The following is a 55,670-nucleotide window of genomic DNA, read 5'->3' as shown; positions in this document are numbered from 1 at the left end:
GGTCTAAGCGCTTTTGAAGAGCCAATAATTGATCAAAAAACGTTTTATTAATAGACTTAATCTGCTCAGGTTGACTTGAATAAAAAAGAAACCGATCATTCACATTATTAGGAGCTGAGTACACTTTTGCCCCTGGCGTATTTTTTAGCAATTGGTCATGCCAATAACTTTTATCTGTCTGTGGTATCGCAAAAAGATCAAAAAGCTCCCAATCCTTCGATTTCGCCATAAATAAACTTCCATTAAAAATGGTGATATCTTTCTTTCCAAATTTGTTGTTCTTCTTTTTTCTCGCTTTCTTTTCTTCCTTAGTTTCGGGAGTAATATCATCATCATAATACCCCGGATTAAAAGAACTATCTAAGCCGTCTAGAACACCAGCTCCAATACCTTGCCCAATATCTGATAAAATGGCTCCTAATGAAGCTTTTTCTACCACAACTTTATTAACCAAAAATCCGCTGAAAGAAACAGAAGAAGAGTCCGATAAATGAAAATTAGACAAGCTTTGAACCCCTCTTAACTCCGGAAAGGGAAAAAGACCGGAAGCTTGTAGTACTTTTTCATCAAGATCTATCTGATCATTAAACTTTAATTTGGGGAAACTAGAATGATATTCACCCAATACAGCTGAAATGGATAACTTCGTAATTTTGGCCTTGACGTTCTCATAGAAATAATAAGAAATTAAAAAGACAACGGCAGCCCCTATCGCGGGTGGAATCAAAAATGGAAAAACTGAAAGGAGCACTAAACTAATGCATGAAATAATCATCGACAGTACATATACCGGTTTTAAAAGCAAGTTTGATAACCTTTGAAGTGCTTTTATTAGAAGAATCTTCTTGTTGATTTTGGAAGTATTCACAATTAAACTATTACTTATTAAATATTGAATCCCCTTTGAATGGGGGTTAAAAAACAATTAATGTACTACTGACCTTCGACTACCTCAAAACTCATTTTCCTGAAAATATTAGTAGCCAGAAACTGCCCAAAAGAGAAAAACGCCTCGTCCAGCTCTTTTAGATCAAAGTCGGCGTGTTCGAGATCGAGCGAACCAATAAATTCCAGATAGGTATTAAAATAAAAATCCTCCTTGTTCCTGTCACTCATGGTCGCTGCTGAAATGTTTCCATAAGGTAGCCCATGAATGAAATTATAGGCCCGGTTGATATGCTGATCGTAGATGGGGAATTTCTTCGGCTTGATGATATGCAAAAGAAAGATTTTCCAAACCGCAGACACATTTCCAAATTGCGATTGGAATTCGTCCAAATCAATGGAATCCTTTGACTTGAATTCATTGATCACCTCAAGCTGGGAAATGATTTTTTCTTGCAGGGACTTTAGTTTAAGACCACTCAATCTCATTCCATTCTTCCAAACATAGAGCTGGAGCAGATCATCAGCATCAAAAGAGCTCTTGTCTATCCGATCTTTATACAGCCTTTCGAGATCCGGCGGATAATTATAAAACTTGGACCAGAAATGAATAAATTCTTTCAGTTCTACTGACTCGGTGGTTAAGATGGGTAGATTCATCATACTAGCTTTACTCCTTTCCTAAATGCTCGATTTCGAAGGACCAGATATAACATCATGGCTAAGGCCGGAAATACAAACATGAAAATCATCCAAACATACTTTAAAGCAATCCGGCTTCTTACTATTTCGCTAAAAATGATTGTCCAGGCGGTGAACATAATTGCTATTCCTATGTACAAGGGAAATTTAGCAAATTCTAAATGTTCTATTTTCGCCAGGGCTCCGATTAAGGTAAGCAATACAGAGCCAAAAGTTAACCACCATACCGTTTTATCGGTTATTCGAAATTCAGATCGTTCCATTACTATTGCGGGGTTAAATCTATATATGGCCGCAAAGTGCTTAAAAATAATGAAAAATCACAATAAAATACGCATCACCCAATCTCATTCCCCTATAGCTCATTAATCATCTTCAGCAAATGTGCTTTCTGCCTGACGTTTAGCTTCTGGTCCTTCATTAAAGCATGGAGATATTTTACGACATGTTTAATTCGCTTATCAAATTCCGTTACAGGAGCTTTCTTTTCCCCGGGCTCGTCACCTTTAAATATTTCCTCTGCAGAAATTTTGTCGTCTGCCAGGTCGAGGATTTTCCTATCTGCTACCTTAATCCTTCCGGTTAATATCTTGAGTTTGGTGGCTTCTTCCAGCTTATCCAGGCCTTCCTGGTATTTGGCGTCACTCAAAATCGTTCTTCGGGAAACCCCGGTTGTTTTGGCGATTTCAGCCGCTGTATCGCGGTTTTCACCGAAGTGCAAATTTTGCACTTCGGTATACTGCTTCAGGTTCTCGTCTCTATTCCGCTTGCTTTTATTGAAGAGCATCCCGCGATAATACTTGCTCGCCTTCGGATTCAGGTTTCTTCTGGCCATCTGGTTTTGGATCATCCAGTGAGTTACCTCGCCCTCAGAAGCAAACGCTTTGGTGATATAAGGGAAATCCATTAATCCCAACTCCTGAATTACGGCAAATCGATTGTGTCCATCAATGAGCACGTATTCTCCGCCATTTTTCCAGAGCACCAGCGAATCCCGAACGCCTTCCTCCTGAATGGAAGCCCTGAGCTGTGCGCGTTCTTCCTCTGAAAGTGGGATAATAAATAACTTCAGCTGAGGCCTGATCACCAATTCTCTTTCCCCGATGATCCATCTGCCGGTCTGCCCGGGCGCTACTTCATCACCCTTGTGGAATGATGCGCTCAATTTTTTCCTTTTAGACATGCTCTTTCTGGTTCATGAATGAAATAACTATTGCCATTAGCCTGGCTATGATCAAGTGGTTATATTTTTTTATGCCCATGCTCAGACAATACATCAAATTGGGCTGCCAATACGCCAATCGTATAGGCCAATGCTCAGTCAATTCTCAGCCAAGGCTTCTCATAACATGGCTTATTATACTAATAATGAAGTTTTTATTGTTTTTATACTCTATTTTGAGAATTGGTATTGGACACCACCTCACGTATGGACTTTTTAGTTTTGTTCGAAACTTTTCCGGGCGACCACTTCTCCTAAAGCTTTAATCGGCGGGGACCTGTCGGGATCATAAAAGAAGATTCCAAAATGCTCCTCTATATAGTTCAATGAAAACACATAGCCGCTGGTACGAGAGGGGAGATAGGAGAAAGACAGGTTCTTTTGCTGCCCTAAAAAGCAAGGATGAGACTTAATCCTGGCCACAAGATCAGGAAAGGATAACGGACTGCCCCCGGCCTGCACATTTCCCCGTTTATAGGAGGCATGGCAATCCTTCACCCTAATTTTCAGCTTCCTGATTTCCCCATCATAGCTGAAATCATAATGCTTGCCAAATTCTATATCTCGACTTTGAGCGATCATTCTAAGGAAATCCTCTACCTTATCTACCTGCGTCTTTACATCCTTATTTGATTTTATTAACTGAATCATTTCCTCCAAAATATTTTCTTGAGAAAACTCCGTTTTGATTTCCTCAAATACATCCATCAAAATCATCAGAGGAGCGAGTAATTGAATAATCTGGAGTAGTTCCCGATCGGTAGCATTTTGTCCTTGTTCATGCAAAATCTTCAGCACCACTTTTCTCAACCGATCAGATTCACCGGCATAACGCCGCGCCATTTCCTTATAAGCAGAAGAGATCCGGGCGGTAATGCCGGTGAGGGTTTCAGAAGCTTCTGCCTCCAACAATTTTTGGAAAGATTCCCAGTCTGCGCTCTTATCGCTCTCCAGAACAGTTAAAATCAGGCAACGGCTAAATAAGGCTTCTGAGTTTACGGGAAGGTCATTTCCGGTAATCACCGATGCGCTTCGAATAGAATATTGGGTAGTCTGCCGGTCATTCGTTCCTTTACCCGCCAGGCGCCCCACTCCATCAGCTAGCCCCTTCAGGAACTCGACCATTTCTTTCGTTACCTCCGCGGTATATTCGGAAAGGTAAACCGGAATATTGCTGAGCCCGTCATACTCCCTGGACAAACCCACCGGGGTGCTCCCTCCTTTATTCAAATTGATCCCATCATTACGATGAATTTTCCCAAACATCGCCAGAATGGACCTTGCAGCGGTGGACTTTCCCGTTTCGGCCTTTCCAAAAAGAAAGAGATGAATAAAGAGCTTATCCTTCCGAAAAATAATATCATGAAATATGGAGGAGAAATAATACATGATCAGCACATTCGCATGCCTTCCGTATGCCTTTTTCATTAATACAATCCAGTCCTTCATGCTGAGGGCAGGCACCTGATGATAGCGGTGTCTTTTCGCATTGGTATAACCCACACTTTCCATTTCTGCCATCACCCGATCGGCCATATTTCGCCAAACCAAATGGAAAGAAGTGACCAAATACAACTTATTTTCCTGAATGAGCACCCGCACATGTTCTTCTCCTCCGGCATTTGCAATAAACCTTTCCATCGACCCACGGACTATAATTTTTCCATCTACCAGCATTTGGCTTTCTCCATTCAGCTTGCTTAAATGCGTCAGGCTTTTTACCCGTTCCGGTATGGAAACAATCCCCACCTCATCCACCGTATAAAAAGTCCCCTCCTTGAAAATACCATTTTCAAAAACCCAAAAACCATGAATGGAATTCCAGCCCACTATCGACAGCTGATAAGCATCCCGAACGCCGGAAAATTCCACGCGCATAATCCGCTGAAACATTTCCTCTGAGGATGCGCCTCCCATCCAAAATATATTCTTGAGATTCTTAATGTATTTTTTGAATGTGGCCACAGAGCTATTAAACTCACTATCAAACAGAACGCTCTGACTCGTCCCGTGATCATTCACAAACTTCACACAAACGAGATTCTTATTATCATCCTTTAAAATATAATACAAAGGCTGAATGATGAAATTGGACAGGAGGGCAGGCCCCTGGCGGGAAATGGTCCAATAGCACCCATTTTCAATATAGAATCCATCGTCCTGGAACTTCCGGATGGCCGACTTTTGTAAATTCTTAGTGGCTTCAATGGAAAGCAGTTCATCATTCCGGGTGAGTTTTACATTTTCTTTATAAGCAGGCCAGGCTTTGCAGATCGCCTTATAAAACAAATTGCGTTGTATCGCGTCGGGCAAATGGGCGATACAAGTTCGCATCTCTGTGATTTTTTGAGACACAAATACAGGGTCTTTCCCGTTTTCTTCCACCTCCTGCAATATCCTGTTCAGCAGATATTCATCAATATAGCGCTTGGCCTTTTGACTCCAGTTCATTACAAAGGCATGCGTTTTCCCTTTCAGAAAATCATCCGGATCCTGCCCTTCCTCATTGACTAAAATTCGAGGGATAATGCCCAACTTCAATAACAGATGAGCATTCGCATCAACAGCACTCAAACCTGCCGCATCGGCATCCGGTACAAAAACCACTTCTTTGTATACCCGGCTGATCAATCGGGCCTGGTATTCACTCAAATCCTTTCCCAGCATGGCCACCGTATTGAAAAATCCCAAACTCCAAAAACGAAGCACATCCGTAGGGCCTTCCACTAAAAAACAATAAGCAAATCGCTCCGACTTTCTCGCCTGAAGAATCTCCACCTTGCCTTTTCCGGCAGCCAGTCGGGCGATATTCAGCCCGTACAAAATCCTGGACTTCTCCAACACCTTTTCCGGAGAATTGAAATACTTAGGCGCCCTAGCTTGTTTTCCATAATAGCGACCCGTAAAGCCACGCAAAACCCCCAGGTGATCGAAAAGGGGAATCATCAGCCGATCCCGGAAAAGATCAAAAAAGGACTTATCCTTTCGCTTACTGACCAAACCTGCCATCTGCAAAGCTTCCATTTCGCCTTTTAACTGCGTGGCAAGCAGGTTATTTGCCGGAGCAAATGAAATTTCCGCCAGTGTAAGTACCTCTTGCTTATACCCACGTTCCAAAAAAGCTTTGGGAATAGCGTGGTGACTATAAAGTTCAATCGCCTTACGATTCATGGCATCAATTTGCTGGACTTTGTCCCGACGGGCTTTTTGTTGCAGGACCTGCTCATCCGTTAACTGTTCATACTCCGGCTCTATTCCTACCAATTGCCCCAGTTCCTTCATGGCCTCATAAAAAGAAAGTCGTTTGTAAACCATAAGAAAACCGATGGGATCAAGCGCACCCTGGCCACCAGTATCGCAGGCGAAACACTTAGCGATATTCTTTGAAGGGCTCACTGAAAAAGAAGGGTGCTTATCTTCATGAAAAGGACATTGCCCTAAATAATTATTCCCCTTCTTTTTTAAAGGCAGATATTGGGAAACTACATCATGAATATTAACAGCATCACGAATTTTATCAATACAAACTCGGGAAAGGGTTCGGTTAAGCATAGGAAGTGGGGGTATTCTTTGGGTAAAAAATCAATCAACGGCGGGCTGGAACTCAAAAATGACCTCCGGATGAACCTTCAGCCAGTCAGAAATCAACTTCACCTCAGAATAGGTGATGTCTACTGCCGTATTATTAATGATCCTGGTCCATCGGGTTTTGGTCATGCCCAATTGGCGCAACACCTGGTGAGTTGGTTTGGGCTCAAGTCCGAGTTCAGCCTGAATATATTCCGCTATCTTTACTCTCATAAGTTTTTGTTGAATAAGTATTTAACTAAACAATAACAAGTAAAAAAAGATTTAGAGTTTTTGAGGAAAAAGGCGGGGTTTTAGGCAAAAAACCCGATTTTTCTATCTTGAAAAAATTTAAAAAAGACAATTTTTAAATTTAAACCGGCCAGGCTAAAGGAGTATTAAAGAATAAGCCAATGCACTGTTCCTCAATACTCATTTTTTAAAAATTGTACTTTTAAACCTCCATTAAAAGCTCTATGAGCCACTATCCCTTCCAAAAGTCCAAAAAAAGTGAGCATGGGCTGAGTATTCATAAGAAAAATGATAATTACCGCAAAAATCCTATTCATATAAGTCAATTAGGGCGATTTATACCGTATACGCTGCAGTTCATGTAATAAAAAGATTAAATTTTATATTAATAAATTAATATTTTTCACAAAAAGTGATATCACTTTCCTTTTATACGAGCTGAATACGACTAGTAAAAAGGAGTAATAGGTGAGCATTGACGCGTTTTTATCCCCATTTCGGATGATATCGAATTTCAACTAACGACCCAAATACCCGAAATAAAGGGGAAACCAAACAATTTATGCAAAACCCGCTTTTGCCATCACGTCAATACGATATTAAAATAGGTCAATTTATGACTTAATGATCACTATTAATATACATCAGCTAAAAACGCAATTACTCCCTATAAATCAATGACCTTCGTGATTTTATGATATAAAAATAGTAATCATTAATATCGGAAAATCATTAACCACTGAAATCTGTATCTGCGCAGCCTTGGTTTCCTAGAAAAACAACCTTCAGAAGCAAAAAATTACATCATAAAATAATATAGATAATTATCACATATGAATTAATCATGATGACATAAAACCTCTAAAATCATTATTTAATGTGTTTTTAATCTAGATTTACATGATATCACTTTTAGCGAATTGTGTTATACATCATGCGGAAAACACTTCCTGTATCTCTGTCAGTTACAGGGCATAATCAAATTTTTTATTCTGTTACAGTTCCCTACATTGTTAGCTATCCGAATTTGAATGTATAACTTCCAAATATTGAGGTTAAGCCATGACTACAACTGAAAAAAAGCAGACCGCCATCCGACTAAGTGGCGACCTTATCTCACAAATAGACCAATTAGCATTTGAAAGAGGTCTGAGCCGAAATAAACTGATCGAAGAGATCATGACTTCGGAAGTGAATTATTCCAGAGAAAGCCTATTGCAAATCCTAAATGAAAGCCAGGAGCTATTACAAAAATTCATAAACGACCTCAATAAAGATGCGGATGATGGCGTTGAAATTCAGCAAAGCACAAAATTAAAGATGGCCGAATTCCGGCAGTTCGTAAAGTCTAATAAGTTAACCAATGGGACAGAGGCCCAGCTATATCAATTCATCATATTCCTACTGACCAACTCCCTTTAAAAATTCATTTTTAACCAAACCAGATAGAAAATGGCTAAGAATGTTAATTCCCTGCAGTTTCCCTTTATGCGGATTCTCCCCAAACAGAAAGATCTCTACCAGGTCAGAATTGAGTTACTGGCCCCTTATTTTCATCGGGTTGGTCTCTCACTCCGTGCCACACAACAATGTCTGCTGGGACAAAAGTCGCAATGGTTTGACCAAAAGCGCCATCTGGGCGACCTATTCTTCAGGGCTTATCAGCACAACCGCAGCCAGGTGCTTCTCATCATCTCCGAGCTCCGAAAGATTCAACAGCTGGCCGTCCGGGAAGAAGCTTATGAAGTCGCCCACAACATCCATGTTTTTATTCGGGATATTACCCAGTACATCTATATCTGTGAGTGCTATTTGCAGGATGGGGGGTTACTTTACTGATTTGCCACTCTTTCTAAACTCGCGCACTATCGCAAACTTTAGATCTTTATATCGAATTTTGGAAGTTTGCCTGTTCATAGATTTGAGGATGCAATACCGCGTGATGTTACTGATGATACCTCCGGTTACTTCATAACTTCGGGCAATATCCCATAAATCTATCTCATCATCATATTCATACCCTTTTGGAAAAGCTTTTTCCCACAGTTGATAACGCATTTCCTCATCAGGAGCAGGAAAGGTAATAGTAGCCTGGAACCTTCGATTAAAAGCCGCATCAATATTACTCTTGAGATTAGTGGCCAAAATAATCATACCTGGATAGTCTTCTATTCGCTGCAATAAATAGGCAACTTCCTGATTAGCATATTTATCATTAGAGCTATTGGTTTGGGTACGTTTACCAAAAATGGAATCCGCCTCATCAAAGAATAAAATCCAGTTTTTATTCTCTGCGATGTCAAATAAATTCTTGAGGTTTTTCTCTGTTTCACCAACCCATTTGGAGACCACCATACTCAGGTCCACTCGATACACAGGAATATTAAAATGCTTTCCTATCAGGGACGCCGTTAAGGTTTTACCTGTGCCAGAAGGGCCATAAAACAACACCCGATAACCGGGTTTAATTTTCCGGAAGATTTCCTGATCCTCTTCCAAAGCTTCGCGATGCTCCATCCAAAGTTTGAGCTCCTCCAGACCATCCAATGTCTCATAGGGTAGCACTAAGTCTTCCCAATTCAACTGGGTGGAAATAGGTGTGGCAGGAAAGTTAGAACTATAAGTCGGTTGATATGGCTCCCTTCTTAAAACGGACAATAATTCTTCCCCCGGATATAACTGTTGACTGCTATCCGATAGTTCCGGAAGATTCCCTGTTGTTCTTATCAAATTACTTTTTAAAAGTGGAGATCCTGGCCGAAGAACTTCCATGGCTTCAACCCGGCCAGCTATTCTTTTCCCATTAACTAAATAAAGTATTGTTTCAATCGTAGGATAATATACCTGTGTCTCTTGATGAACTTTTCCTCCTAATCCACCAAAATTATTGCTATCCGTATTCTTAAGGAATTTAAACCTGGAATAGGTTTCCTGATAGAGATGAGGGGCTGCTACAGCAATTAAAATCATCCATTCAATCGGCTTTAAATCAATAGATAATGATGACTTCAATTCTGAAGAATCCTGAATTTTTTCGATTTGCTCACTTGTCCATCCGGTAAACTTATGATAAGCCTGCAGGGAGTTTTCCTCACCAATAAAAATATTCTCTATAGCTTCAATTAGTACTAAAATATTCTTGCTTATCATTCCTATAATATCGTTTTTTATATTTAAATGCTAAAATATACCTTTAGGGTGTATTTTTTAACGTTTTTGAATTATAATTCCTATCCATATGTCACAAAATGCTACCCTAGACTACGCCCAGGCCGGATCAGCCTATGCTCCGCCAACACAAGAGCACCAAGCTCCTAAAGTGGAAGAATACTTGGCTCCTGATTTAGAGGTGATGGCTGAAAATACGCAAAGCAACTCATCTACAACCGAACAGGAATATTCGAGCGAAAATATCTCTGATTTAATAAATGATATTTCCTTTCGTCTAAATATGGCCCACTCCAATTTTGGTGATGCTTGCCAGAATGTTAAACATGCAGTCCATAAGGCTGCTGAAGCACAAAAAGAATTTACCTGTATGTTAATTGATATTGCATTGGGTTATTTAATTCCATCGGCAGGTAAAGCTTTCGCTAATTTAGCGAATAATATTCCGACAAACTCACCCATGTACGTTTACAGAGGCGCAATAAGTATGTTAGATGCTGATCGAAATATGCAAAACCTTACTTCAATTTCTAAAGTTGGTATCTCCGCATTTAAATCTAAATTTGAATCCTACCTGGTGGGCACAGAAACTGACACGTTTATTAATTCAGTCAAAATTGCTTCAGATATTGCATTTGACAATGTAAATCAAGGAATTAATCGGTCTACTCCTGTCGATAAACTATTAAGCTTCTACTACATGTTTGCTCCTGAATATACACATACACATATTTATGAGTCAATCATTTCTGATTTAGTCAGCAAATTTCAAAACGATGTTGAGTTGATTAATACTCAACCCCTTTATGCTGAAATTTCCTCCAGCCTTTCTTCGTTTTATAAGGTAGCATATATTGGAGAGGGTTCAGATAAAAAACTTGCTATCGTTGAAAAAACCACAAATTATAACTTAGCTCCTGTTGACAGAATATTCAATACATCTTATTCTCAAGGATATATCTTCCACCACTGGATCTCCCCTGAAATGGAAGAATTGGCAGTTCAAAAAGCCGGGGGATTCTCAAATATTATTTCTTTGGACTCCTCTGATATCTCCATCCCTTAAAAAACTACCAAATTGAAAAACATAGTAACCTTCCTGATATTCTTTATACTAATTGGCTGTAACCAAAGGCAAAATATATCTTGCGATGCTCATGAAGTGGTCATTAAATTTCATTCAGATTGGGGAAAATTCCTATCTGGAGTGATCGACAAAAATCAGGAGATCGATGCATTTCAAATTCGATCTGCCTATCTTCAAAAAACCATCCCCTCTATCGCCAGCTACCGACTAACATTATCTTTATCAAACCATCTACCAAAAGAAAAAAGAGAGATGCTTTTACAGGATTTAAGTGTGGCTTTTGATAAACGAGCCTATTGCGAAGGAATGATTTCTAGTGATTCAAGACTAACATTAGATAATATTCGACAGTGGAAAGATATTGAAAATGAGATTGTTTCCATCTATCGAAGATATGACCTTACTGTATCCAATGAGCCTCAGTAGACCATCGAACCTATTACTTTCCTATAATATTGAATACAGTTAAATTAATCTTCGGTCTCTTCCTATTTTTCTGTTTTGGGTGCGTAGAAAAAAAAACCAAACCGAACGTTTACCACATCGTATTTGAACATCAAAAACAATGGGTAAACCTTTTAGAAACAATTGCAGATAAGTCTGCAATTGTTACTCCGGAAAACTTAAGAGCATCTCGTAACTACCTATTAACATCCCCTCTCATCACTCAGGAGATGTATTTGGAACATTCCCCCATTAAGGAAAAACTAAAACAAACTGGGGGACTTAACGCGCTGTCCAAAGCTTTTTCAGAAAGGGAAAAAACTTATGACTTCATTTTCAGCCAATGTGAATTGGATGATGTTCCTCGGGAATCTCTTTCAAAACTACTTTCCCTGGAGAAAGAGATTCTACCCTATTATGAAGAATCCCTTAACTATAACAATACGAAAACCAATGCATTTCCAATCTATCAGTATGTTTATGATTTTCAATACAAATGGATAAATGAGCTGCAGCGCATGCTTCAATCAAATAGCCCCATCCAGCCCAAGGATATAATAACAGCAACTGATCTTTTTCAAAATTCCCCTTCATTCAGCCAGGAATTTTATCTGAATTTGGCTGATTCTATTTATGCGCAAGAACTGACCAGTCTTTTGGTAAAAAAAGATGCTTATTATTCAACCATTTACCAAAAATGCTCCGGAAATATCAATTCTGAAAATCAATTGGAAGAGCTCCTGGTCATTGAAACCGAAATTCTAAAATATTATGAGAGAAAGCTTGAGAATAATGACCTCTAAGTCGGGTCTATAGGAATATATTGAAAAATTGGGTGAATCTAGTATTTATGAGGATGGAGTTGACACTTAATGAAAGCTTCCTCCTTTCGATCACCCCGTCACCTGATGCCAAACTGAATCCACAAAGGCACTTACCTGCCCGGCATCATTCCGGTCCAAATCAATCTCATCCTCGGCCACCAGAATCAATTCAAAAAGTTTATTCTTCTGGCGGTTGGTCAGCTCCCCATTCATTCTACGATAAACATCTTCCTCGAACATCAGGCCGCCATGATCAAACACCTTTTTGTTCTCCGTAGGAAATTCCAGCTTCGCCTGTACCGGCTGCAGCTCTTCCGTGGAAACCTTTTCCCGGCTAATGCTCCATTTCAGGGATAACACCTTACGTCCTCTGCGAATCTCCTCATAAGCTACCCGGAGGTCCGTCTTCTCATTGATCTCCCGAACGGCAAGATCCAGCACCTTATCACGAAAAAGATTGTACTTGGCATACTGGTTCGGCTCCAGCCCTAAGAGCTCCTTAAAATCCGCTATGGGGATCTGTGGGTACTTCTTATACGCCTTCTGGAAGTTCACCAAGGAGGAAACATAGTCAAAAATCCTTTTAGTGTGCTTTCCTCGCAACAAAATTCCATGCCGAAGGTTCAGGCTCGTGAACTGGGTATAATTGTCCCAGAGGGGCTTTAAAACGTCATTTAGCTTAACTTCTATGGTTCCTTCTTCCTCCAGATAAGAAATTTCCTTAAACAAGGGAAAGGCGCTGATCTTCTTTCCGGGGATCTCCACATGAATCATCGGCGTGTGCTTGTCTTTCACTTTTCCTTGCATCTCCGCCGCTAACACCTTGAATTGGGAGTAGTTAAACTTCTTTCCCGTAAATTGAGAGAAGCTGTTCAGATTTATGAAGTAAGAAGCATTCACATCATTTTCCTGCTTATAGACCGATAGTACCATATAAAGCAGGTTTTTCGCCGCTTCCGAAATTTGGTACTTCGCATTCTGCGTAAAATTATTGTGAACCTTGACTAACTCTTTCTCCATAGGCTGAAATATAGAAAACAATATTGAGATATAAAACGTACCCATCAAAATATTTTCCGTACCTTCCTGCGTACAAGGTGTTCCTTTTGAGATATAAGACGTACCCTTGACGTATAAGACGTACCCATGGGATATAAGACGTACCCTTTCCACGTATAAGGCGTACCCATAAGGGATATAAGACGTACCCATCTGACGTATAAGACGTACCCTAACCGCGTATAAGACGTACCCATAAACGCTTATAAAGCCTTAAATCATAGGGTTTTATGAGAGGTAAAAGTTTAAAAGAATAAAAAGAATTAAAAATAAGAAAAGAGGAGGGGGGCTAATTTTTGATTTTATCACTTTTTAGTGATGTGAAAAATTGAAATATTTATATTTTTCCGTGAAATCAGGTCTTTTTAAAAGGTACGTCTTATACGTCAACGTGGGAATGGAGTGGATTTGGAAAGAGGTTATAGGTACGTCTTATACGTGAGGGTGGGAAAGGCATAAAGTGGATCAGCCAAATTGTTTTCATTAATTTAAGTGAAAATATGACGGATTCTATTTAACCTTCTTGAATCCGAAAACTATACAATTGAGATAGGAGTCTTCGAAGAATGAAATCCATAAAAACCAAAAGTCAAGCATATTTAAGGGATTTACTCAATATGGGTATTTATAATTGGTTGATACTGCTGGCATTTTGTGTCAGGAAATTTAGATTCATATAAGTGAAAACTTACATGATATGTTTGTTGTAAATGTGGTATATGCCAGATGTTTGCGTATTCGGGTTTAATTTTCAGAGAGGATAGTTTATATTCAAACTTTATCAAAATAAAACTTTAATGCATGGCATATAGTAAAGTACGATCAAAGCAGGGTATACGAATTTGTTAATGGAGGTGAGGTTTCTATCGAAACAAACAATGAATGAAAGCCTTTCAATTAAGCATGATGAGTATTAATTGTAAATCATACTGAAAAGGATATACTTAGAGGCCTTTAATTACCATCCAGTCTTTATAATAGGGTTGTATTGACCACTGCAACACACAGGAACCAGTATTTTCCTCAAACTTCAATTTGAATATTGATTATATATAATAGATAGAAATATTTTGATATCTAGTTTAACAGTATTTTTATAAAAATACTTATACATAATAAGCATTTAATTGGATATTTTAGGTAAAGTCCTTATTTGAATATTTTATCTCGTATCAACTTTATATAAAGGAGGATAAGTCCGATACTCTCCCTCCTACTAGTTGATTTCCGCAGTATCGTTAAAAAAATTATGATATTTTGAAAATAAAAGATATGAAAACGCCACAATGGATTTATAATCGCTGCTCGAAATACCTGGCACGCCATGTATTTAACGACGCTCATATTTATACTGATGGGCAAATTTCTTCTACAGCTACCAACATAACGGAGTCATGGAGATTCCCTATTGTTGAATGTATTTTTGACGATACAAAAGAAAACAAAGGATATGACATTAATGAGGTGACTTTCATCTGGTGTGATTACTCAAAAGCTTCTGATAATTTAATGGTCGAATTATTTGGGACATTTAATAAACTCTACGAACCAATACTATTGCAACGTGTAGAACAATCCATGTACTACGCGGCAACCATAGAAGTACCTAAAGGAGAGGTTCATTACTATAAATTTAGGGTAAATGGTCAAATTTTGTTAGATCCAATAAATCCACAAAGACATATTGATAGTGGGAATGAGGAATGGAGTAGATTTTTTACCGAAAATTGTAATATTCCAATTACCCTTGAAAAATGGGAGAGAGACCTACTTGATCGTATTTGTAATCATATTTTACCTTTTAGAACAGAGGATGGTCAACGTTTTATTAAAAACTATTATCAACTGTTAGATTCAGACGAAAGACGTGCAGTTGCGAAATTGGATGAATCTGTAGGTGCAGTAAATTACATTGATAAAGTTTTAGGCAGGGAAGAAAGTCATTTCTTAGGGAACTATAAAACTTGTCTGGCAATTATTGATCGCATTTTGCGTAATAGGAACTCTTTTGTTGAACCATCTGAACAAGAAGCAGAAGCATTCAAAACATTGTATGATCAAATGATGAACAACAATGTGTCAGATTGGGAATTTCAAAACTACGGAAACCCGCGCCATTTTATTGAACTCCTAAGAAGACACACTTTCACTGGAGCATTTTGTCATCCAAAATATGGCGGTAACATTGGTGCTGCTGGATGGGAATATTTAAGTGAACGATTTAAGGATGAAGAAGGAAACACATTATTCAATTGGAAAGCTGCAATAGAAAAACCGTTAGGAATCGAACAGGAATATCATGCATAATTACTCTTAAATATGGCAATCAAAACTTATGATGCAGTAATCATTGGTAGTGGAGCAGGAGGTGCACCTATCGCTAATGAATTGGTAAAAGCAGGTAAAACTGTTTTAGTTTTAGAAAAAGGACCATTATTTCAACCTCAATATCTTTCAGAATCAGGGGTAAGTGATTTTAGAAGAGACGAGCTTTACGCAACAGGACCTGAAAAAAGAATCACGTTGGATGTTGCTAATAAAGGAGAATCTTACTATTCGAGTCATGTAGAACCCGACTTAAATGATGAACCTCATATATACCGTCATGGTGAGGAAGGAGCTGAAATTGATAAAGCTACATTAGAAGGTTATACAGCCCAGGTAGTAGGTGGTGGGACGCAACTTTACGGGGCTGTTTCGTTACGGTTTTCCGAAGATGACTTTAAACTCAAATCGTATAACGAAAATAGAGGTTATAACTTAGTGGGAGACCCCAATGGGGACGTGGATCGAGAGGTACGAGACTGGCCAATATCTTATGCGGATATGGAACCGTATTATGCAAAGGCAGAAGATAAAATCGGGATTAATGGCACGCACGAAAACCAATCGAAACCATTTACTTCAGGGAGCAAATACCAAAAACCATTAGCACCTAATCCCATTAGTGAATATGCAAAGAAAGGGATGGAGGCCAAAGGTATGGAATGGTATCGCACGCCTTTGGCGGTAATTACAGAGGATCACGCACCGAGCAGTAGAAAAACTGGTAATGTCAAAACAAGTTATGTTAATCGTTACGGTGACCCAATGGGTTACAAATCCAATACGTGGGTATCGCTATTAGCACCGATTAAGGATGAAGATAACTTTGAGATTCGATGTAATTGCACGGTTGTACAATTAAAAAGTAGAAATACGAAAGTTGAAGAAATCGTCTATTTCGATGAAAGTGGTGATGTGAAAACGGTTAAAGGTAAAGTGGTAGTTGTAGCTTGTTCTGCGATTGAAAGTACACGTTTATTGATGCTTTCAGCAGATATGGATCAAAGTGGTTTCGGAAAACTGGTTACACAAAACGGCACGAATGATCTATTGGGAAAATACTTTTTAACACACTGCTTTGGAGGCGCTGAAGGTATTGTTCCTGGTCGATTTGATAAATCTATTTCATTAGATAGTGATTATGCGAGCGATTTTGCAGCTACTCGCGATTTTATGAAAAAGAATGGTTTATGGGCAGGTGCGGCAATTTATAATAACACCTCGGACCAGGCTTTACCTATTTCATTAGCAAGATCACATGCAAGTCAAGATATAGACACTATCTGGAAAGGTTTTGATAAAAACTGGCCTGAATCCAATATGAAACCAGGGGTTGGAGATCAGATGTCAAACTGGATTAACGGAAATTTTGGCAATCGACTGTCGGTGAGCTTTATGGCGAATCAAGTTCCTTTAACCCGAATTATTCATACCCTTTATATCTAAAGAGATTTTGGTAGTGTATTTCCTGATATCTTTAACAAATGGAGTGGCACTTAAAATGATGAGGTGTATTATTTATTTATTCGGCTTTCAATAGCGAGATTTTAAGGCCAAAATACCAATTTGATGCTTGAAATAGCAGATTAGAGTGATTTGGACGGACCTCTTCCATGAAATTGGATTGTTTTTGCGAATAAATCTATTGCAGTAGTTCTAAAAATAATTTTTGTTGTGGAAATGCCTTGGAGAAGCTATAATATACTCGTCTAACCGTCGATTTTATCGTCCCACCAATTTTTAATAGGCACAGGCGAATCGTATCCACTTGCCATTTTTTTGCCCATTCATGCTTTGTCTGACTTATTTCTTTTTTTATTAACCTAAAAATTTCATAAGCCATCGACGATAGAATTAATCTGAAAAAGTTCGGCCAAAAAAAATGATTGGACAACCTATCGGCGAAACACATATTTTTCACTTCTTTTATCCTGTTTTCGCTGCTTTCTCCCCGTTTAACATAGAAGCCAAAATATATATCTCGTACACTTGCCTCATCCATATTACTGATTACAAATCGAGTGTTAAGTCCCTTTCCGGTCCATTCGACTTTAGCTATGCAATTTTGTTCTTGTTCCCAGGTTTGAGCCTGATATTGGAAATTAAAAAAGTGCTGATGTTTTTCGGAGCCATCTTCAAAAATATGACGCACAGCGCTTTGTACCTTCTCTGCTTTAGCCTTTAATATTGAATTACTGGCAATACCAATAGTATACTTCAAATTACATTCATTGGCTAATTTATAAAATGGAGCACAGCTAAACCCAGCATCTGCGCGAATGACAATTTCTATCTCGGGATAATGTGATCGTATTTTTTTAACTAACCTTTTTAAGATCGCGACAAACCAACGATTTGAATGACTATTGCCTGGACGTAATACTGGTAGAACTATTTGTCCTGTTTCCCCATCATGGACAAATAATTGATGATACATATGGTGCCCGTAATAGCCATTGAATAAGGCTAATTGCTGGTGCCCATGTGTTTTATCGTCTGTTCCATCAAAATCTAAAATGATTTTTTTCCTCCCTCTGAGTGAGTTAATGTAATGACTGACAAAGCTTTCACATAGCGAATAGATAACTTTTCGATCAACGCTCATCTCAAATCGGGATAGTGTTGGCTGAGAGGCAAGAGAACCATTTAAAATACTGGAAATCACGGGATCATTTTTTAAATAATTCACATCATTACAGTCCTGATATCCTAAGACTAAGCCGAAAATCCTCTGTTTGAACAAATCAACGGCTTTATGATGAATCAAACTTTGATTTCGGCTATCAATGTAAGCCTTACTTATTTCATTTATATAACCGAATTTCTTTTCTATTTTCTCCAATAGAACAACTCCTCCATCAGAAGTCATTTCATCACCATGAAAATCAACGAAAACGGCTTTACTCTTTTGATAAAATACTGTATTTTGATTGCTCATATTTGGGCTATAAATCGATGCTATATTTTTGATTTAACTAATTGTAATATAGTGATTTATAGCTTCTTTTGTGTGTTTTGTATGAATAATTCGGGTTAAAAGAAAATCGTATTGAACTTCATCCTTCAGTGAAGGATAAGTGGGGGCTCCCGGTAGCTTACATCATTAAAAATTGGCATGAGCATGACGTATTTCTCATGGATACGGTATCAAACGTTTGTAAAGATGTGCTTATTCAGGGTGGTGCTATTGTTAATTCAATAGGATCTGGAGGTGTTTATAGTGGTGATACAGCAAGGGCGCGAATTGCAAACCACATTTTAGGAGGTGCTCGATTTGGAGATGACCATGCCGACTCGGTATTAAATCCAGAATGTAGATTGTGGAATGCTGATAATTTATTTGTTACAGATGGATCATTTATGCCGACATCTGGTGGGGCAAATCCCACCTTAACGATTCAAGCTAATTCATTCAGGATTGCAGATATATTACTTCAAAATTACTTATAAACTATGAATCCAATATTTGACGAAATATATACCTCCCCAGAAAATCAGGTTTTCCATACAGTTTTTTTTCCAGATAGAATTTATCATGCCCGCTACCTAAATGCTACAAGAAGCTCGCGTTACAGATACAATACTACAGAAGTTAGAGGTAAAGCCGATGCTATAATTATGAAAGGGCAAGTTTATCTGGACGGTAAATTCCTAAGCAACTTTATTCGTATCGAACATAAAGCTTCTCGCTTATTGGAATTAGTCCGGGAAAACAATCGTTTTTTAGGAGAATCAACCATTGCTTGGGTTAAGTTGCATGTAGAGGGATGGAATCATAATCCTGAAACAAGAGTTAAGCTTCACTATTGCGAGTGGATTAAGGGGTATCAAGTAGAAATCTGGGATACGCTGGAATCCCCTTTTGGTAGTTCCCACGACATCAAAGTCTTGGATTTAATTGGTAAAGACGGTGAGATCACACGTGTAAAAAAATTTACTAATGCGATTAAAGACTTATCGAAAATAAAACGTGCAGAAATTGCGTTTAGGGAAGCCTACACTCAACACCCTACTGGCTGGGGAATCTCAGAAGAAGATGCGGAATGGGATAATTATTTTGGGAATAACAATAAAGGTAGTGAAGGTAATATTCAAGTTCCTAATAACCCAAACCCCAATAGCCATGATGATAATACCATAAGAGTAGATAGTTACCTCTTGGACTTCCAAAGAGCCTTTGTTATGAATGCTAATGAAGTTGATCCAGTCCGTTACGAAAATGGAATGATGGATGATCATAATCCAGAATGCTTTGATGGAAATATTATTGAAATGAAATGGTTATTACAACGGGAATTAGGCGGAAACTTAGTCTTTTTCCATGAAGTAACGATACCTGCTAATGCCATTGAGGGGACTCACCGGCACATTGGTAGTGAGGAATTGTATTACATTACGGAAGGAGAAGGTGTAGCTTATGTAGGTGAAGGAGATGATCCTTCAGCAGATGTAAAATACCCAACAGTGAATACATCTATCTATGGTTTAGAAAAGAAAGATTGTAAAGAAGTACCAGTAAGTAAAGGGTCTGTTATCTACACAAAGAGTGGTGGTATACATGGGATTAGAAACCCCAAAAACAAACCTCTGAAGTTTGTAGCCTTTTTATACCATAGTGCATAAACGTTTTCATCACACAAATTCAAATTAAAATGAGTCATTTAGTTCAATCTGACAATATATATATCAATCCGAACGAAAGTCGAAATTATAATGTAAACAACCCGGTTTGGAAGATTTCTGAAATGGTTGAGAAAGTGACATTTGCTGCTGGTAGAGAGTTTTATCTAGTAGATAGTTTAGATTATCTATTCCCTTATAAACACTTAGAACTATATAATACGAATTATGGGGATGATAAAAATTTAATAGGTCCAATTATTCCATGGGAACAGCAAAATGATAAGAATGATTTCCATAAACAGAACATTCGAAGCATTGTTATGGAGCATTTTTATTTAGTGCGTGGATATATAAGCATTGGTGATGATGCTTTTCCATTTGTCAAGGTATCATACGATGCGGGAATGAAAACACCATTATCTCAAGCTACGAACCATAATATTGGAGGTAGTATACAAATGTGGTGTAAGATTAAAAACTCTGATAGTCAGGGGCTAATTAATTTACCTTATAATTCAGAAAACGATCGTTACGAAGTTGAACTTTGGGGATATGAAGGTAATGATCTTTTAAATTATTTAGAAGAAAAGGGAGCAAAAGCACTTCAGGACGGGACAATCCAAATTAGAACAGATCTAGTACACGGGAGTCCACTAGCTTTTTCTAGAGAGGCAATTTCATTAGAAGGAGAGCCAAGTGATCAAGATGGAAAAGTTTATAACATTAACCCAAATCATACGATGCACCCCATCTTTGCTTTACCAGTTGAGTTAGCTTTCACAAATCATAATGCTTCTGTTTGGGACTCTTTAAACGGGAGCAATTATCGTGTCGAGTTTAACATGCTTTTAAGAGGGTGGAAAAACTATATACAAGGAGGAGTCTCTGCAAACCCGCATGGAGGAGTTGGTTACTTAGAATTTAGAAACCTTTTCTCGAATTATTTTAATCATCAAAGTGTATTAGGAAATGAACTAAAAAGAGATTTAGAATCTTGGAACCTTGATGCTGATGGCACCCCTACAAATACTACTGGGGAAGAAAAGTTTATGGCTGTAGAGTATATGGATTTACATATCCTTAAGCCAAATTGTGTAATCGGTATTCATAGACATAAAGACAATCAAGAAATCTTTATGATGTTAAGAGGTTCTGGCTTAATGGTAACTGGAGATTGGGTTCAACAACCCACTTGGATGAGGGCTTTTGAGGTAAGAAATATGCGAGCAGGTGATTTGGTGTTATGTAAAAATGGAATGTTGCATAGTTTAATGAATTTAACAGACGAGGATATTGAGTTATTCATGTTTGGGGGATACGATTAACCAGAACGGAACTATCGCTCACCCATCATTTAATACAGGTTAATTATTTTAAAATATGATAGCTTCAACAAAACCAGGAATGGGTTCAATTCCGTTCACGGAAAATGGACAAACAGGTGTCACGTTCAGGGTTTGGGCACCATTCGCATCAAATGTGGAAGTGGTTGGTGATTTTACGAATTGGGGTCAAAACCCCATTGAATTAGTAAATGAAGGAGATGGAATTTGGTCCAAAGATATTTTCGAAGCAAAAGTAGGGAGTCAATATAAATACCTTATAACGAATCCGTCACTACCTGATAAAATATGGAAATCAGACCCAAGAGGAAAATTAATACATGACAACACAAATTGGAATACCGAAGTTGTAGAAGATGGTTTTGACTGGGGGAACGACAATTATATTACAGCCCCATGGAATGAATTAGTTGTCTATGAATTACATATAGCATCTTTTCATCGATCTGATAATCAGCCTGGTAATTTTGATTATTTTTTGCAAAAGCTCGATCATATTGTTGAAATGGGCTTTAACGCAATTTTATTACTTCCAATTTTCGGTTTTCCTGGTAAAAATTCCTGGGGCTATAATACAGCATTCCCCTTCGACATCGAAAGTGCTTATGGTGGCCCAAATTTGTTTAAAAATTTAGTTAAGGAGTCACATAAGCGCGGGATCGCTATAATATTAGATCTGGTTTTTAATCATTTTGGACCAGGTGAACTTGACAAAAGTATTCGTCGTTTTGATGGGTGGAAAATGCATGACAATCATGACGGAATTTATTTCTATCATGACTGGAAGAGCAATACGAAATTTGGCTCAAGACCTGATTATGGTAGAGGTCAGGTTCGATCATACATAAGAGACAATGTACTCATGTGGGCAGAGGAATACCGAATAGATGGATTTCGATTTGACTCAACGGTAAATATTAGAAATGCTGATGGAAATGAAGGAGAGTACGGATCAATTGGAGAAGGCTGGAGTTTGTTACAATGGCTGAATGACGAAATTAAAGCACACGCTTCGTGGAAGATCAGCATAGCAGAAGATCTTCAAAATAACGATTGGATAACAAAAACCACGGGAGAAGGTGGAGCAGGTTTTGATTGCCAATGGAACAGTTTCTTTTTTCATGCTATTGATAAAAATATTACTACAAGTAATGATGCCGATCGAAACATGCATGAAGTACGAAATGCACTTACCTACATGCATGGCGGAGACTTGACAAAAAACATGATTTATATAAATAACCATGATGAGTGTGGTGCCATGTTTAACCGAGTGAAGTACCGCTTACCAGAAAGGATTTGGTTTTCGAATGCTGACTCATGGTATGCTAGAAAAAGGAGCACATTAGCCGCGGGGGTCTTATTCACGGCGCCTGGTATCCCCATGGTATTTCAAGGAGACGAGTTCTATGAATGGGGTTCATGGAGAGATAATAAAGAAATTGATTGGAGTAAAAAGCAAACATTTAAAGGAATTGTCGATCTACATAAGGATCTGATAAAACTGAGAAGGAATTTGCATGGAGTTACCAAAGGACTCCAAGGCAATAACATCAATGTTTATCATTTGAACAATACCAACAAGGTAATTGCTTACCATCGTTGGTACAGGGGAGGTCTTGGTGACGATGTAGTAATCGTCGCAAATTTCGGTATAGAATCATACGAAAATTATACCATAGGATTTCCACAAGCCGGTTTATGGAAGGTAAGATTCAATAGTGACTGGAATGGATATAGTTCCGATTTTGGAAATCATTCGACTCATCACACAGAAGCAAATTTTGATGGAAGAGACAATATGCCGTTTAGTGGTAGAGTGGGTATTGGTCCATATTCGATAGTAGTTTTGTCGCAATAAAAAAGTGATTAGTTCAGTCAGCTAGGTAAATCCCCCCTCAGATCCCTCATAGAAAAGTACATGATCCTTTCATTTTATACAATGGATATTATAATGAATTTTACTTAAACGTTAGGAAAATTTTAAATTATGAGAGAACAAACGAATTGGGAGAAATATATACCATGGTTTTTAACTATTGCTAGCAGTTTAGTTTTAATAGCAATTGGTTTGTTTTTAATTATTAACATCAATTGGTTTAAAGATGGGGTATTCGAAAATGAAGCAGACCTGAACCTAGAATATAAAGTATATGCTTATCAAATGCATCTTAGCATGATAAAACGTTCAGTGGGGTTATTCTCAGGATTTGCTATAATGTTCTTAGGAACAGGAGTAGCATTTTATACTTTAAAGAAACAAAGCAGTCTGAACTTGGAAGGAATTGGTATCACTGCTAGAATTTTAACTGCATCTCCAGGTATTATAGCCATGGTCTTAGGTACTTTTCTAATCATAAGTACAATAAACAGTAAAGATGACTTTCCAAATTTTGAGGGTTCCCAAAAAGAAACCCAAAAAATAAAGGGGCCACAAAAAGGACCAGGACGGGTAAACTAATTTAATATGAAAAAATTCACTCTAATATTTATCCTTACAGTAGTAGGTATTTCTACTTCAATTGCTCAGACAATTAATCAGACTGATATTAATACCACATGTTTTGTTCTTTCGGAGTTAATGACAGAAGCAATAAGAAATGAAGATACCGAGTCTGTTTTAATTTACTCCAATACAATAGAAAAAATCAGAAAAAAGTATACTATAAATAAAAAATATGAGGCCTATTTTAATTCAATAAAAGTTCTAAATCCAAACATTAAAGGGATTTTGATTTCTTTAAATAATCCTCCAAAGTCACCTGGGTTTTCAAATAAAGAAATAGATGATTTCATTCTGTTACGAAAGAGTGGAATATCATTAATGGATTTTAATGAGTTTTTAACCCTTAAAAAATTGGGGCAAGGAACAATAAAAATTGAGAATATGCATGAACTAGAGCTAAAGAACATAGAGAAGTTTAAAAAGGAGGTGGAAGCAATAAAACTTAAAAATTAAGCTTTGCCTAATCGAGTACATGTTACTGCCATCTAAAAAGATAGCGGAGCACACTTTAAAAATTATTTTCGACGCCGAAACTCCAAAGGCCTTTCTTTTCACTCTTAGCCTGCTCATGAAGATCAGCAAGCAATTGGTCTTCTGGCGCGTATCGTTTATAATGCCAGGCTAACCCTTCACCCACTAGCCAGGCATTAACATAAACACTTTCTAAATGTACCTTTCCGATCAATCTTTCATATTTATCTTGCCCTACTACTATCACCATAACCTCCTTTCCTGCAATTAAATTAGACACGGCCTTTTTTGATTTTTGACCGAACGCTTGCGCCTTTTCCGGAGCATCAACACCGTAAAATCGAATTCTATGTTGCTTTTTATCCTTATCCAGGATGATTATAGTGTCTCCATCTAAAACCTTTACCACTTTTCCGGATATCTCAGGATCGAAAAAGGAAAAAGCCGAGACAAAATTAAGGATACACGACCAAATTGTAAGTAGGGTCTGCTGAAATAGTTCGAATTATCTAAAAACGACTGAAGATCAACTTATTAAATCACATTAAATCTCTTTTAGTGCAAGGGGAAATTTTGTAAATTGTCCTTTAAATAGCCCCAGGGCTCCTTTCCTACTTTTTTAGCTTGCACTATGATTAAGCATTCCCCTGATCAACTTGAGATTTCTGATTTTATGGACCCGTATTTGGGTGGCCTTAATCCCAATAATAGATGGATTATTATGGCCAAAGAAATTCCTTGGAGTCAATTAAAAAGGATCTATGAACGGAACATGTCCTTCGACAAAGGAGCTAGACCTAAACCAGCGCGTTTAGTGATTGGAGCCTTGATTATCAAACACAAATATAAGTTGTCTGATAGAGAAACAATTGAACAAATCAAAGAAAGTCCATATCTACAATACTTTGTTGGATTGCATAAATTTCAACATGATCAGGTATTCGATTCTTCATTATTTCCGACAATTAGAAAGCGTTTGACCATAAAAGACTTTAATGATTTAAGTCACTTACTCCAGAGTCATGACGTTAGTATTGATGAGCAAAGCGAACTTCGTGATGAAAAAAATGTAGAAAGTGATACAAAATATAAGAAGCCTGAAATTGAAAACTCGATTTCAGTTGATGCTACTGTAGCGGTGCAAGAAATTCCTTATCCGACCGACCTGGCTTTGATCAATAAGGCTCGCATTGAATCAGAAAAAATCATCGATATATTATGGGAATTTGTTAAAACAGATGCTAAGAAACCTAGAAGCTATCGACAAAAAGCCCAAAAAGAATTTCTAGCGTTGACAAGAAAAAAGAAGAAAGGCGCCGATTTTTGGAGGGCTGCAAATCGAAAACAACTACAGTATCTTCATCGAAATATAGGGCATATTCATCGTCTATTAGACCAAATTAAGGTAGGTATTCCTTTGAATAAGCGTTTTTTGAAGCTATTGTATGTTATTCAAGAAGTGTATCGCCAACAAATGGAAATGATTGAAGAGAAGAAAAATACGGTTGGTTTCCGTATTGTAAACTTATATCAACCACATATTCGCCCCATCATAAGAGGGAAGTCTGGAGCGAATGTTGAATTTGGAGCTAAAATATCAATATCTATTGACCAAGGCTATTCTTATATTGACCATCATGATTTTGAAGCATACTATGAAGGGGAAGAGGAGATTATCAAAAAGCATATTGAAGCACATAAACTACGGCACCCTCACACTAAGCTAAATGGAATTGTTGGAGACAAAATTTATGGAAATCGAAATGCTAGAGAAGTTTATGATCAAAATGATATAACTTTCGTCGGCTCACCTCTTGGAGCTCCTCCTAAAGATCCTGAAAAAATTAAAGAGCGGGAAGAGAATAAGGTTATCCATCAAAAATTGAGGAGTCATGTAGAAGGAAAATTTGGACAAACTAAAAGGGGGTATGGATTGAATAATATTAAGGCACGAAGATCAGACACCACAAATTCTTGGATTGGTGCCATCTTCTTTATTGCTAACCTTGAAAGATTCATGAAAGGAATCTTTTTTGACCTGTTTTTTAATATTTATAAATATGATTTATGGGCATTAGTTACATCAATCATCGAAGCTGGAATTGGTAAACCAAATTTCAAGAAAAATAAAGAGACCTTTTTAAGCAGACCCTAAGTAAACGAAGTTTAATAATTGAGTTGATTAATAGGGCTCATTTATTTGAAATTAAGATAAATAGTTATTGAAGGGGAGAGGAGCATCATGTACTATTTTGTAAAATCATAAAAAGTACCCCTAGCTCATACAACTAGACATTTATTGATTTGGGGCAAATTTTCCGATCATGGCTTAAGAAGTGAATCAGGATATACTCGCCCCAATTTTCTATTCTGTAATCAGCTTCTGCGATGCATTCGACTCCTTTTCGAAAAACGGAAATGGATCTGTACCTTTTACCATTGGCATAAGTTTTCAGACTAACACTTTTGTACTTTTTCAACCCATGAGCTATGGATACCGAATATGCAAAAACGACAATAGCCATCATTAACCGGCATCTATCTGCTCCCTGAACATTCATTTTTTCAAGGTCAAAACCATTGGTCTTCAAATGTCTGAAACATGTCTCAATTTGCCATCGCTTCCGATAGTCCTCAGCTACTTTATATGCGTTTTTAGATAGATTTGTCAGAAGGAAAATCACAGGTTCCTTTTCCGCATCTTCACTTTTCTTGATGACCATCCGGCAATTAAAGTTACCCCCAATAATCGGACAGCATATATCGCATAAATTGTAACTTGCAGAATATGAAAACACGAAGAAAATTTTCCGCCGATTTTAAAGCCAAAGTGGCAATTGATGCCATTAAAGAGATTCAAACTTTACCGGAGCTGAGCCAGAAATACGAAATCTCCGTTCAGCAAATTAAAAACTGGAAAAAGGAATTTCTTTCAGGGGCTTCTTCCGTTTTCGAAAAGGAAAGTAAGGCCTCAAAGTTGGAGGCATCCCATGAAAGTGAAAAGCAGCAGCTCTATTCCAAAATAGGACAACTTCAAGTTCAGGTCGATTTTTTAAAGGAAGCCTCATTGAAGTAAAGAACAGGAATCAAAGAAAAGTCCTGATCAATGAGGAGCATGTTTCCCTGAGCATTTCAGAACAGTGTGAATTATTAGACATCTCCCGATCAACTTATTATTACAAGCCTAAGGGTGAGACCTCATTGAATCTTGAACTCATGCGACAGATAGATGAAGAATACACCAGAAGGCCTTTCAAAGGAGTCCCTTCCATGACCTCCTATCTGATAAATGACCTTGGATATTCAGTAAATAAAAAGCGAATAGAACGATTATATAAAGTCATGGGCTTAAAGGCCGTGGCTCCCGGACCGCACACTTCAAAACCTAATAAAGAGCATTATATCTACCCCTATTTACTTAAGGGGATGAAAATTGAAGAAGTTAATCAGGTTTGGGAGACTGACATCACCTACATTCCCATGGCTAAGGGCTTTATGTATTTAATGGCAGTAATAGATGTTTATAGCAGATATGTTGTGGGCTGGTCGGTATCAAATACTATGGATGCGGACTGGTGCGTGGAAACCATCAAAGAGTGTATTAACACTCATGGAGTACCACAAATCGTAAATACTGACCAGGGGGCTCAGTTTACCAGTCATGAATTTACTGGGTATTTAAAATCAAAGGATATCAAAATAAGTATGGATGGAAAGGGACGGGCTTTGGATAATATTTTTGTAGAAAGGCTTTGGAGGACGGTAAAATATGAAGATATTTACCTCAATGCCTATGACACCGGCCTTGATCTTCATATTGGATTAATCGAATATTTTAATTATTACAATCAACGGAGAAGACATAGCTCTATCGGAGAGCTTCGTCCTGCAGACGTATATGAAAAGCAGCAATGCCCGACAACATCAGACGCAAAGGTAATTCCTTGTGCTGAGCAGTGTCAAGGGCAAGCAAGTGGGGCTGCCGCAGGCGCAACACAGCCCCACCCTTGACATTACTCATCAAAGGAATTGAAAGGGCCTCAGATGTTTCAGGCAAAAGAAATATTAATTTAAAACAGCGCGATCAGTTGTTCAGGATTCGGGGGGAGCTTTATTCCTTGTCGTTAAATGATCTGGAGGTAACTCAATTTATCTTGATATAATATTAGGGCGTAAAATTTCGATTATTATTTATAAAACACATTCACACTAAACATATAATCCCCTATATTTATAAATTATTGACAAATATTTAAATTTTACATTAACCTATACTCCATATGCGGAAGCCTTATTTTTTTGTGGCTATTTTTTTGTTCTTCAGCCAAATAGCCATGGCACAACCTCAAGCAGAAAAACCACCAAAGATCAATAATTATACCTATGAGGTCAGTAAATTATCACACCTCTTATGGATGGCTATTGGGAATGACTCAGAGGTAGAGGAAGATAGAAGATTAAACAATACCTATAAGTTTGTATCAGATATTGATGCTACTGAAACAAAAGATTGGTATGATGGTCAAGGTTTCCCAATGATTCAGGGCTTTAAAGGAAGTATTGAGGGGCAATTCTTCAAAGTTAAGAACCTATATATTAATCGACCTGAAGAGGATAGTGTTGGCTTTATCGCTCATGGATCGGCGAATATAAGTGAATTAGTATTCGAAGATGTTGAGGTTATTGGTAGGGATTATACGGGTGCATTGATAGGAGCCAATACCCGGAATGGTCCAGATTTCACTGACGTAGTGGTCACGGGCTCTGTAAAAGGGCGTAACCATGTAGGGGGACTTTTTGGGCGAGTAAAATCTTTGAGCTGGACAATAGAACTTAGCCGTTTATTTAATGTTGCAGAAGTGGAAGGGAATTCTCATGTAGGAGGAATTTCTGGGCAAGTTATTGGAGATAGAGCAGAGGTTGGATATTGCCAAAACTATGGGTTTATCTCGGCCAACGAGTTGGTTGGTGGATTATTTGGGAAATCTGAAGTTGATCAGTTGCTCGTATCAAGGAATATCAATATGGGTACTCTAATTGCGGATGAATCAATAGGAATGTTAGTAGGGCAAGGTGAACTATACCGTTCGTACGAAAACTATGCAAATTCGGAACAGGCAAATCAAAATATTAACGCTAATAATTGCACTTTATTAACTAAAACACAATTTGCCTCTACCGACAACTTTGGTGACAACTTTAATTCGTATCATCATTTTGTTGAATACCCGGATTTTATGTCAGATGGGGTAATTCCAATTCCTTCGGCGTTTTATAGGCCCTTTGAATTTTCCGTGTATCGTGGGTATCAATGGATGAAGATGTATTTGAAAAGTATGTGTTTGGCATCCGAAGGTTTCGATCAAAAGTATCGATATGGAGACACAGCCGTTGTGTCCCTTCAATTGGGGGCAGGCACTAAATTTTCACATATATCTGTAAATAATGTAGATTACTTCGAAAACCCGGCAAAGATTCCCATTACCCGAGGAATGAACTTGAGGGTGGATATTTGGCTTGAAGAAGACTATGGCTTCGAAGGTGGAGACGGTAGCTTGGAGCATCCTTTTCAGATCGCCTCCTTTGAACAGTTTGAACAAATTGCTTACAATATTAACTTGGCAAAAAATCACTATGAACTCATTAATGACATCGATGGAGCAGTAACAAAAACAAGACCTGATGGAGGGAAATTCAAACCGGTCTTTTTGAATTCAGATTCACGATTTAATGGAAACTATTTCAAAATAAAGAATGTAGATTTATCAGATGAATTTTCCTTATTTTCCGATAACAATGGGTCTATCAGTAATATAATATTTGACAATTTATCAGCTAAGGGAACGAGTAGTGGGTTATTTGTGAGAAGTAATGGAGGGGTGATTGAGAATTGCCATGTTTCGGGAAACATTTCCTTTAATGCAACGAATTCTAGCAACTATACTGGTATGCTAGTTGGCCAAAATTATGGACAAATTGTCCAGTCATCCGCTATTGGCACTTTGCAGTCGAATACTAATTTGGGTGGGCTTGTTGGTCAAAATAAAGGTAGTGGAACAATCACCAATTGTTTTTCTAAAGTAGATTTAATACTATCGAACAACGATAGACTTTATGGGGGGTTAGTGGCACATAATGAAGGGGCGGTAAGTTTATCCTATGCCATGGGCGGATGCACTTTTAGTAGTACATCTATATATAATAAATATGGCGGAGTAATAGGTAAAGATGATGCCCAAAATAACAATTCAGGGGTTGGGCTTCAATTTGACCTGGATGTTCTTGATCCTAATGCTTATGAGATTATCGACGCAGGTGAATATGGAATGTCTACAGAGGCCTTTGCTAATGAAAGTCGATTCCCTTATTTCGATTTTGACAATGTGTGGGAAATTCGACAGTTAGATGAAATTGATGAGCATCCAAGACCTTATTTGCATTCGTTGATTTATGATAAGTCAATCGATATACATTTTCTACCTACTGAAGCAGAAAAGTCCAAATCTGGTAATAAGGGATACAATATTGGCGATATTGCTGAACTAACCGTTGAAGGGCAAAAAGGTTATCGCTTTTCTCATTGGCAATCAGGGGAAGACACCCTTTCTACCGATCCGAACTACAGCTTTGAAGTAATTGACGAAACACCTATTCAGCTTTTTGCGCATTTTATTTTTGATGATGCAGAGTTTGATGTTAAAGGTAGCGGTAGTGGTATGGATCCTTACCAGATTACCAAACTTGAACATTTGGAAATTATGAGTTATGTGAGCATGCTACAAGATAAATCCTACGTTTTAATGAATGATATTGATGCCTCAGAGACGGCAAATTGGAATCAGGGTAAAGGGTTTAAGCCACTGAATTTTAGAGGACAATTCAATGGGCAGGGTCATCAGATTACCAATCTTTATATCAATAGACCTTTGGAAAATGATGTCGCTTTTTTTGGGGGGCTTATCGGAGACATCTACAATCTTCACCTGAGAAATGCAACAGTAGTGGGTTTGAATAATGTGGGTATATTGGCAGGTACGGCATACAATAAAAAAGCTATTGCCTGTTCGGTTACTGGGCGTGTGCACGGTAATTCAAAAGTCGGAGGACTAATGGGGCGCATTCAAGATTATGACATTCAATACAGTTATGCAAAAGCGGAAGTTTCAGGCGAAAAACGTGTAGGAGGCTTTTTGGGAGAGGGAATGAATTCTTCTAGATTGATTGGCAACTACTCTGCAAGTATGCATATAGGAGAAGGAGAATTTGATCCATTTGCTGCGAGTTCTCCTATTTTTACAATACCTGAACAGAATTATTTTGATCAAGACCTTGCCAATAGTGAAACGGCTAAAGGAGCAAGTGCATTATCTACAAAAGAATTCAAAGAAACAACCTCCTTTGAGGGAGATGCCTGGAATTTTGAAACGATCTGGCAGATTGAACAGGATGTGAACGATCCTTTTTATGGGCGCCCTGTGCATCAATGGGACAATCCGGTTGAAATTACTGCTGAATTAACCGAAGGAGTGACCTTGTCTCCTGTTGTGGGAAAGTACATTCGAGGTGTAAAATTAATGTATAGCGTAGGTACAATAGAGGGATATCAGATCGCGAGTTTAACCATTAGTGGTAAAAAAACAGAATCGAAGTGGGGCCCTTTAAGTATGACTGAAAACAGTCATTTCATTATTTCTGTTAACCGCGACCAGTATAATATAGAAATAGATATCGAAGGACATGGAGAGGTCAGCCCATTTATCAACAGTGCATATCATGGGGAAAGTCATGACCTGGCTTTTATTCCGATGGAAGGTGCGGAGTTATTGGAGGTATTTATCAATGAAGAATCCGTAGGCTATCCATCTATTTACACTTTAGAAAATATCACGGCTGATGTGAAGGTTAAGGCCGTTTTCTCAAGGGTGCTGGCAAATGAAATTTCAAGTGGTTTGAAAGTATATCCGGTTCCTGCTACAGAAAAATTATTCATAGAAGGTTTACATGAGGATAAGTTGCTTCATATTTTAAGCCTCGACGGACGAATTATTAAATCTGTTGAATTCCGAAAAGATCATGCTTGGTTAGATATTGGATCGTTAAGTTCAGGCATGTACTTAATAAAGACTTCATCAGGTACGATCCGATTTATAAAGCAATAATATTCCATTAGTCCAAATTATAGAACGGTGGTTGTGCATATTTAAACCATAGTTATGATGACCGCGATAGGGTGACCTGGATGGCTGAGGAGATTCCGGGGTTACCCCTGAAAGCTACTAGTTATACTTATGGAGGTAGGGATGAGATTGTTCAAATTGCTTACCAACACGATGGAGAGGATGCATTTTATCATTATTTCCAATATGATGCAGACTCTCGTTTGAAAAAGGTATTTGCTGGACCGGAAGAATTTTTAAATCAACGTACTAAAAAACCGTTGAATTCCATGCTGTTGCGGTTGCCACAATACCTGCAAGCAGAGTACAGTTATTATAAGCATGGACCATTAAAACAGTTGGCATTATCTCCTAGAAAGAATGACAGTGATTCGGTTATTGCACTTCAATATTTGGATTACATTTACACTATTGATGGTCGATTGAAAGCGATTAATGATCCACATCAATATGAAGACCGGAAAGAGTTTGCCTTGCAGCTTGATTATTATAGCCAGGACGGTAAGGGGACAGAGTTAATTTTCACTAAAAATATTGAACCTAAATATGACGGACAAATAGCTGCTGGACTTTGGAGAACAGGGCCTGCGCAGACCGATGGTTTTATTACGATGGCCTATGGATATGAATACGATGAGAGAGGGCAATTACATCGCGCCAAATACGGAACAGTTGAAAATAACGAATACATTCATGATCCAAATGACGCATTAGCGACAGAATATGTTTATGATGACAATGGCAATATTGAAATATTGGAACGAAAAGATGATGAAGGGAAAATATTACAAACTGAGAAGAAAGACGTGAACGGTAATACCGAGTATATTTATGATCATATTTTCGATTACAATTACCACGAGGGGACCAATAAACTTTGGCAGGTTTGGACAAATGAAATGCAATATGCGGAATATCGTTATAACAATATCGGGCAACTTGTTTGGGCGGATATTTTGGGAGAGGTGATGCAATTAGAGTATAATAATGAAGGGATGGTGTCGAAAATTTTAAATGAGGATGGTATGCTTCAGTGGAAATACGATTACAATGCAATTGGGCAAAGAAGCAAGAAAACATCATTTAATTTAGTTGGAGAGCCTTCAGAAGAGACTTACTATGTCAGAGATGCTTCAGGAAAGGTATTGGCAATCTATCATAGAAGCCTACTGCTTCAGGAGCAAGTGGTTTTTGAAGAAAAATCTCCTGAATTAGCAGAGATCCCTATTTATGGAGCAGCTAGGTTAGGCACTATATTTGTGGAAAAACAAATAGACGGTTATCCAGAAGATTTTATCCAGTACAATGAAAGTTATGAGCTAAAAGATCATTTGGGGAACGTAAGAACCATAATAAGGCGAGATGATGAACAACAAGCTTTGGCGATTGGGTATAGTGACTATTACCCTTTCGGTTTAAGGATGAATCGATATACCAATGCAAATTACCGTTACGGTTATCAGGGAGAATTTTCTGAAGATGAAACCCAAGAGATAGGTTATAATGTTTTTGAAGCACGACTTTATGATCCTGTCATAGGTAGGTGGATTTCCGTAGATTCTGAAAGACAGCATTCAAGTCCATTTATTTCTATGAGTAATATTCCCAATCTTTATATAGATCCAGATGGATTTAGGGATTGGGTGGCTTTTGGAGAGGGTGCTTTGGGGTTAATTGGTGCTGGTTTTGAAGTTGCGGCTGGTTTTAGCACTGCATCCGCTGGAGTGGGAGGTTTTTTAATTGTAGATGGAGGAGTAAGGGGTATGGCTGCAATGAGAAAAATGTACGTTGCTTATAATGAAACTTCTGACTATAGTTATGAGGCAAGGGATTTGCCCACTAATTCAGGTGGTTTAATTGGGAAAGCGATAGATAAAAGGTTAGGAGATGATAGAGGTATAGCTCAAAAAACATTAGGAATAACGAATGATGCAATAACATTGTTTGTTTCTATTACAGATCCTGGTTTTTCGGAGAGTGTAAAAAATACAGTTGCAGGGACGGCGAGTAGATTGGAAAAAGGGTCTTTATTTTTTCATTACGCGGGATTATATGAAGGAACGTTGTCAAACGCTGGTGCTATTGATAAATTTTTTCCACCACAAGGAGAAATAATAGTCGGTGAAATATTAATTGGTGATGATTTTGATAACTTTATTAATGGATTAGAAAGTTTAAAATGAAATGTTTATAAAAAATGAATTTTACGTATGGATAGAAAAGGATATGTCAACAAAAGTCACAGCCCTATTGGGAGGGCTTTATGTCATAGCATTTATTGCTGTATTAGCCACAATGTTTGGGGATGGACTGAGCTTTAATTTTAAGCTAATATTAAAATCAATACCTCTATTAATATTGTGTGTTGCTGTCTACAGTACTATTTTTGACCACTTAACAACAAATAAAGTTGTAGTTGAGGTAGTAGTTAATAGTAATTACCTAATTATGAGATCTTTTAAAGACTTTAAGTCAAAGAAAGATGGGTGTAAAATACTAATTAAACATGCTAACTATCAAATAATTAAATCTCCTAGAAAGTTATTTGGATTTAAAAAAGCAATTGAATTTGATGTTCCAAATAAAGGTAAGTATTTACTATATCCCGACATGTTTGAAGACCCCAAAGGATTAAACATTTTTAATTGGAAAGATTAAAGCTATACCCTACCCCTATCCAAAATCAGAATACCATAACTTGCTGGTATTCTGATTTTTTTTGATCTTTACCGAATATCACTACCCTACCCGTTCAAATTTTTTCAAAATGAAGGCAATTTACATCCGAGTATCTACCGAAGGTCAGAACATCGCCATCCAAAAAGGAGATGGCAAAGAATTCATCGATAAGTGCTCCGGCACCATCCCGTTTTTTGAACGGCCGGCCGTTAAGAAATTAATCCGGGCTATTGAAGCGGGTAAGATTTCGGAGTTGGAGGTTACTCGCCTGGATCGCTTCGGTCGAAAGGCAGAAGATGTGAAAAAGGCGATCAACTGGTTTGGTCGTAGGAAAGTGCAGGTGATTATTAAAAACCAAGGCTTGGTATGTTTCAATGATCGCTGGTCTTTAACACCTGCTACCCGTATGATCATCGGGGTGCTGGCTGAGTTTGCGGAATTTGAACGGGAGGTAATCAAAGAGAAGACCCTTGCGGGTATTGCCCTGGCCAAGGTGGAAGGGAAATTCAAAGGCAGGAAGCCTGGCTCGAAAAACATCCGGAAGCACCATCAGTACGACAGTGTGATGGCCCATTTGGAATCCGGTAAGTCAGTTACAGCAATCCATCGACTTACGGGTGTTAGCCGGGTGAGTATTGCGAAATGGAGGGATGAAAAAAAAGATCTGGCTTAAATCCAGGTCCGTTAATATATTTTCTTTTCATTAAGCAGGAAGGAGTCTTTCGGTTATAATTTGCGAGTTAGTTCCCCTTCAATAATTCTCCTACAGCCTCTCTCACCGCTTCATAATCCCCACCTTCTTCGAGCTTTCGTAGCATTGCAATTACCTTCTTTTTCTGTACTTCAAAATCCGTCAGCTCCTTAGTCGCTACCTTCTTTTCCAGCACGGTTGGCTCGGCCTTTCCCGCTCCAATCTTCTCCACTACGGCTTTCGAGGCCTTCTGCTCTCCTTTCAAAATCGCCTGCCGTTGTTCTTTCGGCAGCATCTCTAATCCTTTAGCGTAATTAGCATCTTTTTCCACGGTTCGGGCGGAAACCCCGTGTTTTTCGGCTATTACCTCGGAGGTTCGAGCGGCTTCATTTAATGCCGAAAAATTTTCGGCATTAATTTTTGCGGCATTCGCCGATCCTTCTGGCGCCCCTACCTTCTTTTTCATCCGCTCATAAAGCAGTCCACGCAGGTAGCTCGCTTGTTGTGGTGTCAGGTTTCGGCGGCCTAACTGGTGATTAATCATCCAGTCTTTTACCGCCTCGATGTCGGCATACTGTCGGGTCTCTTTAGGGTATTCCGTCAGTTGAAGGTCCTGTATAATGCTGTAACGGTTGTGACCATCAATTAACACCAGGTCTTCTCCCCTATCCCAAAACACTAAAGGGTCCTTCACGCCTTCTTCGGCAATATTTCTTTTCAGTTGCTGATATTCATCCTCCTTTAGTGGGGGGATAAATTCCTTCAGCTCCTCTATGATCGTAATCTTAGTTTTCTCTGTTTTAACCTCGGCCAAGACCTCAGTCATGGAAGTTCTTAAACCTTCCTCTTTCTGAATCGCGTTTCTACTTTTCTTAAGCTGTAACTTTGCCATGAATTTCCTTCGCTAAATTTTTGAAATCTTCGGTTACAGCAGCGGCTGGTGCAAAGTCGCGCAGTGTATTCAACATCATATAAGCTTGCTTCACCGTCGTTGTACTTCTGATTTTACTTTCCAGAACTTGTCCACTGTATTCTTCCTGAAGGTGCTCCAATCCCATTTGATGTGCCTTGGTGGTTTTGTCAAAATTGGAAACCATAATCCCTAGCACTTCCACGTGTTCACTATCTTCGTTGGCTTCTTCAATCATATTCAAAACCTGCCCAACCCCTTGAATACTCTGAACCTCTGCCTGAGAAGGAATCAACACATGAGTGGCAGCCATCACCGCATTAATCGTTGCCCACTCCAGGGAAGGAGCGCAGTCGATAATTACATAATCGTAATCATTCCCTTTTTTTAGCGCTTTTTTGAGTTTGGTGTATTGATTCACCTTCCCCACATACATAGAAGGGAGCGCTGCTAATCCGAGCTCTGCAGGACTTAGGAATAGATTATCGTTTATCGGATAAGCCGGAAGTGCCTGATCGTTTTTGATTGCCGAATAAACAGTCTCGTTTATCTCCACATCAAAATTCATGGTGGCGTTAGCCTGGGCGTCGAAATCCACCAGTAGGACCTTTTGGTTTAAGGCGGCTAGTTCGGCGGCTAAATTTACAGCGATGGTGGTTTTTCCTACCCCGCCTTTGTGGTTGATGATTGCTATGATATTCATTCGTCCAAAAATCTGATCTCTCAAATTTGCCAAATCATCGCTTATCTTCCTAGCTTAAGCATCTAAAAGTACAAGCCGATATTTCGACTTAAGCAGTACGGGTAATCAAGTGCTCGTCAAAAAATAGGGCAAGACTGCTGGTTTATATATAAAAAAAATGCCCCATCAATCAGTTGAAGGGGCTCCCGAAAATAGATTTTTAAATAGAATTTGGAGTGAAGATACTATAAATTTTTATAATTATTGAATTGTAAGTCGTTAAATTTAAGTGGGTTAAGTATTAAAATTTATCGAATCATTCATTTCCCTGATTGCAGCATCCTTTGCCGGAATACATCATAATCTAGGAGTCCTGGAGAAAAGCGATTTTTCTCAAATTTCGCGATTCCACCTTCATGGACGTGTACCACGACATCGCAGTCAAATTCTGGCATATTCCCTCCCCTTGTGGCCCTTCCGGTGGTTGATTGAAAGATGGCCAGGAAGACCGTATTCTGGTTTTTCTTGCGGGCATCGTTGAAATCGGTTTGTTTGAGGTTGGGAATTTTGTTCCAGGAGTCTACCGCAACTACATCGAAATGTTGGGCGGCCCGGTGAATCCCTTCCATTCCACCGACTTCGGAGGCTACCATGATTTCCGGTCGGTTGGCGCCCTGAATGTAATCGTTCATATAGTTTTTGATCACCGTATGATACTGGTCCATTTCCAGTGTGAAAAAGCAAACGGATTTCCCGGCATTGACAAAGGCATTCATCATTTGGAAAAGCAGTCGGGTTTTGCCGGCTCCCTTATCACCGCGGATTAATATTCCCGTTTCGAAATTGGAGATCGGACCGAGCCAGGGTCCCAGGTAGCCATCCAAATTTATGGTTTCCACTTTGATGGGTGCTTTGGCATTGATGGGCGCAAAACCACTCAGGGATTCAGATGATTTTTGGGAAGAGAATTTAAGCTCGATTTCTGCCTGCAGTATTTCTGCTTCGGTTTCGTCCCCTTTCTTCCGGGCTTTCTTCAATGCTTTCTGGTAGTCTTTTAAGGTCTTCATCTTATTTCTTTTTGGTTCCAAAGAGGCTGGCCTGTGCTGATCCGGATTTTCGGGCCTGCCCTTTTTTTGCACTATGATCTGCTAGTTTCGCTTTTAACCGGCCCACCGCATCCAGATAGGGCTTTATCATTTCATCCGCTTTTTCCCTGGTAATTCTTCCCTGATTCGCGGCGGCATAGAAAGCCGTAGATTTCTCCCTGTATACTTTTTCAGTCGACTTCAGTTCCTTCTCGATGTCTGCTTTTTGAGTCTCCCATTCCATTTCCGCTGGGTTTTTAGTCACCAATTTGCTCAGGTTGATCACCTCCGGAAAGCTTCCGAATTCATTAAAGCGGCTCAGGTATTCCAGGAATTTTGTTTTGGAAGAAAACTGCCCTTTCCGATTGCCATAACCTTTTTCCATCAGCCATTTTGCGATCTGATTTTCATTTTGTTGACTTAGGGCCGGGTACTTTCTTTTGGCTTCTCCGGTCCAGTTCGCAATGGTCATCAGATTATTTTGGGTGGCTGGGTCTTTTCCGGCAGTACTCGCAATGGCACCAATGATGAATCCCTTCGGGGCCAGATATGACAGGTTATGAATGGTATTGGCATTTTTTCCTTCTGCCTCCCTGATTTTTCGGGAAACTTCCGCAGGCGACTCCCCTTTCTTTCTCAAGGCGGCATAATACATGGCCCGCTCAATATCTGTTTCCTTGCTGGAAAGGGTGTTGGAATTGAGGGCTAATTCTATAGCGCTTTGCTCAGTCCCCTTAAATATCTTCGCGGGAATTTTTTCAAATTGTCGGTCGTACTGTCCTACTCTTTTGAAAAAGCCTAGTCGGGTATGTCCCGATAATACGAAGTATTGCTTTGCTTTGGGGTCCATCCAGATGATGATGGGATCAAATTTTGACCACTCGAAATCTCCTTTATTATAGGCTTTCATCAATCGTCGATGCGATTCGTTGGAGACGGCATCAAACCGATTCTGGAATCGTTTTTCATCCGTTTTAATTTTGAAAGTGGGGATACTTCTAACCTCATATCCTCCGGATTTTTTCCCGGTGGTTTTCCGATCTTTGGCACCCTTCTTCGGAGCGCTTGGCTTTCGTTTGGAAGTGCTTTTGGATTTTGCGGGTTCCGGCCTTTTCTTCATTAAACCCAACAAAACGGTAATCCCGGAATGATTCATCGGACCTTCGAAAATCTGTTTGCCTTGAAAGGCCGAAAACTTCCCGTTATCAATTTTTTCCAGGATTGCTTTTTCAGCTTTGCTGATGGTGTTAAAAGTAAGGTGATAAGTTTTTGACTTCGCCGAGAATCCCCTGGCCCGATGCACCCATCCTGCCTTTTTTTGGCGAAGCATTAAGGCTCGTAAGTCCTGCAGCATTTTCCCTAAGCCCTGGGGCGCTACTTTTGATCGCTCATTTTTGAATACCGGTCGTTTGGCTTTCACCTCTCGCTGTATAAATCGAATCGCTTCCAGGATGGCTTTTCGACCTTTATCCGTATTGAGATTCACATAAAAAGTACGTTCCTCTTGCTGAACTAAATTCAGCTGACGAGTCAATCTTTCTAAGGCTTTTGCATTGAGCTCGCTTCTGAACTGAAGGTATTGATCATCTCCTTTTCGATAAGTTTTAAAACCGAATTGCGCCAGGGTATTGGTGCTGCGCTCCAGCTCGGGCAGTTGTAGATCATACTCCTTGGCCTTCTTCCGAAGACTGCAAATATCCTCACCTCTGGAAACCTGAATACCGGCGGATTTCAATTTTTGAAGCAACGCTTTTCTTTCTTTAACCAAGGCCTTCGCTTCCTTTTCCTCTGCACCTGATTCCGATTTGTCTTGTTTGGTCACGGCTTTTCCGTCTCTGTTTACCGGATGGAAAGCTTGATAAGGTCCTTTTTTAAGAATAAAATCCACTGCCTTTTGCGCCTTGGCGGTGGTCGCCAGGATCCACTTATTATCCTCCTTCAGTTCTTTCAGAATCGCCTTCTTCCAATTCTGGATGTAAGCGGCGGTATTGTTTCGGGTAAACATCAATATGCCGGCCTCTCCGCACAAATAGGCCGCTCCCATTTCAGCAATCAATTCTTCTGCTGCATAATGTGGGTCGCCAAATCGCTTGCCGCCTCTTTTTTTATCGTCCAGCCGGTTTTGGTGCTTGGTAGAATGGACCAACTCATGGAAAAGCACCGAATAGTATTCCTGCTTTTGGGGAAATTGATCGAAGAAAGGCATGGTGACCGTATCTTGATCCGGTGAATAAAATGCCTGATCCAAACCCTTATGGAAAATCTCCGGACGCTTAGGCATGTAGGAGATGATCTTATTTGCGCTTTGAATGTCATCACCGACAAAGCTTTGCGTGGGAGCCGGCACCAGACCGTGATCAATGCCTTCTGTATCTTCCAGATTGAACACCCGATAATATTTCAGAAAGCGTATCTCCTCTGCCTCCGGATCCGCCTGATATTGGCGGCGGCTAAGGGTATTTCCATCCTTGTCTTTGTACATGGAGGAATAGTAAATCACCACTTCGCTTTTAGCGCCTTTTTTGAGATTTCCGCCCCGCTTTTCAATTTGCTTAAAGGTGAGATAGTAAGGAATTGCCCGGCGATTGAAAAAATACAGCATAAAGAAATTCATGCCTTTATAGGCTTGTTTGCTGTCAAAATTCATGGGTACCAGACTGACCGGTTTTCCTTCCGAAGTCAGGTAATGCGTCTTGATCGAGGTCCAGGCTTTTCTCCAGGGCAGCTCTTTCGTGCTTTCAATTTTTTCGATGATCATCTGCGTGATAATCTCCCGCACACTGGCGGTTTTTCCCAGGCCCATCAAGCCCGCCAGTCCTTCCAATGGTTCGCCGGCTTCTCCAAAAAGCTTTTTGGCTCGCTGATCAGATATTTTGGGAAGGCCTTCATAAATGTCAAAGTCGTCCTTATTATCGCTCATGGCCTGGAAGGTTTTTCCAATCGCATACAATCCTAATCCGGCAAGTCCTGTCAACATCTCGATTCTATTTTGAGTAATTCGATAAAATTATTTTAGCGGAGGCAAGGCCCGCCAGTTGTCCGGTGAGCAGGTAGGGGACCACTTCCTTATTTTGCTGTTTGGCATAATAATAGCCCAGCATCGCACCGGCGAAGGCGGCCGCGGAAACCATAATGTCTTTAGTGGTAGTTGTCATGCTATTTGTCCCGTTTATTGCCGTCCTCCAACCGATATAAAAATTTCGCGGTTCTCCGGTCCCCGAACCACCAGAGCACCAATGTAGTGGTGAGGTAAATGATAATATTTAATACCCTGAGAAAAACATCCTGCGCCATTTCCACCGGCATAATGGACTCCTTCAGGCTGATGATGCGTACCGCCTCATAAGTCAGCCAGGAAGTGAGCACGACGAAGTAGGTAGTTAGCAGTGGCCGAATAGCGGCCCGATAACTGTCTATCAATCCCTGAAGGAAGATCAAAAAACTTCCCAGCCAGGCTGTAAAGGGAGAATCAAATAATTTACTGATGGCCTTTGAGCTGATCAGCGTTTTGTTGCCAAACTTTTGAGACAAATTAAAGGCATGCGCTTCGGCCAATTCGATGGCTTTGGCCGTCCGGCTTTCTTCTATTCGCATTTGCAAATCAGCCTCGGCCTTTCGTTCGGCAATGTCGATTTTCCGCATTTCCAGCTCGTGCCGGTTTTTTAATTTTTGCATGCGGGCATTAAGAAAAGCGGTGGCCAGGTTCCCCAATAAACCGGTAACAGAGCCTAAAATGGTGGATGTTAGAATCATGATAAGGTACTTGTAATAGGTGAATGAATGCGAAGGATGAAGGTGTTTCGATCCAATAATTGCATGAAGTTGCGCATGGCTTTTTTGGAATTGAGCACTGCTAGCTGCCCCCAAAGTCTCCCTCGTTTTTCGCCAAATAATATGCAGCCTAAAGAGTGGCTTTTAAATCCCCGGTCTGTCGCACCGGCCACATTTCCGGAATGCGTTAAAATCCAGCTTCGCCCTTCTACATCGGTAAGGTGATAGCACCAGCCAAATCGTCGGGAATAGCGGATTTTGCATTGGTATTCTCCGGGCGGGATGCAGGAAATCTGCCTTTGATTTCCTCTCCATGGAGGCTCGATAGTGAAAAAGGTATATCCTCCAAAAGGGAGGACACAAAGACCAAGCGTGCCCTCCCAGGATGAAATAACCCGATACAAATCAACCACTATCATCATTTATTTCTATTTAGCAAGTAGTAAACAGCGAGCCCGACCCCTACTGCAGCCACTGCACTTATTCCATATTTTTCCTGCGGTGTAAAGACCTGTTCTGATAATAATTTCAAGCCCGATTGCACCATGGAAGCCGGAATATGGTACAGCTCATTGGCTAAATTTTCCTGCGCAATAATGGCGTTCACCAATTTGAAAATGGTGAAGGGATCCGGAAAAATGGTCTGATCCGGACTTACCCCTATTTTTGCAGCCACGACCCTGATATAAGTTTGGGTGTCATTCTCCGATGGAGGTGACAATCGGCTGATTAATTTTCGAACCGTATTATGTCCATTTTTAATGTTGTTGATGACATTTAGCGCTCCGGCCCGAATACCATATTCAATCGATACAAATTGCTCGAATTCTTTTCCGGGATCTGCATTATGTTCAACAGCAACCTTTCCTTTCCAGGCATTAGCTGATACCCGAAGATTCAGCGGATTATTATTCCGAATGCCCCTGGAGAGAATATTGGATTGTCGAAGATCAGCCATCAGGCAGTGATTTTTTGAAAGGTGGCGTAATCAATGCTTGCCGGAAATCCAGCAGCCCTCACCGCCTGACTTGTTCCCGTTCCCCAGATTCCATCGGCCCCACCGGTCCGACTTAAAATCGCAGCTGTCTGAGTGGGAAATTTGGACATCAAAGCGCTTTGCAGTAATCGCACATTTTCTCCCCTGCTTCCTTCCGAAATCGGAAAGCCAAAAGCAGTGGGGGTAATATTCGTCACCCCTACACTTTTATGGTGATGATAAAACAGCAATCCCAAGGCGGCTGCGGCCACTACCAAAATTCCATTTTTAATATGCTTTCGATCTTCCTGTCCCATGATTATAGATTATTCGTCCCTCTGAGGATGTTGAAAAACTTTAACTTTTCCCCATCATCCAACTCCGCATCAATCTCCTGTAAAAGCTCGTCCCCATATACATTTTTATACATATTGGCGACGGTCTGAAAGTCTACCCCATTTTTAAACATCTGCGTAGCGACCTCATACACCAGGTCTTCGTCAGTGCCATCAAACCAACCCCAGCCCAGATTATTAAAGGCCGCATTTAGCAAGGAGGCATATTCCACTGCCAGACCTTTTTTGCCATCGGTACCTACTGCCGCTACCGCATTATTGTATTTGGCTTTATCGACCGTACCTTTCACCAGCCGGTAGCCCATATAGGCGACTCCGCCAGCAGCAAGCAGTTTCCAGACTTCAGGCGGGATGGAATTCACCGCTCCAACCGCCCCTTTTCCTATTGCGCCCAATATTGCGGTATATGCCATTACAGTAAGTTTTGAAAGGTTTTGATGGTCTTGTTTATCCCGGCTTTGCGGGATTTTTCAGCCACTATCCGAAGACTTTCTTCTGATAGGTTTTTTCGAATTTCGGCCAAATACTGGTCGATTTTGGTATTGCTTGAAGTACTCATATGGCTTGTGTATTTTGGTTATGATTCAGAAAATTTAAGATCTGCTTGAGCTGATTTTGCACGCTCTCCAGTGTTGGATTGGTCATCACGATTTGATTACACATCGCATAAAAAATCTTGGCGGTCTCATCGTCCATCTGATTGACCCAGGCAGAAAGTTTATTGATTGCCACTTGCTGCGGACTATGTCCTTCAGTGCTTAGGTCCGAACTCACTTCCGGTTTTGGGGCCATCATCTCCTTGATCATACCCAATACCATTGGCAGGGATTCCGGAGATTTTGCAAAGGCATCTCCGATACCCGACAACGTGCCGGACACACTGTTTTTATGCTCCAGGTTCGTGGCCTCAATGGCCAACTCATGCATTTTATCTTTGGTTCGATTATCCAGCAGGGTAACATCGTACTTTTCTTTCAGGCTTTCATATTTGGTCTGGAGCTCTTTTTTCTCCGCCTTTAACAGCTGAATTTCCGCCGCCTGATTATTCATGATAAACTGAGTTGCGGCATCCGATGCCACCGGTTGAAAAGACACCGGAGCGGCAACAGCACCTGCCTTGGGTATGGGCTGGTGAATATCTGCCACTGGCTTATCAGCAGCATCACGCTCCTTTTCCCGATCCGCCATGGTCGCTTTTTCCTTTTCAATTTTAGCATGCGTCTTACAGGCCTCTCCGCAAAAATTGTCATATCGGGAAGAATCAGCCTCGAAGTTTATCCCGCATTCGTCGCAAGTTTTTAGAATACTCTGGTCCATCTTTTTGTACTTTTTGGGTTATTTCCGATCGAACACGCCGCTCCTCATCCGCCTGAATTTCCCGGACTTTGGATCGCTTTATTTTGTGATCGATAAACTCATTTCTGATCCTCAAAACCAACCAAATCAGCCCACAAATAGAATTGAATAGGACAAAAGTTTCACTTAAGTTTATATCCAATAACATCTGCAGCAGCTTGTTATATACCAATATCAAATAAGAAATCATCCCTCCCTTATCCAGCACCGTTCTCCACACTTCTGACATCATGAATTGATTAAAACTGTATATCCTTTGTTCTGTAGACTTTGAATATGAGGGTTATTACTGCCTCCCGCAGGCCTTTGATTTCCCAATAAATCAATCGTAGCCGATCCCTCCTGAAAAGCCGCGTCCATTTCCGTTAACAACTGATTCATTTGAGCAACAGACAGAGAAGCCGAATTAATCGTCAGCTGCTCCAGTTTTGGCCAATGATGAAAATTGATCGTTTCCAAACTCATTTCATCCTCACAGATCAAAAATTTCCGTAAAGCCGCTGCTTCCTGACTAACAATGCTTCTCAGATTAAAATTATCCAAAAGATTAAGCTCTTCCAGCAGCGCCCACTCCGCATTAAATTCAAAGGTTTTCAGATTATTTTCATCCAAATACAGTCGATTCAAAGCGGGGGTGTTTCCAATATTCACCTGCTCCAGCTTGGGCGAATTGTAGATGATTAAATCCTTCAATTGGGGCAAATCAGGAATTGTGATTTGTGAAGATGGCGTATTAAATGTGGCTCGCTCCATTTTGGTCGCCTTTAATGGAAAGGCTACTAAATTAGCGGTATCTAATTTGATATGGGCGAGCTCCGTTGCGCTCTCCAAGATGCTGGTGCTGGAAACCTGCACCCGGGCATCAGGCCTTAAAGCAACAGAGGTAAACGCTAATGGATCAAAGTAAATTTCTATGTCCAGCTCTTTCCCCACCGGAATCGGAATGTTGTCTACATTATTCCGGAATACCCGGGCCGCACCTCCATTGACCACGACATAAACTTCCTTTTGATCAATATTCGCCAATGACAGTTCAAAATTACCGGTGGAAGAGCTGACCCCCTCAAATTTCATTACCATTGGAACGGGTGGAAGTTGAGGTGCCTCATAAGTGGCAATGTTCGATTCCCCCACCTTATATCCGGTTCCCATCAGATCTTCTCTGGGGAAGGCGACTAATCGGAAATTCAAATCTTTTGCTGTTTCCAGTTGGGCCTGAAAGGTCCGCTTTTGCTTCAATACCTGATAACCGCCATCGAGCAATTGCATGGAAGTACCTGGCTTCACCCCGGATTGATCAGAAAAATACGCCTGGTAAAAACCCACCTTACTGTCATCTTCCAATTCAAAAGAGAAGGTAAATAAACCTCCCTCTACCGCATCAATCCGAAGATTTATCGGTGCAGGTAATTGCTTGTTTTGTAAGAATATTTGCACCAATATTTTATCAATGGCGGCATTGTAGGTCATTATCAAATAATGCTTTCCTCCCCACTCAGGCAAATCATAAGGAATGATAAAATCCTCAGAGAATTCATATGCCATATTCTCCGGATTGTCGAGGACCATCAGCGCTCTGGCATTATCCACCTGCTGGGCCTCCTCTTTTACCTTAAAGGATAAAGGAGCGGAAACCGCAAACTCCTTGAAGGAAATAAAAGCATTCAGCTCCAGCTCGGTCGTAAAATCCACATTCGTTTTCACCAGAGCGGTCACATATTTGGATTGAAAATCACTGTTTTCAACATTAGACAAATCCTGCTTTGCCCAAAGCTCTGTTGGTACTGAAGGCGCCGGCGGTAATGCCGGATAATTGATTGGATTTGTAAAGCCACTCATAGTAGGATCATTTTTTAACAATTGGATTTCACGCGAATCATCACGATGGTGATCTGCTTTTTTCCTGCCGCATCGCCGAGGAATTTCAGAGAACGTACTCCCTGAAAAGGAATAGAGGAAGAAGATTGAAATACCCGACCTGATTTCGGATAAACCGGAATAGACTCACTCCCTTTTTCTCCCCACATGGCGGTAACCTCCCCGGTGTTCTCAACGGTGAAGCTGATCACATTTTCCAGGGACACCTCCGTATCATAGGCCAGCTCATAGCCTTCTTCTCTTAAGAACAGCTCATTCATGTGCTTGTATTTTGCACCACAAATATCGCCTGCAGTCTTACTTCAGATTGCACCGGCGTTTCATTCGTGCTGACTTTGAGGTAATAATTTTGTCCCCGGTTAAGGTGGTCCAGCTTTAAATATTTTCCCGAATTATGAGGCTTGAAAAAGTCCTTGCTGACAAAATCAATAATGGTTTCATCCTCATCACTCAGGCTGATATTATAGTTTGGGATGTTACCGTCTCCAAATTCATAAATCACGATCCCCACCACCCGATCAAAGGACTGTGACAGGCGGAACATTTTGGTGGTGTTATTTCCCTGGTCAAAAACCACGTCTACCGCCTCATATTTAATATTCGATTTCCCCATAATTTTTAAAAAAGGGGAGGGGTTCCCTCCCCGTTCTACATCAGAAAAATACTACACAGCAACAGGTCCAGCCGACCTATTTTTTTCTTTGCGTCAACTTTCCGGCTACCAGAAAATTCACGTGGACGTGATCATCCTGCCCGCCCCTGATATGATATCCCCCGGGCGTAATGATCTTCACCACAATTTCCTCCTGCGCGGCCAACATCTGATAAACCGAGAGCTGAAAGCCCTGAGAAACGCCTCTTTTCTCCTGCTGCTGCATGATTTGGCCGATGGGCATTTCAAATTTCACCCCTGCATTTTTCTGCTCAATGCGTAAAACAGAATGCAACAGCTCAACCGGCGAATCTTGTAAAAGGGTAGAGTAACGCGCCTTGAACGGATCCGCTTCCGCGCCCACATACACCCCGAAATGGATGCTTTGCATGATGAAGTTTTGGTCCACCCCAAACTTTCCGCGATCGATGGAAATCAATCCTTCAGAAAATTGAATGTTGGCGTCAATGATTTGGTTGGAGCCCGACCAACCGGTAATTTCTTTTTTGGCGTAAAAACTACTTTCCAGCAGTCGGTATCCACCGGACTGGGCGATCTGGCGATCATTTTCAGAAAGTAGGGCAATGGTTTCCGGGCGCATCAAAAAAGCACTGGCCCCGGCATCAAAGAAGTTTTTATGTACAGTCATGTCTTTTAGACTTTAATTCTCAATCAGTTTTTTAAAATGAAAATCAGGAGCGCTTTCCGATTAGAGCGCTACATAATCCTGCTGCTCGGCATCATAAACTCCGAGTAGGGGATCAGCATATCCTTGCTTCGCGGCACCGCCTGAGAAAGCGTCCAATTCAGCCTGCGCCTCAGAGAGCATCATCATTTGTTGCTCGCTGTTGCTTAGATCCCCCAAAGCCGGAAGATATTTCGAAGCCTTGTCTTTCAGGCTCTGTGGCGCAAAGGTGTCAATGGCCTGGAAAGTTCCGGCCACCGCCATTCCGGTACCGATGGCTTTGAGCTCGGATTTTTTCGTCATCTGCGCCACCAAACCAGCAGCAGCCGTCACCGGTCCGGCGAATTTTGAAATCCGATCAGGTGCATTTTTAATCATGATATAGGCAGCCACACCACCCAATACCGCCAGCCCTGAATTCACTAAGTGATCGCCAACATTCTTCGTGTCAATCATTCTTTTACGATTTAGATTTAAGTAAAATGACCCCTCCAATCAAAGCAGCACCAATCAGGGCCATTTGGGTCATGTTGTTTTGTTCTTTCGTAGTATCAGTCTGGTGATTTGCTGTGGTATTGGTTCCTGTAGCTGATGGAAGGATTTGCTTTCGCATATCCTGAATTTTTTGCATCGTAGGCGAAAAACTAAATGGCCCGCGACTTCTGTTAAAAATACCGGGAAGATTACTGGATCCGGAAGAATAGGAGGGAAGCGTCCTGCTGTTGGATGGATTACTTGTCCCGCTATTCGGAAGCAGGGATTTCACGGTATTCGAGGCGCTGGTGAAAGGCTGAACGGTCGCCTTGGCATCTTTCACCAAATTACTCGCGGTAGTGGCCACGTTTTTGAACTTGAGGCCAATCCCCTTAAAGAAACCTAAAATCTTCGTGATCCAAGGGACGGTGGCCGCTCCAACTACTGCGGAGCTGACCACCTCTCCCAACCCCTCCAGGCCATTTACTCCCGACTGATAAGACAATGCATTACGCGCTTTCAGTCTTCGAATAGCCTCTTCTCTGCTTAGCTCTTTCGGAACAATAAAATCTTGATTATGCAGCCTGGCTAACTTTTTCTTTAGGCAGGAATGGTAATGCTTTTGCTGTTCTTTATGGCCCGGTATAGCATCTACCGGCATATATTTGGTCACCACATAAGTTTCCTTCCGCTGCATTTTGGCCATCTCATTCATCTGATCCAAATGCCCCAAGCCTGATAATGAATATCGGCGGGGATCGCGCCCCCGGAAGGAAGCCACATAAAGCTTGGTGGTACTTCCATATTTCATTTTATAACCTTTGGAAAGCGCATCGGTTAATTTATTAAGATCCCCTTCCAGAATCTTCACATACAAATCCACGGTGCGTTTCGCACTATTCACATGGGACTTATAGGAAGCAGCATCAAGTCCCGCTCTGGTGGCTTCTGCTGTGGATAAAAATCCAATCCCGACTTTCCCCGACAGGTTGAACAGATTTTTAGACAGCGCCAGGCGAATTCCCGCGCGAATCGTTACAAAAAGCGGATTGTACTTTTTAACCGCCTTTACCGCTGAACCAGCCGCCTGCTTCACCGCTCCGCCCACCTTTTTGGCGGTATTGGAAATGGCAGATCCTACTTTCTGTACCGACTTTTTGATATTATCCCAAAAGCCTCCCAAGCCGGAAAGCCCACTTTTAAACTCATTTTCTGCCAAATAATCCAGGGCCTGCGCCCGCTCTTTGGGGTCTTCCCATTTTGACAATAGGTAAGCGATGTCTGCCTGGTATTTGCGATCAAAACTGGTCAGCTCCTTACTGAAAGTATTGTAATAATTCAGCGTATTCTGAAGCTGCAATTTCCAGCGGTTCATAAAATCACTGAACAGTTCCGCGTCCGTCTGAGGAGCGTGTACCGATCCAAGCGCAATCCCGCCAAAACCATCAAACTCGCAGCCCAAATTCCCCAATTGGATATGGTCCATAAGACCAGCAAGGGGAGAGGTGGGCAAAGCATCTATTCCGTTTAAATACTGAATGGGCATTGGCATATCTTTGTCGTGTTTGGCGCTATAGGGGACCTCATAATCAAACTGATCCGTTACGCAGTCCATAATAATTTCCTTGCCCCGGTGCTGAATTACCACATAGACATGCTGGTAATAGTCACGACCATTGTATTTGGTCATGCGTAGCTTGTGGGGAATTTTCAGATTAGTGAGGATGGAACTGATGAAAATAGAATAGTCGTCACAGTCTACCCCCTGGCTTCTTTTCTCCCAAATTCTGAGTGGGGAATGCAATTGTTCCACCCCTTCCTTGTCCGGCGCATATTGAATGTGCTGATACACAAAATTCCATATGTTTTCCGCCGTCTGCCGGACCTGCTTTCCCTTCAGTTTTTGGGCAATGCTTTTGGTTTGAGAAAGCGTTTCATCGACAATTTTTTTGATATAAATCAGCGTGTCAAAGACATCTCCCTGCTGGTTAATAATCTTATCCTCCCGTTTCAGGGAAGAAAGGGCCGGAAAATACTGATCGTATTCCCTTCCGGATTTTAGCGTTCTTTTCTGCTCTGCTTTCATCTTGCGGGATCAAATTTTAAAGGGTAAAATCTTATCCAGCAAGCTGCTCAGACTCACGGTTTCTTCTATCGGAGGCAAATCCTTTCCCTGAATTCTTGGGATGATTTCATACACAATCTCTGCATTCCCTTTGAGAATATTGGTGAAATTGGCCAATAGCGAATTACCCGCGCTTGTCATCGGAATGAAAAACTCAATGGTTTTATAGGTGATCGTATTGGGTGAAATCTCTACCAATTGCGCTTGAGGATTCGTGGTTCCCAACAAAGCCCTATTGCCATCTGTCAGTAAATAGGCTGTCACCAGAATATTCTCCAGGTTCACGGCCAAACTGCTATTGTTCGCAAAGCCAATTTTGATTTTAGCAATCAAGCGTTCCTGCTCATAGCGGACATTGGATATATTCACAATCCAAACCCGCAGTTTACTCACAAATTGCTGCGTGCTATTTGCGAAGGAAACCATCGCCGGAATTCCTATCAATCCTGCCAACAAGAGAAATTTTTTCATGCCAAACGAGCTGTTTGACTATTTATACTGATTCGTTTCAGGATGTATTCATCGCTTGTGGGCTGAACAGTATTCTTGATGCTTAATCAGGCCCATTGGCCGTTTTTCACTCCTTTTCAGGGAATTATAGGGAAATGTCGCGCATGTCATTGCAAACCGATGCCAATATCAAAAAATGACGAAATACTGTAGATTTTCATCATTTAGAGCAACATCCTTTTCGGCAAGAAAGGGTGATATCGTTTATTAATGAGATTGTCCAGAAAGATTTGTGAAGTATGATTAGTTTATCGGAATTAGCCAATCGCTATAATGTGCATGTAAATACGCTGAAAAAATACCTGACCGCAGCCGGCATCAGACTGGAGCAAAAATTGATCACCCCTAAAAAGCTCCAGGAGATTTATGAAGCTTTGGGTAAGCCCGACTAGCGCGTATATAAAAACCTTCTTGTATTTCAATCCTCTTCTCCAAAGGTCCTGCATGTAAACATTTATTTACATTGGCTCGTAATTAAGTAAACGAATGTTTACATTTGGGGTATGAGAATTGAATGGACCCCAGAATTCGAAAAGTGGTTTCGGAAATTGAAAGACCAACAAGCCAAGAAGAAAATCATGGCCAGATTGATTCGCTTAGAGTATTCCGAAAATTGGGGTGATTTTAAAGTATTAAGCAGTGATATCCGTGAGCTGAGAGTGGACCATGGACCAGGATATCGGGTTTACCTCAGCAAGGAAATGGTGGACGGAGAAGAAAAGTGGGTGCTGGTGTTAAATGCCGGAACCAAGTCCGGACAACAGCGTGATATTCAAAAAGCACAGGATTTGTTTACGGACCATATTGAAAACAAAAAAGGGGAATGATGAAAGGACTAAGCGTAATACATTTATTTGAAACCACTTCTGAGAAAATTGATTTCCTCAGAGACTTTAAAAAAGAAGCTTCCGCCGAAGAATATCTGTATGCTTTGGGAGAGGTGATAAAAAGCATTGGCGTGAATGATATGGCGGAAAGAGCCCATGTTTCACGACAGACTTTAAGCAAGCTGACCAATAAGCGATCAAATGCTTCTTACAAAACCATTCATGCCGTAGAGCGGGCGCTGGGTTTGATTTAAAAAAAGGCCACGAAGCCAGTGGTTTGTCATCCAGCACTATTTCTCCTTTGAAAGCAGAATGGGGCAAGGAATACAATGTTGGGCGAAAAGCTTCTTTTGGGGACGAAGAGTGGGTCTAATTGGGATTGATGATATCTAAAAGGGCCTGAGAATGGAAAGTAATAAGCTATATTCACTAGTTAGGTACAATAAAAAAATGAACATAGGAGAATCAATACCAAAAGTAAACTCAATTGGAATAGTCTTAATAATACTTTTCCTCTTAAATATCGCAGGAGGATATTTAATTACACCCTACCTAATGGTTTAGCCCCCATATTTTCGGACTTTTTTGATTTTGCCTCTTGTGAGGTCTATTTTTCCATTATAAGTTTGTGTTAGCAAAGAACGATCGACGGCGATTAATTTACCGAAGGTTGTAATGAATTTGGAGTGTTGGGCCCATTCACATCCTCATTCAAATATCCCTCCCCATTTAGGGTCGGTATATTTGAGCAAAGAACTTCTCTCTGACTCATAATCCCCGAAAGTTGACTATGGGGTACTGTAAGTCTAAATTTCACCTTTCGCTCGTTTATTACTGTGCGTTCAATCAAATCATATTCCCACGCCTTCCAAAACAAATTGGGACTAAGATGAGCTATTGACCCATGTAATCTAACATTGTTATATTTTTCATAAAACACTTCTAACCTTTCTCTTAATTCCTCTAAGTTCCAAAATGGCGCTTGTCCCAAGCCCTTCTTAAGAATGCTATGAAAGCTTTCAATATGGCCATTCTCCTGGGGCGTATAAGGATGTGTAAAGGTTTGATGAATACTATTTTCCCTTAAAAATTCTTGAACGCTTTTAGCGCTAAATTGAGATCCATTATCATTCCTTAATTCAACATGAAGATCCTGTTTCAATAAGTCATTTGGTTGCAAATAATTATCTATTACCCTTTCCCAGGCTTTAATGACCATTTTTTGATCCATTTGATAGCCAACCGACCAATCTAATATTACTCTTGTAAATGTATCAATAATGCTTAATATATAAGCATGACGCCTATGCTCTGTTACCCAAACCATTTTAATATCCATTTCTAAAACCTGCAATGGGCGTTCTGGGCATACACAGCGATATTTGACGTAATTTTTATCACTAACCTTCCTTTTTTCCTGAAGTAAATCTGCGTCCTTCATCAAACGGAAAACCTTTTTATGATTAATATTATATCCTTCAAGCTTCAATTGACTGGTCATCATACGATAGCCATAATTAGTGATTGGATCTTCTTTTAAGCGCTTAATTTGCCCTATTACATCCTCATTGGGTACTACCGAATGCCCCTTTTGAGTTGTAGTAGTGGCTTTTCTGCCTATATGTTTACGATCTTTAATAGGCTGGTAATAGTATTTGTGTTTTGTTATTTGGGCAATCAAAATAGCTTTATCTCGTTTTAGCCCCAGACCAGTGTATTTTCGTGCTATTTCCGCCCTTTCGTCTGAGGATATTTCTTTTTTAGCAGCTCATCCTTCATTTTGGATTCAAGCTCCTTTTCAGCGATGATTTCCTTTAATAGGGCATTCTCTTTCTCAAGACGCTTTATCTCCTTTAATTGAGGTATAGTCATCCCGCGAGTGAAACCTGCCTCTCCCATGGTTTCATATTTTTTCACCCAATTTTTATAGGTGGCTGGATAAACTCCATACTTACTTAGAGTTTCTTCTACTCCTCTTTCCTCGCATTCTTTTAGAATAGCTAGCTTCTCTTCCTTGGTTCGTGTTACTCTTTTCATCGGATTTCAAATATTGTAAAAAAAAATTTAAGTCCGACTATTTATGGGGCGGAATCACTAACATCAATATTAGGTGTGGAAGAATATAGCCAATATTCAATGACAATTAATGTAGCCTCAATTGTGAAATTGACATTGGGTTATCTATTAAATATTGTCCTTGCAATATGGACATACAGAGAGGCTAATAAACAAAATGAACAACCGATAATTTGGACTGTAATGGCTTTGTTCTTCGGTCTACTGGCAATTGTATTATTTTATTTATTTCTTCTAATTAAAGAACTTAAAATTTTAAATCAGAAGCTAGGAAATGAAGAATAAAAAGTACCTATGGGCATTAAAGCTGCTTTTTCAACTACCCCACAAGGCATGACCAAAGCTCCGGCAGGGATGGACCTTACTTCAAGGGATATGCTGAAATTAGGAATTTTAGTTTTGGAGCAGGAGAAATTTGCAGAACATCAGTATATTTCTTTAGCCTGGATAAATGAGATGACGGAAGGATATGCTCAAAATGGAAAAAATCAATATGGATATTTTTGGTGGAGCCATGTTGAGCGTTATGATGACAAGAATATCGCCGTTATTTCTGCGCGGGGAGCCGGAGGGCAGTTTATTTTTATTTTGCCTGAATTTGAGTCGGTTTGTATTTTTACCTCCTATGGCACTCGGAAACCCTTTCAATATTTATCTCAGGAAATTATTCCAATATTAGCCGGAGGAAAGATCTCTCTGGATCACCATTAATAATTATTAGTGCAATGCATTTCGTTTTCTTCTTAATCAAATTACTGGAAAATGAAAAAGTGGTCTTTTAGTCTGTGTTGGTTTTGGGGGTGTCATGCTTCCGCCGAAGAATAACTTTATGCTTTGGGAGAGGTGATAAAAAGCATTGGCGTGAATGATATAGCGGAAAGAGCCCATGTTTCACGACAGACTTTAAGCAAGCTGACCAATAAGCGATCAAATGCTTCTTACAAAACCATTCATGCCGTAGAGCGGGCGCTGGGTTTAATTTAAAAAAAGGCCCCGAAGGGCCGCAATATTGAATAGTAAGGATGTCGTAAAGATAGGGGCTTGGATTGTCGGTATTTCAGACGTTTTGATCTTTTTTAATGTTTTATTTCAGCTTCTTCCTGATTAATACTAGCCAATAAAGGCAATAAGCCTGATTGACATATATCAAATGCATCTAAAGCACTTTTTAAATTGTCCGGATCGAATGATTTGCTACTCAGATCAAAAGCATCCTGAATATGCCTGATATAAACAAATATGACGCCCCTCCTGGAAGAAAAATATAGCTTCTTTTTTAGAG

57 protein-coding genes are annotated in these 55,670 nt (G+C 40.0%); 25 read left to right on the top strand and 32 right to left on the bottom strand.

Going from position 1 to position 55,670, the window contains the following annotated elements:
- From AAA970_RS26695 to AAA970_RS26675, 5 genes are all read right to left on the bottom strand, one after another.
- Nucleotides 1-868, bottom strand: an 868-nt coding sequence (locus AAA970_RS26695) for a hypothetical protein (RefSeq protein ID WP_338239997.1), incomplete at its 3' end; no start/stop codon positions are given.
- Nucleotides 869-933: 65 nt separating this feature from the next.
- Nucleotides 934-1,548: a hypothetical protein gene (locus AAA970_RS26690; RefSeq protein WP_338239995.1), complete on the bottom strand. Its 615-nt coding sequence runs from the start codon at nt 1,546-1,548 to the stop codon at nt 934-936.
- 394 nt (nt 1,549-1,942) lie between these two features.
- Complete coding sequence (locus AAA970_RS26685; protein ID WP_338239993.1) at nt 1,943-2,752, bottom strand: ParB N-terminal domain-containing protein; 810 nt, start codon at nt 2,750-2,752, stop codon at nt 1,943-1,945.
- A 273-nt stretch (nt 2,753-3,025) separates the two neighbouring features.
- Nucleotides 3,026-6,361 carry a DNA primase gene (locus AAA970_RS26680; RefSeq protein ID WP_338239991.1) on the bottom strand — a complete coding sequence of 1,112 codons (3,336 nt, stop codon included), beginning with the start codon at nt 6,359-6,361 and terminating at the stop codon, nt 3,026-3,028.
- Between the two features lie 30 nt (nt 6,362-6,391).
- Nucleotides 6,392-6,610, bottom strand: a complete 219-nt coding sequence (locus AAA970_RS26675) for a hypothetical protein (protein WP_338239989.1) — start codon at nt 6,608-6,610, stop codon at nt 6,392-6,394.
- Nucleotides 6,611-7,690: 1,080 nt separating this feature from the next.
- On the opposite strand from AAA970_RS26675, the gene AAA970_RS26670 reads away from it, so the two are divergent.
- Together AAA970_RS26670 and AAA970_RS26665 are read left to right on the top strand one after the other, a co-directional pair.
- Complete coding sequence (locus tag AAA970_RS26670; protein WP_338239988.1) at nt 7,691-8,050, top strand: hypothetical protein; 360 nt, start codon at nt 7,691-7,693, stop codon at nt 8,048-8,050.
- A gap of 30 nt (nt 8,051-8,080) precedes the next feature.
- Entirely contained in the window at nt 8,081-8,467 is a 387-nt protein-coding gene (locus AAA970_RS26665) for a hypothetical protein (protein ID WP_338239986.1), read from the top strand.
- On the opposite strand, the gene AAA970_RS26660 is transcribed toward AAA970_RS26665, so the two are convergent.
- Nucleotides 8,456-9,778 carry an ATP-binding protein gene (locus tag AAA970_RS26660; protein ID WP_338239985.1) on the bottom strand — a complete coding sequence of 441 codons (1,323 nt, stop codon included), beginning with the start codon at nt 9,776-9,778 and terminating at the stop codon, nt 8,456-8,458. The two genes, AAA970_RS26665 and AAA970_RS26660, sit on opposite strands and share 12 nt — an antisense overlap.
- 88 nt (nt 9,779-9,866) lie before the next feature.
- Between AAA970_RS26660 and AAA970_RS26655 the strand changes: the two genes are divergently transcribed.
- Genes AAA970_RS26655 through AAA970_RS26645 form a run of 3 tightly spaced genes read left to right on the top strand, consistent with a single transcriptional unit; the run spans nt 9,867 to nt 12,130 of the window.
- Nucleotides 9,867-10,862, top strand: a complete 996-nt coding sequence (locus AAA970_RS26655) for a hypothetical protein (protein WP_338239984.1) — start codon at nt 9,867-9,869, stop codon at nt 10,860-10,862.
- A 12-nt stretch (nt 10,863-10,874) separates the two neighbouring features.
- Nucleotides 10,875-11,309, top strand: coding sequence for a hypothetical protein (locus AAA970_RS26650; protein ID WP_338239983.1), 435 nt, complete (start codon nt 10,875-10,877; stop codon nt 11,307-11,309).
- Nucleotides 11,310-11,338: 29 nt separating this feature from the next.
- On the top strand, nt 11,339-12,130 hold the full coding sequence (locus tag AAA970_RS26645; RefSeq protein WP_338239982.1) for a hypothetical protein: 792 nt from the start codon (nt 11,339-11,341) through the stop codon (nt 12,128-12,130).
- Nucleotides 12,131-12,220: 90 nt separating this feature from the next.
- Here AAA970_RS26645 and AAA970_RS26640 read toward each other — a convergent pair whose 3' ends face one another.
- Nucleotides 12,221-13,171: a RepB family plasmid replication initiator protein gene (locus tag AAA970_RS26640; protein WP_060688740.1), complete on the bottom strand. Its 951-nt coding sequence runs from the start codon at nt 13,169-13,171 to the stop codon at nt 12,221-12,223.
- A 1,296-nt stretch (nt 13,172-14,467) separates the two neighbouring features.
- Here AAA970_RS26640 and AAA970_RS26635 point away from each other — a divergent pair.
- Together AAA970_RS26635 and AAA970_RS26630 are read left to right on the top strand one after the other, a co-directional pair.
- Complete coding sequence (locus AAA970_RS26635) at nt 14,468-15,517, top strand: gluconate 2-dehydrogenase subunit 3 family protein (protein ID WP_338239981.1); 1,050 nt, start codon at nt 14,468-14,470, stop codon at nt 15,515-15,517.
- Between the two features lie 12 nt (nt 15,518-15,529).
- Complete coding sequence (locus tag AAA970_RS26630; protein ID WP_338239980.1) at nt 15,530-16,981, top strand: GMC family oxidoreductase N-terminal domain-containing protein; 1,452 nt, start codon at nt 15,530-15,532, stop codon at nt 16,979-16,981.
- Between the two features lie 196 nt (nt 16,982-17,177).
- On the opposite strand, the gene AAA970_RS26625 is transcribed toward AAA970_RS26630, so the two are convergent.
- Complete coding sequence (locus tag AAA970_RS26625) at nt 17,178-18,473, bottom strand: IS1380 family transposase (RefSeq protein ID WP_053403863.1); 1,296 nt, start codon at nt 18,471-18,473, stop codon at nt 17,178-17,180.
- 110 nt (nt 18,474-18,583) lie between these two features.
- Between AAA970_RS26625 and AAA970_RS26620 the strand changes: the two genes are divergently transcribed.
- The 6 genes from AAA970_RS26620 (at nt 18,584) to AAA970_RS26595 (ending at nt 24,460) form a co-directional block, all read left to right on the top strand.
- A complete protein-coding gene (locus AAA970_RS26620) occupies nt 18,584-18,985 on the top strand; it encodes a GMC oxidoreductase (protein ID WP_338240001.1) in 402 nt (133 codons plus the stop codon).
- A gap of 3 nt (nt 18,986-18,988) precedes the next feature.
- Nucleotides 18,989-20,158: a cupin domain-containing protein gene (locus tag AAA970_RS26615; RefSeq protein ID WP_338239979.1), complete on the top strand. Its 1,170-nt coding sequence runs from the start codon at nt 18,989-18,991 to the stop codon at nt 20,156-20,158.
- A 29-nt stretch (nt 20,159-20,187) separates the two neighbouring features.
- A complete protein-coding gene (locus AAA970_RS26610) occupies nt 20,188-21,483 on the top strand; it encodes a cupin domain-containing protein (RefSeq protein WP_338239977.1) in 1,296 nt (431 codons plus the stop codon).
- Between the two features lie 55 nt (nt 21,484-21,538).
- Nucleotides 21,539-23,362, top strand: coding sequence for an alpha-amylase family glycosyl hydrolase (locus AAA970_RS26605; protein ID WP_338239976.1), 1,824 nt, complete (start codon nt 21,539-21,541; stop codon nt 23,360-23,362).
- Nucleotides 23,363-23,491: 129 nt separating this feature from the next.
- The gene (locus tag AAA970_RS26600) at nt 23,492-23,962 is read left to right on the top strand and encodes a hypothetical protein (RefSeq protein ID WP_338239975.1); all 471 of its coding nucleotides are present in this window, start codon (nt 23,492-23,494) and stop codon (nt 23,960-23,962) included.
- 6 nt (nt 23,963-23,968) lie between these two features.
- Nucleotides 23,969-24,460: a hypothetical protein gene (locus AAA970_RS26595; protein WP_338239974.1), complete on the top strand. Its 492-nt coding sequence runs from the start codon at nt 23,969-23,971 to the stop codon at nt 24,458-24,460.
- 55 nt (nt 24,461-24,515) lie between these two features.
- Here AAA970_RS26595 and AAA970_RS26590 read toward each other — a convergent pair whose 3' ends face one another.
- Entirely contained in the window at nt 24,516-24,887 is a 372-nt protein-coding gene (locus AAA970_RS26590) for a thermonuclease family protein (protein ID WP_338239972.1), read from the bottom strand.
- 222 nt (nt 24,888-25,109) lie between these two features.
- Here AAA970_RS26590 and AAA970_RS26585 point away from each other — a divergent pair, with 222 nt between their 5' ends.
- Nucleotides 25,110-26,633 carry an IS5 family transposase gene (locus AAA970_RS26585; RefSeq protein WP_338236803.1) on the top strand — a complete coding sequence of 508 codons (1,524 nt, stop codon included), beginning with the start codon at nt 25,110-25,112 and terminating at the stop codon, nt 26,631-26,633.
- 133 nt (nt 26,634-26,766) lie between these two features.
- Here the strand turns inward: AAA970_RS26585 and AAA970_RS26580 are convergent, their stop codons facing one another.
- Entirely contained in the window at nt 26,767-27,201 is a 435-nt protein-coding gene (locus tag AAA970_RS26580) for a transposase (protein ID WP_338239970.1), read from the bottom strand.
- 65 nt (nt 27,202-27,266) lie between these two features.
- Between AAA970_RS26580 and AAA970_RS26575 the strand changes: the two genes are divergently transcribed.
- The 6 genes from AAA970_RS26575 (at nt 27,267) to AAA970_RS26550 (ending at nt 36,007) form a co-directional block, all read left to right on the top strand.
- A complete protein-coding gene (locus tag AAA970_RS26575; RefSeq protein WP_338239969.1) occupies nt 27,267-27,554 on the top strand; it encodes a transposase in 288 nt (95 codons plus the stop codon).
- On the top strand, nt 27,545-28,489 hold the full coding sequence (locus tag AAA970_RS26570; RefSeq protein ID WP_338239999.1) for an IS3 family transposase: 945 nt from the start codon (nt 27,545-27,547) through the stop codon (nt 28,487-28,489). Before AAA970_RS26575 ends, AAA970_RS26570 begins: the two co-directional genes overlap by 10 nt.
- 269 nt (nt 28,490-28,758) lie before the next feature.
- Nucleotides 28,759-32,637, top strand: coding sequence for a T9SS type A sorting domain-containing protein (locus AAA970_RS26565; protein ID WP_338239968.1), 3,879 nt, complete (start codon nt 28,759-28,761; stop codon nt 32,635-32,637).
- Between the two features lie 80 nt (nt 32,638-32,717).
- A complete protein-coding gene (locus tag AAA970_RS26560) occupies nt 32,718-34,838 on the top strand; it encodes an RHS repeat domain-containing protein (protein WP_338239967.1) in 2,121 nt (706 codons plus the stop codon).
- A 1-nt stretch (nt 34,839) separates the two neighbouring features.
- Nucleotides 34,840-35,313, top strand: a complete 474-nt coding sequence (locus tag AAA970_RS26555) for a hypothetical protein (protein ID WP_338239966.1) — start codon at nt 34,840-34,842, stop codon at nt 35,311-35,313.
- A gap of 109 nt (nt 35,314-35,422) precedes the next feature.
- Nucleotides 35,423-36,007: a recombinase family protein gene (locus tag AAA970_RS26550; protein WP_338239964.1), complete on the top strand. Its 585-nt coding sequence runs from the start codon at nt 35,423-35,425 to the stop codon at nt 36,005-36,007.
- A 67-nt stretch (nt 36,008-36,074) separates the two neighbouring features.
- On the opposite strand, the gene AAA970_RS26545 is transcribed toward AAA970_RS26550, so the two are convergent.
- From AAA970_RS26545 to AAA970_RS26455, 19 genes are all read right to left on the bottom strand, one after another.
- Complete coding sequence (locus AAA970_RS26545) at nt 36,075-36,917, bottom strand: hypothetical protein (RefSeq protein WP_338239963.1); 843 nt, start codon at nt 36,915-36,917, stop codon at nt 36,075-36,077.
- Nucleotides 36,898-37,638, bottom strand: a complete 741-nt coding sequence (locus AAA970_RS26540; protein WP_338239961.1) for a ParA family protein — start codon at nt 37,636-37,638, stop codon at nt 36,898-36,900. The genes AAA970_RS26545 and AAA970_RS26540 overlap by 20 nt, the downstream gene beginning before the upstream one ends.
- Nucleotides 37,639-37,937: 299 nt before the next feature.
- On the bottom strand, nt 37,938-38,684 hold the full coding sequence (locus AAA970_RS26535; RefSeq protein WP_338239959.1) for a hypothetical protein: 747 nt from the start codon (nt 38,682-38,684) through the stop codon (nt 37,938-37,940).
- 1 nt (nt 38,685) lies between these two features.
- Nucleotides 38,686-41,679: a zincin-like metallopeptidase domain-containing protein gene (locus tag AAA970_RS26530; RefSeq protein WP_338239958.1), complete on the bottom strand. Its 2,994-nt coding sequence runs from the start codon at nt 41,677-41,679 to the stop codon at nt 38,686-38,688.
- A 7-nt stretch (nt 41,680-41,686) separates the two neighbouring features.
- Nucleotides 41,687-41,857 carry a hypothetical protein gene (locus AAA970_RS26525; RefSeq protein ID WP_338239956.1) on the bottom strand — a complete coding sequence of 57 codons (171 nt, stop codon included), beginning with the start codon at nt 41,855-41,857 and terminating at the stop codon, nt 41,687-41,689.
- Nucleotide 41,858: 1 nt separating this feature from the next.
- Nucleotides 41,859-42,455 carry a hypothetical protein gene (locus AAA970_RS26520; RefSeq protein ID WP_060688712.1) on the bottom strand — a complete coding sequence of 199 codons (597 nt, stop codon included), beginning with the start codon at nt 42,453-42,455 and terminating at the stop codon, nt 41,859-41,861.
- The gene (locus AAA970_RS26515; RefSeq protein ID WP_338239954.1) at nt 42,452-42,895 is read right to left on the bottom strand and encodes a DUF5675 family protein; all 444 of its coding nucleotides are present in this window, start codon (nt 42,893-42,895) and stop codon (nt 42,452-42,454) included. Before AAA970_RS26515 ends, AAA970_RS26520 begins: the two co-directional genes overlap by 4 nt.
- Nucleotides 42,892-43,431 (bottom strand): hypothetical protein, encoded by a 540-nt coding sequence (locus AAA970_RS26510; protein WP_338239953.1) that lies wholly within the window; start codon nt 43,429-43,431, stop codon nt 42,892-42,894. The genes AAA970_RS26515 and AAA970_RS26510 overlap by 4 nt, the downstream gene beginning before the upstream one ends.
- Nucleotides 43,431-43,766: a peptidoglycan-binding domain-containing protein gene (locus AAA970_RS26505; RefSeq protein WP_338239952.1), complete on the bottom strand. Its 336-nt coding sequence runs from the start codon at nt 43,764-43,766 to the stop codon at nt 43,431-43,433. Before AAA970_RS26505 ends, AAA970_RS26510 begins: the two co-directional genes overlap by 1 nt.
- A gap of 2 nt (nt 43,767-43,768) precedes the next feature.
- A complete protein-coding gene (locus AAA970_RS26500) occupies nt 43,769-44,218 on the bottom strand; it encodes a hypothetical protein (RefSeq protein ID WP_338239951.1) in 450 nt (149 codons plus the stop codon).
- Nucleotides 44,218-44,364 carry a hypothetical protein gene (locus AAA970_RS26495; protein WP_338239950.1) on the bottom strand — a complete coding sequence of 49 codons (147 nt, stop codon included), beginning with the start codon at nt 44,362-44,364 and terminating at the stop codon, nt 44,218-44,220. The genes AAA970_RS26500 and AAA970_RS26495 overlap by 1 nt, the downstream gene beginning before the upstream one ends.
- Nucleotides 44,361-45,122, bottom strand: coding sequence for a hypothetical protein (locus AAA970_RS26490; protein ID WP_338239949.1), 762 nt, complete (start codon nt 45,120-45,122; stop codon nt 44,361-44,363). Before AAA970_RS26490 ends, AAA970_RS26495 begins: the two co-directional genes overlap by 4 nt.
- 267 nt (nt 45,123-45,389) lie before the next feature.
- Nucleotides 45,390-47,000: a hypothetical protein gene (locus AAA970_RS26485; protein ID WP_338239948.1), complete on the bottom strand. Its 1,611-nt coding sequence runs from the start codon at nt 46,998-47,000 to the stop codon at nt 45,390-45,392.
- A gap of 14 nt (nt 47,001-47,014) precedes the next feature.
- On the bottom strand, nt 47,015-47,299 hold the full coding sequence (locus AAA970_RS26480) for a hypothetical protein (RefSeq protein WP_338239946.1): 285 nt from the start codon (nt 47,297-47,299) through the stop codon (nt 47,015-47,017).
- Entirely contained in the window at nt 47,296-47,652 is a 357-nt protein-coding gene (locus tag AAA970_RS26475; RefSeq protein WP_338239945.1) for a hypothetical protein, read from the bottom strand. The genes AAA970_RS26480 and AAA970_RS26475 overlap by 4 nt, the downstream gene beginning before the upstream one ends.
- 76 nt (nt 47,653-47,728) lie before the next feature.
- Nucleotides 47,729-48,340 carry a hypothetical protein gene (locus AAA970_RS26470; protein WP_338239944.1) on the bottom strand — a complete coding sequence of 204 codons (612 nt, stop codon included), beginning with the start codon at nt 48,338-48,340 and terminating at the stop codon, nt 47,729-47,731.
- 60 nt (nt 48,341-48,400) lie between these two features.
- The gene (locus AAA970_RS26465) at nt 48,401-48,832 is read right to left on the bottom strand and encodes a hypothetical protein (protein ID WP_338239943.1); all 432 of its coding nucleotides are present in this window, start codon (nt 48,830-48,832) and stop codon (nt 48,401-48,403) included.
- 4 nt (nt 48,833-48,836) lie between these two features.
- A complete protein-coding gene (locus tag AAA970_RS26460; protein WP_338239942.1) occupies nt 48,837-50,936 on the bottom strand; it encodes a transglutaminase-like domain-containing protein in 2,100 nt (699 codons plus the stop codon).
- A 9-nt stretch (nt 50,937-50,945) separates the two neighbouring features.
- Complete coding sequence (locus tag AAA970_RS26455) at nt 50,946-51,446, bottom strand: hypothetical protein (RefSeq protein WP_338239941.1); 501 nt, start codon at nt 51,444-51,446, stop codon at nt 50,946-50,948.
- A 278-nt stretch (nt 51,447-51,724) separates the two neighbouring features.
- Here AAA970_RS26455 and AAA970_RS26450 point away from each other — a divergent pair, with 278 nt between their 5' ends.
- The 3 genes from AAA970_RS26450 to AAA970_RS26440 all read left to right on the top strand — a co-directional run bounded on the left by AAA970_RS26450 (nt 51,725) and on the right by AAA970_RS26440 (nt 52,566).
- Nucleotides 51,725-51,877, top strand: a complete 153-nt coding sequence (locus AAA970_RS26450) for a hypothetical protein (RefSeq protein ID WP_338239940.1) — start codon at nt 51,725-51,727, stop codon at nt 51,875-51,877.
- A 111-nt stretch (nt 51,878-51,988) separates the two neighbouring features.
- The gene (locus AAA970_RS26445; RefSeq protein ID WP_060688726.1) at nt 51,989-52,312 is read left to right on the top strand and encodes a type II toxin-antitoxin system RelE/ParE family toxin; all 324 of its coding nucleotides are present in this window, start codon (nt 51,989-51,991) and stop codon (nt 52,310-52,312) included.
- Complete coding sequence (locus AAA970_RS26440; RefSeq protein ID WP_060688727.1) at nt 52,309-52,566, top strand: helix-turn-helix domain-containing protein; 258 nt, start codon at nt 52,309-52,311, stop codon at nt 52,564-52,566. Before AAA970_RS26445 ends, AAA970_RS26440 begins: the two co-directional genes overlap by 4 nt.
- A gap of 401 nt (nt 52,567-52,967) precedes the next feature.
- Here the strand turns inward: AAA970_RS26440 and AAA970_RS26435 are convergent, their stop codons facing one another.
- Together AAA970_RS26435 and AAA970_RS26430 are read right to left on the bottom strand one after the other, a co-directional pair.
- The gene (locus AAA970_RS26435; RefSeq protein ID WP_338237706.1) at nt 52,968-54,020 is read right to left on the bottom strand and encodes an IS3 family transposase; all 1,053 of its coding nucleotides are present in this window, start codon (nt 54,018-54,020) and stop codon (nt 52,968-52,970) included.
- A 17-nt stretch (nt 54,021-54,037) separates the two neighbouring features.
- Nucleotides 54,038-54,349, bottom strand: coding sequence for a transposase (locus tag AAA970_RS26430; protein WP_053404356.1), 312 nt, complete (start codon nt 54,347-54,349; stop codon nt 54,038-54,040).
- A 333-nt stretch (nt 54,350-54,682) separates the two neighbouring features.
- Between AAA970_RS26430 and AAA970_RS26425 the strand changes: the two genes are divergently transcribed.
- Nucleotides 54,683-55,099, top strand: coding sequence for a serine hydrolase domain-containing protein (locus tag AAA970_RS26425; protein WP_338239938.1), 417 nt, complete (start codon nt 54,683-54,685; stop codon nt 55,097-55,099).
- A 123-nt stretch (nt 55,100-55,222) separates the two neighbouring features.
- Nucleotides 55,223-55,372 carry a helix-turn-helix domain-containing transcriptional regulator gene (locus AAA970_RS26420; RefSeq protein ID WP_338239937.1) on the top strand — a complete coding sequence of 50 codons (150 nt, stop codon included), beginning with the start codon at nt 55,223-55,225 and terminating at the stop codon, nt 55,370-55,372.
- A 92-nt stretch (nt 55,373-55,464) separates the two neighbouring features.
- Here AAA970_RS26420 and AAA970_RS26415 read toward each other — a convergent pair.
- On the bottom strand, nt 55,465-55,670 hold a 206-nt coding region (locus AAA970_RS26415; RefSeq protein ID WP_338239936.1), incomplete at its 5' end, for a hypothetical protein.

Origin of the sequence: Persicobacter diffluens (assembly GCF_036244895.1) — a bacterium.
Lineage (GTDB): Bacteria > Bacteroidota > Bacteroidia > Cytophagales > Cyclobacteriaceae > Persicobacter > Persicobacter diffluens.
Note: the sequence above shows the minus strand (reverse complement) of the source record. Positions and strands in the feature narration are given on the sequence as shown.

Excerpts from the sequence above, each read along its gene's own strand:
- AAA970_RS26690 (WP_338239995.1), bottom strand. The coding sequence starts at position 1,548 with ATGATGAATCTACCCATCTTAACCACCGAGTCAGTAGAACTGAAAGAA.
- AAA970_RS26680 (WP_338239991.1), bottom strand. The coding sequence starts at position 6,361 with ATGCTTAACCGAACCCTTTCCCGAGTTTGTATTGATAAAATTCGTGAT.
- AAA970_RS26675 (WP_338239989.1), bottom strand. The coding sequence starts at position 6,610 with ATGAGAGTAAAGATAGCGGAATATATTCAGGCTGAACTCGGACTTGAG.
- AAA970_RS26670 (WP_338239988.1), top strand. The coding sequence starts at position 7,691 with ATGACTACAACTGAAAAAAAGCAGACCGCCATCCGACTAAGTGGCGAC.
- AAA970_RS26665 (WP_338239986.1), top strand. The coding sequence starts at position 8,081 with ATGGCTAAGAATGTTAATTCCCTGCAGTTTCCCTTTATGCGGATTCTC.
- AAA970_RS26660 (WP_338239985.1), bottom strand. The coding sequence starts at position 9,778 with ATGATAAGCAAGAATATTTTAGTACTAATTGAAGCTATAGAGAATATT.
- AAA970_RS26655 (WP_338239984.1), top strand. The coding sequence starts at position 9,867 with ATGTCACAAAATGCTACCCTAGACTACGCCCAGGCCGGATCAGCCTAT.
- AAA970_RS26640 (WP_060688740.1), bottom strand. The coding sequence starts at position 13,171 with ATGGAGAAAGAGTTAGTCAAGGTTCACAATAATTTTACGCAGAATGCG.
- AAA970_RS26630 (WP_338239980.1), top strand. The coding sequence starts at position 15,530 with ATGGCAATCAAAACTTATGATGCAGTAATCATTGGTAGTGGAGCAGGA.
- AAA970_RS26625 (WP_053403863.1), bottom strand. The coding sequence starts at position 18,473 with ATGAGCAATCAAAATACAGTATTTTATCAAAAGAGTAAAGCCGTTTTC.
- AAA970_RS26615 (WP_338239979.1), top strand. The coding sequence starts at position 18,989 with ATGAATCCAATATTTGACGAAATATATACCTCCCCAGAAAATCAGGTT.
- AAA970_RS26610 (WP_338239977.1), top strand. The coding sequence starts at position 20,188 with ATGAGTCATTTAGTTCAATCTGACAATATATATATCAATCCGAACGAA.
- AAA970_RS26605 (WP_338239976.1), top strand. The coding sequence starts at position 21,539 with ATGATAGCTTCAACAAAACCAGGAATGGGTTCAATTCCGTTCACGGAA.
- AAA970_RS26600 (WP_338239975.1), top strand. The coding sequence starts at position 23,492 with ATGAGAGAACAAACGAATTGGGAGAAATATATACCATGGTTTTTAACT.
- AAA970_RS26595 (WP_338239974.1), top strand. The coding sequence starts at position 23,969 with ATGAAAAAATTCACTCTAATATTTATCCTTACAGTAGTAGGTATTTCT.
- AAA970_RS26585 (WP_338236803.1), top strand. The coding sequence starts at position 25,110 with ATGATTAAGCATTCCCCTGATCAACTTGAGATTTCTGATTTTATGGAC.
- AAA970_RS26580 (WP_338239970.1), bottom strand. The coding sequence starts at position 27,201 with ATGGTCATCAAGAAAAGTGAAGATGCGGAAAAGGAACCTGTGATTTTC.
- AAA970_RS26575 (WP_338239969.1), top strand. The coding sequence starts at position 27,267 with ATGAAAACACGAAGAAAATTTTCCGCCGATTTTAAAGCCAAAGTGGCA.
- AAA970_RS26565 (WP_338239968.1), top strand. The coding sequence starts at position 28,759 with ATGCGGAAGCCTTATTTTTTTGTGGCTATTTTTTTGTTCTTCAGCCAA.
- AAA970_RS26560 (WP_338239967.1), top strand. The coding sequence starts at position 32,718 with ATGGCTGAGGAGATTCCGGGGTTACCCCTGAAAGCTACTAGTTATACT.
- AAA970_RS26555 (WP_338239966.1), top strand. The coding sequence starts at position 34,840 with ATGTTTATAAAAAATGAATTTTACGTATGGATAGAAAAGGATATGTCA.
- AAA970_RS26550 (WP_338239964.1), top strand. The coding sequence starts at position 35,423 with ATGAAGGCAATTTACATCCGAGTATCTACCGAAGGTCAGAACATCGCC.
- AAA970_RS26545 (WP_338239963.1), bottom strand. The coding sequence starts at position 36,917 with ATGGCAAAGTTACAGCTTAAGAAAAGTAGAAACGCGATTCAGAAAGAG.
- AAA970_RS26540 (WP_338239961.1), bottom strand. The coding sequence starts at position 37,638 with ATGAATATCATAGCAATCATCAACCACAAAGGCGGGGTAGGAAAAACC.
- AAA970_RS26535 (WP_338239959.1), bottom strand. The coding sequence starts at position 38,684 with ATGAAGACCTTAAAAGACTACCAGAAAGCATTGAAGAAAGCCCGGAAG.
- AAA970_RS26530 (WP_338239958.1), bottom strand. The coding sequence starts at position 41,679 with ATGTTGACAGGACTTGCCGGATTAGGATTGTATGCGATTGGAAAAACC.
- AAA970_RS26525 (WP_338239956.1), bottom strand. The coding sequence starts at position 41,857 with ATGACAACTACCACTAAAGACATTATGGTTTCCGCGGCCGCCTTCGCC.
- AAA970_RS26520 (WP_060688712.1), bottom strand. The coding sequence starts at position 42,455 with ATGATTCTAACATCCACCATTTTAGGCTCTGTTACCGGTTTATTGGGG.
- AAA970_RS26515 (WP_338239954.1), bottom strand. The coding sequence starts at position 42,895 with ATGATGATAGTGGTTGATTTGTATCGGGTTATTTCATCCTGGGAGGGC.
- AAA970_RS26510 (WP_338239953.1), bottom strand. The coding sequence starts at position 43,431 with ATGGCTGATCTTCGACAATCCAATATTCTCTCCAGGGGCATTCGGAAT.
- AAA970_RS26505 (WP_338239952.1), bottom strand. The coding sequence starts at position 43,766 with ATGGGACAGGAAGATCGAAAGCATATTAAAAATGGAATTTTGGTAGTG.
- AAA970_RS26500 (WP_338239951.1), bottom strand. The coding sequence starts at position 44,218 with ATGGCATATACCGCAATATTGGGCGCAATAGGAAAAGGGGCGGTTGGA.
- AAA970_RS26495 (WP_338239950.1), bottom strand. The coding sequence starts at position 44,364 with ATGAGTACTTCAAGCAATACCAAAATCGACCAGTATTTGGCCGAAATT.
- AAA970_RS26490 (WP_338239949.1), bottom strand. The coding sequence starts at position 45,122 with ATGGACCAGAGTATTCTAAAAACTTGCGACGAATGCGGGATAAACTTC.
- AAA970_RS26485 (WP_338239948.1), bottom strand. The coding sequence starts at position 47,000 with ATGAGTGGCTTTACAAATCCAATCAATTATCCGGCATTACCGCCGGCG.
- AAA970_RS26480 (WP_338239946.1), bottom strand. The coding sequence starts at position 47,299 with ATGAATGAGCTGTTCTTAAGAGAAGAAGGCTATGAGCTGGCCTATGAT.
- AAA970_RS26475 (WP_338239945.1), bottom strand. The coding sequence starts at position 47,652 with ATGGGGAAATCGAATATTAAATATGAGGCGGTAGACGTGGTTTTTGAC.
- AAA970_RS26470 (WP_338239944.1), bottom strand. The coding sequence starts at position 48,340 with ATGACTGTACATAAAAACTTCTTTGATGCCGGGGCCAGTGCTTTTTTG.
- AAA970_RS26465 (WP_338239943.1), bottom strand. The coding sequence starts at position 48,832 with ATGATTGACACGAAGAATGTTGGCGATCACTTAGTGAATTCAGGGCTG.
- AAA970_RS26460 (WP_338239942.1), bottom strand. The coding sequence starts at position 50,936 with ATGAAAGCAGAGCAGAAAAGAACGCTAAAATCCGGAAGGGAATACGAT.
- AAA970_RS26455 (WP_338239941.1), bottom strand. The coding sequence starts at position 51,446 with ATGAAAAAATTTCTCTTGTTGGCAGGATTGATAGGAATTCCGGCGATG.
- AAA970_RS26450 (WP_338239940.1), top strand. The coding sequence starts at position 51,725 with ATGATTAGTTTATCGGAATTAGCCAATCGCTATAATGTGCATGTAAAT.
- AAA970_RS26445 (WP_060688726.1), top strand. The coding sequence starts at position 51,989 with ATGAGAATTGAATGGACCCCAGAATTCGAAAAGTGGTTTCGGAAATTG.
- AAA970_RS26440 (WP_060688727.1), top strand. The coding sequence starts at position 52,309 with ATGATGAAAGGACTAAGCGTAATACATTTATTTGAAACCACTTCTGAG.
- AAA970_RS26430 (WP_053404356.1), bottom strand. The coding sequence starts at position 54,349 with ATGAAAAGAGTAACACGAACCAAGGAAGAGAAGCTAGCTATTCTAAAA.
- AAA970_RS26425 (WP_338239938.1), top strand. The coding sequence starts at position 54,683 with ATGGGCATTAAAGCTGCTTTTTCAACTACCCCACAAGGCATGACCAAA.